Raw genomic sequence first — 57,671 nt, forward strand, 5'->3', positions numbered from 1 at the left:
AGGCCGCCCTCCCCCGTCCGACCAATCGTGGAACACGCCGCCACACCGGGGGAATACGCAGCACCAGAAGGATGATCCCAATAGCGGCATACACCGCCCATTCCTTCAGGTCCGAGCGCACGATCCACAGGAAGTGCAAAAGCCCCAACCCGAGAATCACATAGACCAGCCGGTGCAGCTTCTTCCACCGTGCGCCAAGGCGTCGCTGGCTATACCGGTTGGAGGTGACCGCCAGCGCCAGCAGACCAAGAAAACCCAAGGCACCGACAATAATGTAGGGCCGCTTGCGTAGCTCGACGCCGAACTGCCCCCAATCCAGCCCCAGGATGAACACCATGTACGCCGTCATGTGCAGCACTATATAAGCAAAGCACCACAGCCCCAGCTGGCGCCGCACCACGATCCACCCCGACCACCCCGTCAGCCGCTGCAGCGGCGTCATGCTCAGGGTAATCAAGAGAAAGATCAGCGCCCCCTGCCCAAGACGGTCCACCATGATCTTGCCCGGATCAGGACCAAGCAGCCCCATGGCCGCCTCGTACAGCCACCACACGGGGAACAGGCAACCAGTCACGAAGATCGCCAGGCGCAGCCAGGGATAACGCATCAGTAATTCTTCCGCAGGTCGAGGCCGGTATAGAGCGAAGCCACTTCATCGGCATAGCCGTTGAACATCAAAGTATCGCGCACATTGGGACTGAACAGCCCGCTGGGCAGGCGGCGCTCCCGGGCCTGGGTCCAACGTGGGTGGTCGACCATCGGGTTGACGTTGGCATAGAAGCCGTACTCGTCCGGCGCCAGCCCCTGCCAGGTGGTCTGCGGCTGCTCCGCCACCAGGCTGATGCGCACGATCGACTTGATGCTCTTGAATCCGTACTTCCATGGCACCACCAGGCGCAGCGGCGCGCCATTCTGGTTGGCCAGCTCACGGCCATACATGCCCACCGCCAGAATCGCCAGCGGGTTCATCGCCTCGTCCAGGCGCAAGCCCTCCACATACGGCCAGTCGATCAGGGCAAAGCCGGACCGCTGGCCGGGCATGCTCTTCGGGTCTTCCAGGGTTTCGAAACGGATATAGCGCGCTTTCGAGGTTGGCTCGACCTGCTTTAGCACCTGAGCCAAGGGGAAGCCCAACCAGGGAATCACCATCGACCAAGCCTCCACGCAGCGCAGGCGGTAGATCCGCTCCTCGAGCTGGTAAGGCTTGACGAAGTCCTCCAGCGCATAGCGCCCGGGCTTGGCCACCTCGCCATCCACCACCAGGCTCCAGGGCTCAGTCTTCAGGCTGCCGGCATTGGCCGCCGGATCGCCCTTGTCGGGCCCGAACTCGTAGAAGTTGTTGTAGTGGGTGGCGTCCTTGAACGGCGTGATCGTCTCACCGCTGACGGTAACCGCCTGCCAGCGCGTGGCGCCGAGCTTATCGGTGAACCAGCCCGGCGCGCTGCCCGCCTCGACATCGGCATAGCGGGAAACCTCCGCCGCGGCGCCCAACCGGGGCAAAGCACCCAGGGCTGCACCTGCAAGACTGGCGCCCAGCAGCTTGCGACGGGAGAGGTAGAAATCTTCGGGGGTGATCTCGGACGACTTGCAGTCGCTGGATCGGGGAAGCTTGATGAGCATGGCGGCTCCACAGTACGGGTCACTGATGTACACGTAAGACTATGGAGCCGGCAGGTTATTCCGCGATTAAATCCTTGTCAGGATTTACGACGGCGCGCCCGCAACAGGAACTGGATCGGCCCCGACGCGGCATAGGCGAGGAAGATCAGCAGCAGGATGCGCGGCGGGTCGCTGAACACCACGGCGAACACCAGCACCACGGCCAGGATCGCGACAAAGGGCACGCGGCCCTTGAGGTCGAGTTCCTTGAAGCTGTTGTACTTGATGTTGCTGACCATCAGCATGCCCGCGGCTGCCACCAGCAGCGCCACCAGGAACGACAGCTTGGAGCCCTGGATGCCGTAGTCGCTGAACGCCCAGACGGTACCGGCCACCACGCCGGCCGCCGCCGGGCTGGCCAGGCCGATGAAGTAACGCTTGTCGGCGGTGCCGACCTGGGTATTGAAGCGTGCCAGGCGCAGCGCAGCGCCAGCCACATAGATGAAGGCGACCATCCAGCCGACCTTGCCCATGTCGCCCAGGGCCCAGCCGAACGCCAGCAACGCCGGCGCCACGCCGAAGGCGACCATGTCCGACAGCGAGTCGTACTCGGCACCGAAGGCACTTTGCGTATTGGTCATGCGCGCCACGCGGCCGTCGAGGCCGTCGAGGACCATGGCGACGAAGATCGCGATGGCGGCGAAGGCGAAATACTTGCTCGCCTCCCGTGGATCACCCGCGCTCAGGGCGCTCTGCGCGCTCATCGAGCTGATGATGGAATAGAAGCCGGCGAACAGGTTCGCGGTGGTGAACAGGTTGGGCAGCAGATAGATACCGCGGTGACGCACCTTGCGCCCTTCGGCGTCGTGACCTTCTTCAACGTGCTCATCGACAGGTAGCAGGCTTTCGGCGTCGGAGGGCTTGTTCGGCTCTTCGGGACGTTCGCTCATGAAAAGTACCTTGCAACAGGGTGGAATATGTTCGACATGGGCTCGGCAAAACCGTTCTAACAGCGAGCCACTGGTCGCTTTATACCAGAAGCTGACCGCGCAAACGAAAAAACGCGGCCGAAGCCGCGTTTTTCATTTATCGACGCAAGACTCAGTTCTTGGTCTTGTCGACGATCTTGTTGGCCGAGATCCACGGCATCATCGAACGCAGTTGCTCGCCGATGATTTCGATGCCGTGGGCGGCGTTGTTGCGGCGCTTGGCGGTCATCGAAGGATAGTTGGTGGCGCCTTCGCTGATGAACATCTTCGCGTACTCGCCGTCCTGGATGCGCTTGAGGGCATTGCGCATGGCCTTGCGGGATTCTTCGTTGATGACTTCAGGGCCGGTGACGTACTCACCGTACTCGGCGTTGTTGGAGATCGAGTAGTTCATGTTGGCGATACCGCCTTCGTACATGAGGTCGACGATCAGCTTCAGCTCGTGCAGGCACTCGAAGTAGGCCATTTCCGGGGCGTAGCCCGCTTCGACCAGGGTTTCGAAACCGGCCTTGACCAGCTCGACGGTACCGCCGCACAGAACGGCCTGCTCACCGAACAGGTCGGTTTCGGTCTCGTCCTTGAAGGTGGTTTCGATGATGCCGGTACGGCCGCCACCGACGCCAGCGGCGTAGGACAGGGCGACGTTCTTGGCGTTGCCCGAGGCGTCCTGGTAGATGGCGATCAGGTCAGGGATACCACCGCCCTTGACGAACTCGGAGCGCACGGTGTGGCCCGGAGCCTTCGGCGCGATCATGATCACGTCGAGGTCGGCACGCGGAACGACCTGGTTGTAGTGGATCGAGAAGCCGTGGGAGAAGGCCAGGGTGGCGCCCTTCTTGATGTTCGGCTCGATCTCGTTCTTGTACAGCTGGCCCTGGAATTCGTCCGGGGTGAGGATCATGACCAGGTCGGCAGCGGCGACGGCGGTAGCCACGTCAGCCACTTTCAGGCCGTGGGCTTCTGCCTTGGCAACGGTAGCCGAACCTTTACGCAGACCGACGGTAACGTCCACACCGGAGTCCTTCAGGTTGCACGCCTGGGCGTGACCTTGCGAACCGTAACCGATGATGGCGACTTTCTTGCCCTGGATGATGGAAAGGTCGCAGTCTTTATCGTAGAAAACTTTCATGAAATACCCCTGTTATATCTCGGCCCCAGCGGAGCCATCGCTAGTTTTTGAAGTTAGATGCTGAGCACTTTGTCGCCACGGGCAATGCCGGTGACGCCACTGCGCACGGTTTCGAGAATCGATGCGGTGCCGATGGCCTGGATGAAGCTGTCCAGCTTGTCGCTGGTGCCACTCAGTTGCACGGTGTACACGCTGGCGGTCACGTCGACGATCTGGCCACGGAAGATATCCGTGGTGCGCTTGATTTCGGCGCGCTGGGCACCGGTGGCCTTGACCTTGACCAGCATCAGCTCGCGCTCGATGTGGGCGCTTTCCGACAGGTCGACAAGCTTGACCACTTCGACCAGCTTGTTCAGGTTCTTGGTGATCTGCTCGATCACCTCGTCATGGCCAACGGTGGTCAGCGTCAGACGCGACAGGGTCGGGTCTTCGGTCGGTGCCACGGTCAGGCTTTCAATGTTGTAGTTGCGCTGGGAGAACAGGCCGACCACGCGAGACAAGGCACCGGGTTCGTTTTCCAGCAGCAAAGAGATGATGTGCCGCATATCAGGTACGCTCCGTCTTGCTCAGCCACATGTCACGCATCGAGCCGTCCTTGATCTGCATCGGATAGACGTGCTCGGTCCGGTCGACCGCGATGTCGATGAACACCAGGCGGTCCTTCATCGCGAAAGCCTCTTCCAGTTTCGGCTTGAGGTCTTTCAGGCTGGTGATGCGGATGCCCACATGGCCATAGGCCTCGGCCAGCTTGACGAAGTCCGGCAGCGACTCGACGTAGGAGTGCGAGTGGCGACCGTTGTAGGCCATGTCCTGCCATTGGCGGACCATGCCCAGCACACCGTTGTTCAGGTTGACGATCTTCACAGGCAGGCCGTACTGCATGCAGGTGGACAGCTCCTGGATGTTCATCTGGATGCTGCCTTCACCGGTAACGCAGGCCACGTCCTGGTCGGGGAAGTTGAGCTTGACGCCCATGGCCGCCGGGAAACCGAAGCCCATGGTGCCCAGGCCGCCGGAGTTGATCCAGCGGTTGGGTTTGTTGAAGCGGTAGTACTGTGCCGCGAACATCTGGTGCTGGCCCACGTCGGAGGTGACGAAGGCATCGCCGTTGGTCACTTCGCACAGGGTCTCGATCACCTGTTGCGGTTTGATGAGGTTGCCGTCGCCCTTGTCGTAGGGGAACAGCGCACCGTCGCCGCGCCATTCGTCGATCTGCTTCCACCAGGCATCCAGCGCCGCCTTGTCAGGCTGCTCGCCGATTTCCTTGAGGATGGTGAGCATCTCGCTCAACACGCTCTCGACCGGGCCGACGATCGGCACGTCGGCCTTGATCATCTTGGAGATCGACGCTGGGTCGATGTCGATGTGAATGATCTTGGCGTTCGGGCAGAACTTGGCCGGGCCGTTGACCACGCGGTCGTCGAAACGCGCACCGACGGCGAAGATCACGTCGGCGTGGTGCATGGCCATGTTGGCGGTATAGCTGCCGTGCATGCCGAGCATGCCGAGGAACTGGCGATCGGTGCCCGGGAAGCCACCGAGGCCCATCAGGGTGTTGGTGACCGGCAGGTTCAGCGTCTTGGCGATTTCGGTGAGGGCTTCGGAGCCGCCGCCGAGGATCACGCCACCGCCGGAGTAGACGATCGGGCGCTTGGCCGCCAGGAGCATCTCGGCCGCCTTGCGGATCTGCCCGGAGTGACCACGAACAGCCGGGCTATACGAACGCAGCTTGACCTTTTTCGGGTAGATGTACTCGAACTTCTCGGCCGGGTTGGTCATATCTTTTGGAATGTCGACCACTACCGGGCCGGGACGGCCGGACTGCGCAAGATAGAAGGCTTTTTTCAGGACTTCGGGGATTTCCGAAGCGTGCTTGATCATGAAGCTGTGCTTCACGATCGGCCGGGAGATACCGATCATGTCGGTTTCCTGGAACGCGTCGGTGCCGACCATGGTGCTGGGCACCTGGCCAGACAGGATGACCATCGGAATGGAATCCATGTAGGCGGTGGCAATGCCGGTGATGGCATTGGTCGCGCCCGGGCCGGAAGTCACCAGTACCACGCCGGCCTTGCCGGTGGCACGGGCGTAACCGTCCGCCATATGGGTGGCAGCCTGCTCGTGGCGGACCAGGATGTGCTGGACTTCCGGTTCCTTGAACAGGGCATCGTAAACATGAAGGAGAGCACCACCAGGGTACCCGTAGATGTGCTTAACGCCTTCGTCACGCAAGAAGCGGACGACCATCTCAGCGCCAGATAAAAGCTCCACGTTGTTCACCTCTAAAACGCCAGAATACCGCCCTCACTGAGCGGGTCTTAATAGGTTTACTGCCAAGCAGAGCATGAGCGAACGTCAGCACTGACTGAGCAAGTATTGGGAGTGCCCTGGTGTGTTGCGGGCCTTCCCACCCAGCGCGAGGTAACGCGTTGCGGGGTGTTACAAGTCGGCGCGGGTGTGCGCCTCATGATCTGCTTAGCGGGTCTGCTTCTGGCAGTCCCTCTACAGCGGAATCTGGATTCTTGTGATTCGGCGCGCACAAGTCAAGAAAAATTATTGCCAATTTTTCCGCAAGATGAATTGCTGCAACCACTAAAAAGGTGCCCAGCAGCAGATTTAAGAAGATTTCCATAAAAAAGGGCCACAATCTGCGGCCCTTGATGGAAAAAGAGAAGAAATCAGGCGGAGGGGCTGATCAATTGGTCGAATTCTGCCAACAGGCGCCGTAGCTCGCGGCTTTGTTCCGGACGGTCGACAAACACCGTCTCGGCCATCACCAGGATGCCCGAGGCATTGGGCAGCGGGTGGCCGTGCTCGAGAATGAGCGTCATCCGCGGCAGGAAGATCCACTGCAGCCACTGTTCGAAGGCCATGCTGTCGACGGCGAACGGCACCACGCTGGCCAGCGCCTCGGCGCTGGGTGCGGCATCACTCCACCAGCCCTGGACCTTGAGCTCGCGCTCGATCAGCAGCAGATGGTCGGCGATATCGAGAATGCGCTGTTCCATCACAGGTTGACCCGCGCCTTCTGCCGCGCCAGGGCCGCGCCGGCACTGTCACCCTGCTTCTCGCGGGCCTGGGCGATGGTGTTCCACAGCTGCGCCTGCAGGTCGGGGCGACCATTGGCGTAGGTCAGGGCGCGCCGCGCCAGTTGCTCGGACTGCGCGGCGTCGCCCTGCGACAGGCGCACCTGGGCCAGGCGGAACAGCACCTGCGGCTCACGCGGGGCAATGCGCTGGGCACGCTCCAGGCTCGACGCGGCGCCGTTGAAGTCGCCACTGCCCTGCTGCTGCTGGGCGGTGGTCAGCAGCGCCAGCACCGGGCCGTCGAGCTGTTCGTCGGCGGACAGGCCGCCGCCGGAGACGTTGCCCCGCGGAATCCCGGTGGGCGCGCTGGTGACCGGCGCCGGATTGCTCATCGAGGCGATGTCGAAGGGCTCGTCGGCGATCGGGTTGGGGTTGGTGCTGATCGGGCCGCTGCTGACCGGACCCGGGGTGATCGGCCCAGTGCTGATCGGTGCCGGGCCGGTACCTGCCGGGAACGACTGGATCGGCGCGCCGCCGGTCCCTTGCGGGATCATCACGGTGACGCCGGAGTCTTCCGGCAACGACCGGGCCTGGCTGCTGCCGCCGCTGGTCGGATAGGCCGACGTGCGGTTGGCCGAGACGCGCTCGCTGTTGGAGACCCGGGTGCTCGAATCGACCACCGGAATGTTGCCACGCGGGACGCTGGCACAGCCGTGCAGCACGGTCACTGCCGCCACGGCAGGAATCCACCACTTGTTCACTTCACACCCTCTTCAGAAGCTCGCGCTCAATTCATCCAGCCCTTGACCCAGTCCATCACCTCTTCGGCCGGGTTCTGCTCGCCACCACAGGTGGCGCCAGCGGGTGGTTCACTGCCACGAATATACGGCATCTGCACCGCTCCCGGACAGCTGCCGTCGGAACCCTGGCCGCTGTAAGGATCGATCCAGGCCTGCACCACGTTGTCCGGCTGCGGCATGTCCAGCGGCAGCGGGTCGGCCTTCTTCATGAAGCTGGTCCACACCTGCAGCGCGCCGGTGGCACCGGTGAACGGCGTCTTGCCGTTGTCGTCGCGGCCCAGCCAGACCACCGCCAGCAAGTCCTGGCTGAAGCCGGAGAACCAGCTGTCGCGCGAGTCGTTGCTGGTACCGGTCTTGCCCGCCAGGGTCAGCGAGCTTGGTAGCACGCTGTACACCGAGCGGCCGGTGCCTTCGCGCATCACCCGCTGCATGGCGTTCTGCACCAGGTAGATCGAACCCGGGTCGAAGGTCTGCTGGATCTGGAACGGGTAGCGCTTGAGCGGCTCGCCTTCGGCGGTGAGCACGCTGCGGATACCGCGCATCGGCGTGTTGAAGCCGCCGTTGGCGATGGTCTGGTACATGGTCGCGACCTGCATCGGCGACATGCCGCCGGCGCCCAGCAGCATCGACGGGAATGCCGGCCAGTCAACCTGTACGCCGAGCCGACCGATGGTCTTGATCACGTTGGGCACGCCCACTTCCAGGCCGAGCTTGGCGGTCGACAGGTTGTAGGAGTTGGCCAGGCCCTGGTACAGGTAGATGGTGCCGTGCGGGCGGCGATCGTAGTTCTGCGGGCGCCACACCTGGCCGTCGGCACCCTTGACCGAGAACGGCTCGTCCTGCACCCAGCTGGTCAGGGTGAACTTGCTCGGTTGCTCCAGCGCGGTCAGGTAGACCGCCGGCTTGACCAGCGAGCCGATCGGCCGCACGGCGTCGATGGCGCGGTTGAAGCCGGCGAAGCCCGACTGGCGGCTGCCGATCAGCGCCTGCACCTCACCGGTTTCGGGGTTGGTGACGACCATCGCCGACTCCACTTCGTCGGCGCCCTTGCGCCCGGCCAGGCGCTTGAAGGTCTCGCTCATGGCGGTCTCGGCCTTCATCTGCAGGATCGGGTCGAAACTGGTGAAGATGCGCAGGCCTTCTTCGGTCAGGTCTTCGTCGCGGTAATCCTGGCGCAGCTGGCGCTTGACCAGGTCGAGGAAGGCCGGGAACGAGCTGTCGGCCAGGCTGCCGCGCTTGGTCACGCCCAGCGGCATCTTCTTCGCTGCATCGACCACCTCCTGGGTGGCCACGCCCTGCTCGGCGAGCAGGTCGAGCACCAGGTTGCGCCGTTGCAGGGCGCGCTCGGGGTGACGGCGTGGGTTGTAGTAGGACGGGCCCTTGACCATGCCCACCAGCAAGGCGATCTGGTGCAGCTTGAGTTCCTGCAGCGGCTGGCTGAAGAAGAACTGGCTGGCAAGGCCGAAGCCGTGCACCGCGCGCTGGCCGTCCTGGCCGATGAACACTTCGTTCAGATAGGCCTCGAGGATTTCACGCTTGTCATAGTGCACTTCCAGCAGCACCGACATCATCGCTTCGGTCAGCTTGCGACTGAGACTGCGCTCGTTGGTGAGGAAGAAGTTCTTCACCAACTGCTGGGTCAGGGTACTGCCGCCCTGGCGCATGGCGCCCGAAGAGGTGTTGACCCAGACGGCCCGGGCAATGGACTTGGGCGACACGCCGAAATGGCTGTAGAAGTCGCGGTCTTCGGTGGCGATCAGGGTTTCCACCAGGTACGGCGGCACCTGGTCGATCTTGATCAGGATGCGGTCTTCGAGGTTCTTCGGGTAGATGCCGCCGATCATCAACGGCTCGAGGCGCACCACGTCGAGCTTGCCGCCATTGGCGCCGCTGAGGCCCGCGACATAGTCGCCGGAGAAGCGCACGCGCACGAACTGCGCCGGCTCCATGCCCTCGTAGAACTGGAAACCACGGGTGTTGAGGTCGACGTTGTTGCCATTGACCGACGCGGCGCCCGGGCCATTGGCCACGCCTTCCCGGCGATAGCCCAGGGCATCGAGTTCGGTGAGGAAGTCGTTCTTGCTCAGCTTCTGGCCGACGAACAGCTCCAGCGGCCGGGCATACACCTTGGCCGGGATGGTCCAGCGCTTGCCGGAGAACTTCTCCTGGACGGTCGCATCGAGGTAAACCGCGAAGCCGGCGATCACCACCAGGCCGACCAGGCTGAGCTTGAGCGCCCAGCCCAGCCAGGCGCGGGCGCGGCCGGTCGGGCGTTTTTTAGAGGTGCGGGAATTTCGGGTACGTGTCATGGCGGCGGATTATACGCACTTTGGAAAAGGGGGGCAGACGCCTACGGCGGTTTGCAGGGACGGCACCATTGACCATAATGTCCGATTCGAATTCCCTGACCCCTGAAGGATGATCCGTGAGCCAAGCCCTGATCAGCGCGCTGCAGAACCCCGCCCTCTATCCGCACCCTGTCGCGGGCTTCCAGCTCATCGAGACGCATATCTCCTGGGTTCTGCTCACCGGCGAGTACGCCTACAAGATCAAGAAGCCGATGAACTTCGGCTTCCTCGACTTCACCGGCCTCGACCAGCGCGGGCATTTTTGTAACGAAGAGCTGCGGCTGAACCAGCGCCTGACCGAAGGCCTGTACCTGGAAGTGCTGCCGATCACCGGCAGCGTCGAGGCCCCGCAGATCGGCGGCGAAGGCCCGGCGATCGAGTACGCGCTGAAGATGCGCCAGTTCCCTCAGGACCAGATGCTCAGCACCCTGCAGGCCAACGGCGAGCTGAACGCCGGTCACATCGACCAGATGGCCCGGCAGATCGCCGAGTTCCACCTGCAGGCGCCGAAAGTGCCAGTCGACCATCCGTTGGGCACCCCGGACGCGGTCATGGCGCCGGTGGAGCAGAACTTCGAGCAGATCCGCCCGTTCCTGACCGACAAGGCCGACCTGCAGCAACTGGACAACCTGCAGGCCTGGGCCCAGGACAGCTTCAAGCGCCTGCATGGTCTGCTCGAGGCGCGCAAGGCCGATGGTTTCATCCGTGAGTGCCACGGCGATATCCACCTGGGCAACGCCACCCTGATCGACGGCAAGGTGGTGATCTTCGACTGCATCGAGTTCAACGAGCCGTTCCGCCTGACCGACGTCTACGCCGACGTCGGCTTCCTGGCCATGGACCTCGAGGACCGCGGCCTGAAGTGCCTGTCGCGACGCTTCATCAGCCAATACCTGGAGCTGACCGGTGACTACGAAGGTCTGGAGCTGCTGAACTTCTACAAGGCCTACCGCGCCCTGGTGCGGGCCAAGGTCGCGCTGTTCAGCCTGTCGCCCGACGCCGACGGCGTGCAGCGCGCCACCACCCTGCGCACCTACCGCAACTACGCCAACCTGGCCGAAAGCTACAGCGCCATTCCCTCGCGCCTGCTGGCCATTACCGAGGGCGTCTCGGCGGTGGGCAAGAGCCACGTGGCCATGCGCCTGGTCGAAGCGCTGGGCGCAATCCGGGTGCGTTCGGATGTCGAGCGCAAGCGCCTGTTCGGCAAGCAATCGGCAGACAACGCCGGCCAGCTCGAGGCAGGCATCTACGACAAGGAGGCCAGCGTTGCCACCTACAAGCGCCTGCATGAGCTGGCGGCGATCATCCTGCGCGCCGGCTTCCCGGTGGTGCTCGACGCCACCTACCTCAAGCAGCAGCAGCGCAAGGCGGCGGCGGACGTGGCCAACAAGACCGGCGCGCCATTCCTGATTCTCGACTGCCAGGCCCCCGACGCGGTGATCGCCAGCTGGCTGGCCCAGCGCCAGGCCGAAGCCATCGACCCTTCGGACGCCACCCTGGAAGTGATCCAGGCGCAGCAAGCCAGCCGCGACCCGCTGGATGCCGAGGAGCAGAAGCACAGCAAGCGCGTGAACACCCAGGAAAGCGCCAGCATGGACCAACTGATCGAGCAGATCCGCCAGCACCTGCCCGGCCTTTGACCCGCAAGGCGTGAAGCAGTCGACAGTTCACGCCTGAAGTCCGGCGCCCCTCCAGTGATGTCATTACAATATCATCACACCCCACGGAGGAGGCGCCGCCATGAATCAGCCCCGTCAGCTGGACAACGTCCTGTACTCGATGATCCGCGACGAGAAGATCGCGGCGTTCAACCGCGAAAAACCCAGCGATTCGACTATCGACTTTCGAGGCGGTGATTTCCGCGGCCTGGACCTGCGCGACCTGGACGTGCGCGGCATCGACTTCACCGACGCGTACTTTCGCGCCGCCGACCTGCGCGGGCTCGACCTGCGCGAGAACGGCCTGGAGGGCGCGAGCCTCGCCCATGCGCAGATCTCCGGGACCTACTTCCCGGCCGAACTCAGCGCCGACGAAATCCTGATGTCGGTGAAGTTCGGGACGCGGATGCGTTATCGCAGCGCTCGCTAGACCGTGCCTCAGGGCAACTGTCTTCTTTAGGAATCCCGTCCTCCCAGGGATAGGGGCGCGGAGCGCTCCTACTCCTGATATGCCTGCAAATGGCCAGCCTGATCGAATGGCTGATGTCATAGATTTAGGACTGCCTGGATCGACAAGGGTATTGATCTGCTTGCGGATAACCCTCCTGACGCACGATGAGAGTTCCCAGGAATCCCTTTAGCTGTAACAAAACGCTGCCAAATCAGGCCCAAATGGACAGTTAGAGAAACGTCCTACACGGATTTGGGAAGCCCTGTTACCCATCGAGAACCCGTTCCTCGCTAGTGTTTCTGCTCTGCGTAACCGTCGCTCGCAACTGTCCGACGATCCAGAGCAGATATCGCCTATCCAGATGCTCGATGCGGCGGTATGTGCAGCCAACCTGCCACATTCCGGAAAACGCCCATGACCCTCAGCAAGCGAATCGCCCACGTCATCGCCGAATCCGTCCTGCCCCACGACCAGTGCCAGGCCTGCGAACGCAAGGGCCTGCCCATCCTGCCCCTGCGCCGGGCCCTGGTCCCGGACCTGCGCCCGGCCTACCGTCACCCCCTGGCCGGCGGCGATCAGGTCGCCACCCGCATGGGTCTGCGCACCCTGCGCACCGGCTACCTGTATGTCCTGCTCGACCAGCGCATCTGGTACGCCTACGAAGTCACCGACGAGGCCCACCTGCGCCGCTTCAACCCCCTCGAGCCGCCACCCGCACCACCGCGTCTGCTCGCCCGCCAGTGCCTGGGCGAAAACCACGACATCCCCTCTTCCTTCCTCACCGTCGACACCGAGGCCTTCTCCACCGCCTGGATCGCCTTCAGCAGCGACGCCTGGCCGCCCAGCGTGCTGAATGCCTATCGCAACGCCAAGACCCCTCCCGATCGCTTCCAGGTGCTGGACCTCGCCCTCGCCCGCAGCGACCCCGCCCAGGTGGGCATGGCCATGACCCTCAGCGAGCTGCAGGTGGACCGCGAGGTCTTCGAGTACAACCAGCAACTGCCCGGCGCCTTCGACAGTGTCCATGGCTTTCACAGCCGCCTGCTGCGCCAGACCGCTACCCGCGGCTACCTGATCAACGCCATTGCCCGCCACCAGCTCGAACACGGCGTGCTCGCCCTGGTGCTCGACGACACCGTCGGCCTGGTCCAGGAGTACAACCACCAGCGCCTCAACTGGATCGCCCGGCGCCAGCAATGGCGCGAGGACCCGCTGCGCGCCTATCAGCTGCAGACCTCGCAGATCCTGCTGACCCTGCGCGCCATGCAATGGCCCTGGGCCGAGCAGCAGACCCCGTCCTTCGAGCCCCACAGCGGCGATGGCCCGCCGGTGTTCGTCGACCCGCAGGTCGAGCGCCAGCGCGAGGTCGAACGGCGCGCTCGGGACGGCGTCGCCCGGCTCGAGGAGCGCTACCACGAGCCCCTACGCGCAGGCTTCCAGGCCGAGTACGAGCGCCAGGAAGCCGAGTACCAGCGCTACATCGACCTGAACACCCAGGCCTACACCCAACTCTGCGACAGCAGCCTGTTCCACGCCATCGAGGAACACGACTACGACGGCGACGACCGCGAGTCCGGCATCGCCTACAGCAAGAGCATGGCCCTGTGCCTGGCTGGCGGCGTTACCGAGGCCCCCGACGCGGACGGCGAAGCCCGCGCCCCTGCCCCGGGCAGCAGCGCGGCGCTGTGGCAGCGCTGGCTGCAGGATCCCAACAGCCCGCCCTACCGCGCCGTGCTCCTGCGCGACCGGGCCCTGCTCGCCGCGCTGCTGCCCAGTTTCTCCACCACCGATCCCACCGACTGGGGCGACAGCGAGAAACTCTACGGGGCGCTGAGCAAGATCATCGCCAGTGACGATGCCGGCTTGAACCTGCGCGACACCCTGCGCCAGGCCATCGCCGAGACGCAAGGCGCGATCAATGGCGCCAGCCTGCGCCTGAAGCCCCTGCTGCCGCCCGGCGTGCAGCGCGCCGTGATGCGCCTGAACAGCGCCAGCCAGTGGCTGTACAACGGCGTGCAACTGATCGAGCTGCAGGTGCAGATGAAGCTCAGCGAGTACTACGCCCTGCAGAGTGCCCACCTGCGCGAGCTGCAGCACAAGGCCAGCGCGCAGACCGCCAAGGCCCGCGAACGCATGCTCCTGGGCCTGCGCGAATTTGATGCCGAGGTGAGCGCGTCCAGGCGCTGGGTGCGGCCGGTCATCCAGCACGGGCTACTGAGCCTGGCGGTGCTCGACCCGAAGCTGGCGCACAGCGTCATCACCGTCAGCGTCTGGGTCGAGGGCACCGCCGACGTGCTGCAGGAGCGCCTGGCCCAGGAAGCCGGTCTGCGCGTCAACCAGCTCAGCGCCGCCGCGCAGATCAGCCTGGTCAACCTCTCGGTCGCTGCGGGAACCCTCGACGCCAGCGCCCGCCAACTGCTCCACGGCATGCGCATCACCGCGAAACAGGCGGCGCAGCTGGTGCGCACCAGCTTCACCGGCGTGCGCGGCGTGGCGGGCAGCTGGGAGCTCCTGCTGGCCCTAGGCGGCTTGTACCTGACCCACGACAGCCTGGCGAAGAATCTGGAAAAGGCGGAAATCGAGATCGGCGAGAAATCGAGGGAAGCGGTGATGGCGTTGCATGGGTCCAAGCTGGCGATCCTAGGTGGCGGGATCGAGACGCTGGGCTTGATCATCAGGACCGGCGCCACGCAGATCAACACCAGGATACCCATGACACCTGCGGGGACGGCACGGATGGCCACAGTCATAGAAATGGGGCGGGCAACGGTCAGGGTAGGTGCCGTCATGGGGGCCGTGGCCGGGATTTACGATACGGCACAGGCAGTGTTTGCCTTGAAGCGAACATGGAAAGGCGGGGATAAAACAGCCGCATCAGCTTACACCTTTGCAGCAGCCACATCAGGTGTAGGAGTAATTTATTCAACAATAGCAGTTTTCAATGCTTCATTAATGGGCCCTTTAGGGATAGCGATTATCCTCGCTGCAGCCTCCTATGGCATGATCAAACTGGCGGAAAGCAAGGAGTCGAGTTCTATAGAGCGTTGGGCAATACGTTGTCATTTCGGCAAAGCCAATGAAAGCCCTGCCATTCACTGGGAATATCCCGAACATGCGGATATCGCCTTTGCAGAGTTAAACGCCGCTACATTAGGTGTTGAAGCTGGCGTAAAATTCGAAACCCAAAGAGCCGACCCCACGCTCACGGCTAAAATCGGATGGATTGCCCAAGCGGCCACCGAGCAAAAGCTGACATTCAAGATCCTCCTCCCCAACATTGATGCCTCCAGCTACAGCTATCACTGGTCCCTGACCGCTCACCGACATGGCGATGGGGTTCCGTCCAACTACACGAGCGGCGAGATCATCGCGACAGGGTCCCATGAGGTTTTACATCCATTGCCAACCTCGCAGAAAAAACCCTCGTCGCGCCCCTCTCGCAAAGTGAAAGACTACAGAACAGATACCCTCAGCCAAAAAACCAGCAAAAAATCTGCCGTGGTGCACTCCGGTGGATCCACTACCACCGAGTTCATAACCGGCCACATAGAACTCACTCCAAGCCTTGGCAGGCACAGCATACAGGCTGCAACTTTAAACGTGACTTACTGGCCAGACCGAAACTCTCCTGAGGCCTATGCACACTTAGAAATCCAGGCGATCAACGAATGACTAAAACCAATGAATACCTACCTCGCCATCCTCTGGGCTGGAAATGCGACCTGCCTCTCCCCAATGAAAAGCCCATACAAAAGACTAACGCAGCCTTACTACCACCCACACCAAACAAAATAAATGACACCTACATAGAAATCCCTAGATCCACTCACAAAATAAGAGGAGTATTTATCATTGGAGGCACACTATGCTTCCTAATTACGCTATTACCAATCGCAGTTCTTGCAGCAACGATAATAGCCGGAAGCATAAAAGCCGCAGCAGACATAATCACAATAGCAATTGTCACACTAGCAGGCATATATTGGGCAACTATATTCTTTGTCCGCATGGATATCGAACTTCCACGCGACGAACCAATCCGCTTCAACCGACTCAGGCAAAAAGTCTATTTTTATGAATTTCGATTTGATCGCATCCACATATTCAGCAGAAAGAAATGGGGGGTGCGACCCGTAGCCTACGACTGGCAAGACCTCATCGCCGAAGCCTGTAGTGTCTACGCCCCCATGGGCAATGGTGGAGTCGTCGAGAAAGTCCTTATCGCAGTCCGCAAGCCAGGTACCGATGAAATCATCGACCGTCTTTTCTTCACCCATAACATCGAGGATGGAAAGCGATACTGGGAGATCATCAGACTGTTCATGCAACAGGGCCCCGACGCCCTTCCCACCTTTGTCCGCCCGCCCCGCGATTGGGACAATGACTTCGAACTCACCCCCATTCGCCGATTGGCCCCCAGGGTGCAATGGCCGGAAGCGATAGACCGTGAGTCCCGTACCGGTCCAACTCCTGAAGAACCAACATGAAGCCGGTCGCAGACCGCACAGTGCAGGATCGACAAGAAACTGAACGCACGCGATACCTGCCTGCTGGGGCATGGATGGCGCGACAACTTCTGCAAGCTAACTGTTAGGCTCTGAGCGGCTTACCATCAAATTCACTGCGATGCGTCCGCAAGTAGGCTCGCGCTTTACGCCCCATCAATACGCTCAGTAAGCCCAGGTTTGCAGATGCAAAAGGGCATCCCGTCGCCGACAGATGGCAAAAGGCCGCGTTATTCACAACCCCCGCTACACTCCTCATTGACCTGCTCGCGATTTATCCCCACGACCCGTTCAGCCATCGCAAGGAGGCTCGATGAACGATGAATTGCAGCATCTGAAAAACCTTGGCAAGACCTCCGCGCAATGGCTGCACGCCGTCGGTATCCACAGTGCTTCGGACCTGCGCCGGCTCGGCGCGGTGGGTGCCTATCAAGCCGTGAGAACGCGAGGATTCCGGGCTTCGAAGGTGTTGTTGTACGCCATCGAGGGGGCCCTGCTGGACATGCACTGGAACGACCTGCCGGCCGAACGCAAGCAGGCGCTGAACCAACAGCTCGACGCGAAGTGCCCGGCACAGAAAAACGAAAAATAATTCGCAAAAGGCATTGACGTCGAAATGAGAATCGTTATGATTATCACAACTGGTCGCGAGACCGGTTGGGTAACCTGAATGCTCCCTGGTTCGGACGCTCAGATTATCTCCTCATCAGGCTAATCACGGTTATTGACCCGGCACTTTGCCGGGTCTTTTTTTGCCCGCGATTCAGTGCGCCTTGCGCAGTTGGGCGCAGTAGTCCTGCTCCGGCGTCGCCGGGGTGTACCAGACGAAGTCGGCCATGCCCGGCTCGACCGTCTCCCCCACTTCCGTCAGCAACAGCACCTTGCCCTCGGCCTTGGCGTCGAGGTCGGCCAGATGCAGGGGCACGCCCAGGTCCTTGCGCGCATGGTAGCTGCCGGTGAACAGCAGCGCCGGTTGCGGCGCGGCCAGCAGCCGCTCGGCGATGCGTCGGTCGCGCTGCTGCTGCACCGCCAACATCGCCGGCAGTTGGTTTTCCGGCAGCAGGTTGCAGTGGCCGGCGCGCACCTGTGCCAGCAACGCCTGTACCACGGCCGGCGCATTGGAGCGTTCACCCGGTGGTGTCACGGGCTGACGATAGGCCTGGCGGACTTCCTCCGGCGACAGGTTCGCGGCCAGCAACGGGTAAGGTTGGCCCAGGGCCTCGCGGATGATCGGCCCGTACAGCGCCCAGTCCCAGCCAGGTTGCCAGTCGAGGGCCTTGGGCAGGTCGGCTGCCGGCAACACCTTGCCCTTCTGCGCATCGACCAGGGCCTGCTGCCGTGGCTCGAGCATTTCCAGTAGCAGGCTGCCCTGGGGGCGGCGGCTCTCCAGGGCGCGCAGCAACCAGAGCTGCAGGCGATGGTGGTCGGGGTTGTCGTGCTTTTCACCCACCAGTACCCGTGGCGCATCGGCCAGGCGCTGGACCAGCTGCCCGGGGCTCAAGGCCTGGCCGCTGGACAATTCGATGATCCGCCCCAACTGGACGTTGTCGCGGCCCTCGGTACCCTGCCAGGCCGGCACGGGTGGCAGGCTCGCCTGGCAACCTCCCAGCGCCAGCGCCAGGCAGATGGACAGGCCGGACAGCACAGGATGGCGCATGGTGAAAGGCTCCTAGCGAGTGATGATCAGCGGGTGGCCGCGCTCCGGGTGCGGCTGGACCAGGACATCGATACCGAACACTGCCCGCAGCGCCGCTGGCGTCAATACCTGTTGCGGCGTGTCCAGGGCATGGCAGCGGCCCTGCTCCAGCAGCAGGATATGGTCACAGTAGCGCGCCGCCAGGTTCAGGTCATGCAGGATCACCAGCACCGCCGCACCACGGTCGGCGAAGCTGCGCACCGCCTGCAGCGTGGTGTGCTGGTGCAGCGGGTCGAGCGCGGAGGTGGGCTCGTCGAGCAGCAGCGTGGTACCCGGCTCGCCGGGCCACAGCTGGGCCAGCACCCGTGCCAGGTGCACGCGCTGGCGTTCGCCGCCGGACAGCGCCAGGTAGCTGCGCTCGACCAGGTGCCCCGCATCCGCCGCCGCCAGCGCCGCCTCGACGATCTCCCGGTCACGCTGACGGCCACTGGCATGAGGTAGGCGACCGAGGCCGACCACCTCCTCGACACTGAACGCGAAGCCCAGGCTGGACACCTGCGGCAACACTGCCAGCCGGCGGGCCCGTTCCTGGCCCGACCAGCCCTCCAGACCGCGGCCATCGAGCTGCACCTGCCCGGCGCTGGGCGCCAGTTCGCCACACAGGGCACCGAGCAGGCTGCTCTTGCCAGCGCCGTTGGGCCCGAGCACGCCGAGGACCTGCCCGGGCCGCAGCGTCAGGTTGATGTCGTGCAGCACCAGGCTGCCACCGCGCTTGAGAGAGAGCCCTTGGACGTCGAGCATCAGCTGCGCACCTTCACCAGCAGGAACAGGAAGAATGGCGCCCCGATGAACGCGGTGACGATGCCGATCGGCAACTCCGCCGGGGCCAGGGCCAGGCGCGCAATCAGGTCGGCAAACAGCAGCAGGGTACCGCCTGCCAACAGCGACGCCGGCAGCAGCACCCGGTGATCCGGCCCTGCCACCAACCGCACCAGGTGCGGCACCACCAGGCCGATGAAACCGATCAGGCCAGCGGCGGCGACTGCCGCCCCCACACCCAGCGCCGTGCAGAACACCAGTTCGCGCTTGAGCGCTTCGACCTCGATACCCAGGTGACGGGCTTCCGACTCGCCCAGCAGCAGCGCGTTGAGTGCCTGTGCCCGGCGCGGCAGCCACAGGGCCACGGCCGCCGCCACCAGCAGCAGGGGCCATAGCCGCTCATAGCTGGCGCCGTTGAGGCTGCCCAAGTTCCAGAACGTCAGGGTGCGCAGGGTGGCGTCGTCGGCCAGGTAGGTGAACAGGCCCACCGCCGAGCCGCCCAGCGCGGTCATGGCGATACCGGCCAAGAGCATGGTGGCCACATTGGTCTGCCCGTCACGCCGCCCCAGGCGGTAGACCATCGCCGTCACGCCCAGCCCACCGACGAAGGCGCAGAGCGACAGCAGGTAAGGCGCGAACCAGTCGGCAATGCCCCCCAGCCAACTGCCGCCGACGATTGCCACCGCCGCGCCCAGGGCAGCGCCACTGGCGACGCCGACCAGGCCCGGATCGGCCAGCGGGTTGCGGAACAGCCCCTGCATCGCCACGCCGGACAACGCCAGCACGGCACCGACCGCCAGCCCCAACAGAGTGCGCGGCAAGCGGATCTGGCCGAGGATCATCTCGGCCTGCTCCAGGCCCTCGCCGGATACCGGCAAGCCGATCAGGCGCAAACCGGCGCGCAGGGTGTCGAGCAACGGCAGGCTGACCGGGCCCAGCGCCAGCGATAGCCAGACCGCGAGCAGGCACAGCAGCGCCAGGGTAATGAACAAGGTACGTGGTCGAATCCGCTGCCTCATGGGTTGAAGCTGGCCTTGGCGGCAGGGTAGAAGCTGGCGGCCAGCTCATGCAGGGTGGCGGGCAGGCGCGGGCCCAGGCCGCCGACCAGCAGCGTCGGGTCGAGCGACAGCAGGCGTTTGTCGCGCACCGCGCGCGAAGTCGCCAGGGCCGGGTTTTCCTTGATCAGCGCCTGCAGGGCCTGCTCGCCGCTGAGGGCCCGGTCGGAGAACACCACCACGTCCGGATTCAGCGCGGCGAGGGCCTCCACCGAGAAGTTCTTGTAGCCCTGGTGATTGGCGAGGTTGCGCCCTCCCGCCTGGCGCAGCACCCAGTCCCCGGCGGTGCCCTGCCCGGCGATCATCGGCTTGGCGCCGGCATGGCCGACCAGCAGCAGGACACCGGGCGCCTTGTGCCCGGCCTGGGCCTGCTCGACCTGCTTGTGCAGCGCCTCCAGTTGCCGGCGATAGTCCGCCGCCAGCGCCTCGGCCTTCTGCTCGTCACCCAGCAACGCTCCCAAATGCTTGAGGTTCTCGTCCACCGCGCCGACCTCGGCCTTGCTGGAGAACAGCTCGACCCGCACCCCGGCCTTGCGGATCTGCGCCAGCACCGGCGGTGGTCCCATCTCCTCGGTACCCACCAGCACATCGGGGCGCAGGCTGAGGATGCCCTCGGCCGACAACTGGCGCTGGTAACCGATGCTGGGCAGCGCCTTGAGCGACTCGGGGTGCTGGCTGGTGGTGTCGACACCGACCAGCCGCTGCTCGCCGCCCAGGGCGCTGATCCACTCGCTCAGGGCGCCACCGGCGCTGACCCAGCGCTGCGGCAGCTCGGCGGCCATGGTTTGGGCGGACAGGGCAAGACCGGCGCACAGGGCAATCAAGGCAGCGGGACGGCGCATCATCGGATTCCTTTGCAGAGGGCGGGCAGCACACCTTGTGGCGGGCGGCACAAGTGCGCACCATAGACAGCCTGGCGCGACGAATGCGGGCAATTTGATAATTATTCGCATTGAAGCGTCAAGCCATCCCTTTGTCACACGGCTTAACCGGAAACTCCGCTGCAATGCATTTTCTCTGCGCCTCCAACGACCTCGCCGAGGGCCACAGCCGCGCCTTCAGCGTAGCCGGCGTGCCGCTGTTCGGCGTGCGCCGCCAGGGCAAGGTCCACCTCTACCGCAACCGCTGCCCGCACCGGGGCATCCCGCTGAACTGGGCAGCGGACAACTTTCTCGACGACAGCGCGAGCCTGATCCAGTGCGCCCATCACGGGGCCCAGTTCCTGATAGAAAGCGGCGAATGCATCACTGGCCCCTGCGCGGGCGAATGGCTGGAGGCCCTGGACTGCCGGGAAGACAGCCAGGGCATCTGGCTCACGGAGTGAGCAGCACCGGCAGCGAACGGTCGATGACCAGTTGCTGCGCATCCAGCCGGGTGCCGTAGGCCAGTACCTCGACCCCTTGCGCCACGGCGGCGCGCAGGGCCTGGGCATAGGCGGCGTCGATCTCCTCGGCAGGGCGCACGGCCTCGATACCGGTCAGGTTCACGCAATACAGCTGCACCGCGCGGATACCCTGGCGCGCCAGGGTGGCCAGCTCGCGCAGGTGCTTGGCGCCGCGCTGGGTGACGGCGTCGGGGAAGGCCGCCACCGACGTGTCGGGGTAACCCAGGGTTACGCTCTTGACCTCGACATAGGCCTGGGTGCCGTCGGCATACTCCAGATAAAAGTCGATCCGGCTGCGCTCCTCGCCATAGGCCACCTCACGCTTGAGCGTGGTGAAGCCAGTCAGTTCGCTGATCACCCCGGCGCGCAGCGCCTCTTCCACCAAGGTGTTGGCACGCCCGGTATTGACGCAGGCCAGCCGGCCCTGGGGCGTTTCGCTGATCTCCCAGGTACCGGGTAACTTGCGCTTGGGGTCGTTGGAGCGGCTGAACCACACCTGCCCGCCCTCGCGCATGCAGTTGAGCATTGAGCCGGTGTTGGGGCAATGAATGGTGATCTGCTCACCACTGGCCAGCTCGATGTCGGCCAGGAAGCGTTTATAGCGGCGCAGCAGGCGCGCCTGTTCCAGGGGCGGAAACTGCATCGGTCAGCCCTGCCAGCTCTGCAGGCCACGGGCGATGCGCTGTACCGCCTCTTCCAGGCGCGGCAGGCTCTGGGTATAGGCGAAACGCACATGGTGACTGGCCTGGTGCCGGCCGAAGTCCAGACCCGGGGTGAATGCCAGGTGCTCGGTTTCCAGGAAATGCCGGCAGAACGCGAAGGCATCGCCGCCGAACGCGCTGATATCGGCATACAGATAGAAGGCCCCCTGCGGCTCCACGGCGATGCCGAAGCCCAGCCCGCGCAATGCCGGCAACAGATAGTCGCGGCGACGGGCGAACTCGGCGCGGCGCTCTTCGAGGATGGCCAGGGTTTGCGGCTCGAAGCACGCCAGCGCGGCGTGCTGGGCCATGCTCGGGGCACTGATGTAGAGGTTCTGCGCCAGCTTTTCCAGGTCTGCCACCGCCGACGGCGGGGCCACCAGCCAACCCAGGCGCCAGCCGGTCATGCCGAAATATTTGGAAAAACTGTTCAGGACGAATGCCTCATCGTCCACTTCCAGCACGCTCGGCGCATCCATGCCGTAGGTGAGGCCGTGGTAGATCTCGTCCACCACCAGATGCCCGTGACGCTCGCGGGTGGCCCTGGAAAGGCTGGCCAGCTCGTCGCGGTCGAGCACGGTGCCGGTCGGGTTGGCCGGTGAGGCGACCAGGGCGCCGACAGTGTCCTTGTCCCAATGACGCTCGACCAGATCGGCGGTCAGCTGATAATTGACGTCCGGGCCCACCGGCACCAACTGCGCGCCACCTTCGACCAGGCGCAGGAAATGCCGGTTGCACGGATACCCCGGGTCGGCCAGCAGCCAATGCTTGCCCGGATCGACCAGCAGGCTGCTGGCCAGCAGCAGGGCGCCGGAGCCGCCCGGGGTGATGAGCACGCGCTCCGGATCGAGGTCCACACCGTAACGCTGGCCATAGAACCCGGCAATCGCCTCGCGCAGTTGCGGCAGGCCACGGGCCGCCGTGTAGCGGGTGTGCCCGGCGGCCAGGGCGGCCTGGCCTGCGGCGACGATCGGCGCGGCGGTGGTGAAGTCCGGCTCGCCGATCTCGAGGTGGATCACGTCGTGGCCCGCGGCCTGCAGCTTGTTGGCACGGGCCAGCAGGGCCATGACGTGGAAGGGTTCGATGGCGCGACTGCGCGCACTGTGTGGCTGAGCCATGGGCCTTCTCTCAATTGGGTCTAAACTGGTGATTCTACCTGTGCACGCCAACGAACGCTCCGGTCAAGCCGCTGTCAAAAGCAGGCATAGGGCGGGGTAGCGCACCCCGGATCTATCTGGTAAGTTCGGCGGCTCGCAGTCGCAGGGCCGGCGGGCGCCGGAGATGGAAGCAAGCCTGCGCATTGGATCAGATGAGTGAGAGGCGGTCTATTCATGTCCACCCTAGAAAAGCAAAAAGCCAGTCAATCGCTTTATGGCGTCCAGCCATACCAGGTAGCCAAGGGTGAAGAATACATGGGTGCCCCGATGAGGGCCCACTTCACCAAACTCCTGAACGGCTGGAAGCAGGAGCTCATGGTCAGTGTCGACAAGACCATGGACCACATGAAGGACGAAGCGGCCAATTTCCCCGATCCTGCTGACCGTGCCAGCCAGGAAGAAGAGTTTGCTCTGGAGCTGCGTAACCGAGACCGCGAGCGCAAGCTGATCAAGAAGATCGACAAGACCCTGCAACTGATCCAGGACGAAGAGTACGGCTGGTGTGACGCATGTGGTGTTGAAATTGGCGTGCGTCGTCTCGAAGCCCGCCCAACCGCAGACTTGTGCTTCGACTGCAAGGAGCTTGCAGAGAAGAAGGAAAAGACTGTCGGTAAAGGCTGATCCCGGACCCTCGCAGACGGGGCGTATCGGTTGTGGAAGCGGGCTTGACCGCTTTCTACGACGGGTACGCCCCGTCTTCATTTATATAGCTGTGCAATCCATGAACGACTCCCGCTACATCGGCCGCTTCGCCCCCACTCCCAGTGGCTTCCTGCACTTCGGCTCGCTGGTCGCCGCCCTCGCCTCCTGGCTCGACGCCCGCGCCGTGAACGGTCGCTGGCTACTGCGCATGGAAGACACCGATCCGCCCCGGGAGATGCCCGGCGCCCGTGACGCGATCCTGCAGACGCTGGAGCGCTACGGGCTGGAGTGGGACGGCGAGGTGGTGTTCCAGAGCCAGCGCCACGATGCCTATGCCGCGGTGGTCGACCGCCTGTTCAACATGGGCCTGGCCTATGCCTGCACCTGCTCGCGCAAGCAGCTGGAAGGGCACAACGGCATCTACCCAGGCTTTTGCCGCAACGCCGGGCACGCCCGCGAAGGCGCGGCGATCCGCCTGCGGGTGCCGGAGCTGATCTATCGATTCAGCGATCGGGTCCAGGGCACGTTCGAGCAGCACCTGGGCCGCGAGGTGGGCGACTTCGTCATCCAGCGTCGCGACGGGCTGTATGCCTACCAGCTGGCGGTGGTGCTGGACGATGCCTGGCAGGGGGTTACCGATATCGTGCGCGGCGCCGACCTGCTGGACAACACGCCGCGCCAGCTGTACCTGCAGGAGTTGCTGGGGTTCTCGCAGCCGCATTACCTGCACATTCCATTGATCGTACAGCCGGACGGGCACAAGCTGGGCAAGTCGTACCGCTCGCCACCGCTGGAGGCGGACCAGGCGACGCCGTTGCTGCTGCGTGCCCTGCGGGCATTGGGGCAGCAGGCCGATCCGGCACTGGCGGGGGCCAGCCCGGCCGAGGTGCTGGCGGTGGCGCGGCAGCAGTGGCGGCCGGAGAATATTGCCCGGCAAATGACAGTGCCCGAAGCTGAATTGCGCTGATGCCCTGGTTCGACCGGCCAACGCGATCCCTGTAGGAGCGGCCTTGTGCCGCGATGGGCTGCAAAGCAGCCCCGGCAATATCTGAGGCAACACTGAAAACCTGGGGCCGCTACGCGCCCCATCGCGGCACAAGGCCGCTCCTACAGGGACCGCGCAAGACAGCAAGCCCTGCGTTTCAGCAAAATCAAAAGCCCAACAAATTCAACCCCTTGGCGAACCGCACCGATTCCCGCTAGCATCGCCCCAGCCATTTGCGCCAATAATAAGTCCAAGCCCGCAGCGCCCAACCCATCGAGGCCAGCATGTACATCTATCGTTTGGTCCTGCTTCTGGTCGTGGGGATCTACCTGTTCTCCCCGGCCATCATGGACTGGTGGATCGAGCCGACCGGAGCCTGGTACCGCCCCTACCTGCTCTGGCTGATCCTGATCGTCGTCACCTTCATCCTGCAGAGCCAACGAGATGCCGATGAGCTTTAGCCTGACCCAGATGATCCTGATCAGCGCCGCCTACCTGCTGGTGCTGTTCGGCGTGGCCTGGATCAGCGAACGCGGGCTGATCCCGCGCGCGGTCATCCGCCACCCCCTGACCTACACCCTGTCGCTGGGCGTCTACGCCAGTGCCTGGGCCTTCTATGGCTCGGTCGGCCTGGCCTACCAATACGGCTACGGCTTCCTCGCCTGTTACCTGGGGGTGTCCGGGGCCTTCCTGCTGGCACCGGTGTTGCTCTACCCGATCCTCAAGATCACCCGCACCTACCAGCTGTCGTCGCTGGCCGACCTGCTGGCGTTTCGCTTTCGCAGCACCTGGGCCGGCGCGCTGACCACCATCTTCATGCTGATTGGCGTGCTGCCGCTGCTGGCCCTGCAGATCCAGGCGGTGGCCGACTCGATCAGCATCCTCACCGGCGAACCGGTCAAGGCGCGGGTGGCGTTCGCCTTCTGCGTGCTGATCGTGCTGTTCACCATCTTCTTCGGCTCGCGCCATATCGCCACCCGCGAGAAGCATGAAGGCCTGGTGTTCGCCATCGCCTTCGAATCGGTGATCAAGCTACTGGCCCTCGGCGGCGTCGGCCTCTACGCGCTGTACGGCGTGTTCGGTGGGCCGCACGGCCTGGAAGTCTGGCTGCTGCAGAACCAGACCGCCCTCGCCGCCCTGCACACCCCACTGCAGGAGGGGCCGTGGCGCACCCTGCTGCTGGTGTTCTTCGCCTCGGCGATCGTCATGCCGCACATGTACCACATGGCCTTCACCGAGAACCTGAGCCCGCGCTCGCTGGTGAGCGCCAGCTGGGGCCTGCCGCTGTTCCTGCTGCTGATGAGCCTGGCCGTGCCGCTGGTGCTGTGGGCCGGCCTGCGCCTGGGCGCCAGCACCAACCCCGAGTACTTCACCCTGGGCCTGGGCATCGCCGCCAACAACGAAGCGCTGGCGCTGCTGGCCTATGTCGGCGGGCTGTCGGCCGCCAGCGGGCTGATCATCGTCACCACCCTGGCGCTGTCAGGCATGGCCCTGAACCACCTGGTGCTGCCGCTGTACCAGCCGCCGGCCGAAGGCAACATCTACCGCTGGCTGAAATGGACCCGCCGGGCGCTGATCGTCGCCATCATCACCGCCGGCTTCGTCTTCTACCTGACCCAGAATACTCACCAGAGCCTGGCCAACCTGGGCATCGTCGCCTTCGTCGCCACCCTGCAGTTCCTGCCCGGCGTGCTCTCGGTGCTGTACTGGCCGACCGCCAACCGCCGCGGCTTCATCGCCGGGCTGCTGGCCGGCATGCTGGTGTGGATGGTGACCATGCTGCTGCCGCTGCTGGGCAACCTGCAGGGCTTCTACATCCCGCTGCTGGACATGATCTACGTGCTGGACGATACCAGCTGGCACATGGCGGCCATCGCCTCGCTGGCGGCCAACGTCCTGCTGTTCACCCTGATCTCGCTGTTCACCAACGCCAGCAGCGAGGAGGTCAGCGCCGCCGAGGCCTGCGCGGTGGACAACGTGCGTCGCCCGCAACGCCGCGAGCTGCACGCCGCCTCGCCCCAGGAGTTCGCCACCCAGCTGGCCAAGCCGCTGGGCGCCAAGGCCGCGCAGAAAGAGGTGGAACAAGCCCTGCGCGACCTCTACCTGCCCTTCGACGAGCGCCGCCCCTACGCCCTGCGCCGCCTGCGCGACCGCATCGAGGCCAACCTCTCCGGCCTGATGGGCCCGAGCGTGGCCCAGGACATGGTCGAGACCTTCCTGCCCTACAAGTCCGGCAACGAGAACTACGTCACCGAGGACATCCACTTCATCGAGAGCCGACTCGAGGATTACCACTCACGCCTGACCGGCCTTGCCGCCGAGCTCGACGCCCTGCGTCGCTACCACCGCCAGACCCTGCAGGAACTGCCCATGGGCGTGTGCTCGCTGGCCAAGGACCAGGAGATCCTGATGTGGAACAAGGCCATGGAGGAGCTCACCGGGATCGCCGCCAAGCACGTGGTCGGCTCGCGTCTGGTGACCATCGGCGAGCCCTGGCGCGGCCTGCTGCAAGGCTTCATCAACGTGCCCGACGAGCACCTGCACAAGCAGCGCCTGGCCCTCGATGGCCAGCCGCGCTGGCTCAACCTGCACAAGGCGGCCATCGACGAGCCACTGGCACCGGGCAACAGCGGCCTGGTGCTGCTGGTCGAGGACCTCACCGAGACCCAGGCGCTGGAAGACAAGCTGGTGCACTCCGAACGCCTGGCCAGCATCGGTCGCCTGGCGGCGGGCGTGGCCCACGAGATCGGCAACCCGATCACCGGCATCGCTTGCCTTGCGCAGAACCTGCGCGAGGAACGCGAGGACGACGGCGAGATCATCGAGCTGTCCAGCCAGATCCTCGAGCAGACCAAGCGCGTGTCGCGCATCGTCCAGTCGCTGATGAGCTTCGCCCATGCCGGTGGCAGCCAGCAGAACAGCGAGGAGCCGGTGTGCCTGGCCGAAGTCGCGCAGGACGCCATTGGTCTGCTGGCGTTGAACCGGCGCAATTTCGAAGTACAGTTCTTCAACCTCTGCGACCCGCAACACTGGGTCGAGGGCGACCCGCAGCGCCTGGCCCAGGTGCTGATCAACCTGCTTTCCAACGCCCGCGACGCCTCCCCGCCCGGCAGCGCCGTGCGCGTGCGCAGTGAAGTGAACGAACACACCGTCGACCTGATCGTCGAGGACGAAGGCAGCGGCATCCCGAAAAGCATCATGGACCGCCTCTTCGAACCCTTCTTCACCACCAAGGACCCGGGCGAAGGAACCGGACTGGGGCTCGCTCTGGTCTATTCCATCGTGGAAGAGCATTATGGGCAAATCACCATCGACAGCCCGGCTGACATCGAGCGCCAACGTGGTACCCGGATCCGCGTGACCCTGCCCCGGCATGTCGTAGCGACGTCCCCTGAAATTCGAGACCGTCGAGAGAATTGAATCAATGCCGCATATTCTGATCGTCGAAGACGAAACCATCATCCGTTCGGCCCTGCGTCGCCTGCTCGAACGGAACCAGTACCAGGTCAGCGAAGCCGGCTCGGTGCAGGAAGCCCAGGAACGCTTCAGCATTGCCACCTTCGACCTGATCGTCAGCGACCTGCGCCTGCCGGGCGCCCCGGGCACCGAGCTGATCAAGCTCGGCCAGGGCACCCCGGTGCTGATCATGACCAGCTACGCCAGCCTGCGCTCGGCGGTGGACTCGATGAAGATGGGCGCGGTGGACTACATCGCCAAGCCCTTCGACCACGACGAGATGCTCCAGGCCGTGGCCCGCATCCTGCGCGACCGGCAGAACGCTCCAGCCACCGCGCCTGCCGCCGAGCCACGCGCCGGTAACGGCAAGGCCGCCAGCGACAAGGCAGGTAGCGCGGCCGCCAACGGCGAGATTGGCATCATCGGCTCCTGCCCGCCCATGCAGGACATGTACGTCAAGATTCGCAAGGTCGCCCCGACCGACTCCAATGTGCTGATCCAGGGCGAGTCGGGCACCGGCAAGGAGCTGGTCGCCCGAGCCCTGCACAACCTCTCGCGCCGGGCCAAGGCACCGATGATCTCGGTGAACTGCGCGGCGATCCCCGAAACCCTGATCGAGTCGGAACTGTTCGGCCACGAGAAGGGAGCGTTCACCGGCGCCAGCGCCGGGCGCGCGGGCCTGGTCGAGGCCGCCGACGGCGGCACGCTGTTCCTCGACGAGATCGGCGAACTGCCCCTGGAAGCCCAGGCCCGCCTGCTGCGCGTACTGCAGGAAGGCGAGATCCGCCGGGTCGGTTCGGTGCAGTCGCAGAAGGTCGATGTGCGCCTGATCGCCGCGACCCACCGCGACCTGAAGAACCTGGCCAAGGCCGGGCAGTTCCGTGAAGACCTGTACTACCGCCTGCACGTGATCGCCCTGAAACTGCCAGCCCTGCGCGAGCGCGGCAGCGACGTCAACGAGATCGCCAATGCCTTCCTTGCCCGCCAGAGCGCACGCATCGGCCGCGACGACCTGCACTTCTCCCACGAGGCCGAGCAGGCCATCCGTCACTACAGCTGGCCGGGCAACGTGCGCGAACTGGAAAACGCCGTGGAGCGCGCAGTGATTCTCAGCGAGAGCGCGGAAATTTCCGCCGACCTGCTGGGCATCGATATCGAGCTGAGCGACCTGGAAGACGATGACGTGCTGGACAGCCTGCCAAGCCTGGCCAGCGCCAACAACGCCAGCCACGAGCCAACCGAGGACCTGTCGTTGGAGGACTACTTCCAGCATTTCGTCCTCGAGCACCAGGACCACATGACCGAGACCGAGCTGGCGCGCAAGCTGGGCGTCAGCCGCAAATGCCTGTGGGAACGCCGCCAGCGCCTGGGTATCCCGCGACGCAAGAGCAACGCCACCAGCGACAATTGATTCTATGTAATCTGATCGCGGGGCCAGCCCGCTCCCACGCCAGCCTTGCCTGGTCCGTGGGAGCGGGCTAGCTCCGCGATGCGTTTGTGCGGTAACACATCAGTTCCCGCAAAAATCTGTTACCCACCCTGTCAGCCGTAACATCCCCCGAGGCGTAAGGTAACGAAATTTCTACATTTGCCCCGCCCAAAAACCTGTCTGAACCGCTGAAACCCCCGATTTCATTGGGTTTTCAAAAGTTGGCACGGCACCTGCTATATGTCTGGTACAAGAACAATAACAAGCACTGCAACTCAGAATAAGAACAAGACGAAACGGCTCACGCACAATAAGAACAAGACGGCGGAGGCGCAGCTAACTGATTCTTTTGGAGAGGCGTTGTGTTTGGGGCTTGCCCCACGATCAGGCAGAGAACAACAAAAACTGCACTAAAAAGCAGCACCTGAACTGATTGGATCGACAGATCAGCATCAACTCGGCGACCAAAGCAATCCGTTTGCTCTTCACCCCCGGTTTGGGGGTCGTCCACAAGCTTCGAGATTTGTGGACAGGGCATTCAACAAAAACAAGAAGCCCGGCAAAAAAACAATAAGAGCACGCAACGACTTTGATGGGGAGCTTCGGCTCCCCATGTCGTTTCTCCCTTTCGCATCGCCCTTGCCACACCGCCTACACCATTCCCCCAGTAAATGCTAGAATCCCCGCCCATCATGCGGCCATTCTCCTATCCTTGGCCGATCATTCCTTCAAACAGTGCATCCCATGCTGAAGAAGCTGTTCCAGTCGTTCCGCCCGCCCGTCCGTGGCCAGCACCACAGGCGCACCACGCCTGAAGTGATCAACAAGAGCCAGCACTCGCTGCAGCGCAGCCAGTTCAGCCGCCATGCCGTGGGCATCGTCGAGCGTCTGCAGGCAGCCGGTTACCAGGCCTACCTGGTCGGTGGCTGCGTGCGCGACCTGCTGCTGGGCATCACGCCCAAGGACTTCGACGTCGCTACCAGCGCCACCCCCGAGCAGATCCGCGCGGAGTTCCGCAACGCCCGCATCATCGGCCGGCGTTTCAAGCTGGTGCACGTGCATTTCGGCCGTGACATCATCGAGGTCGCGACCTTCCGTGCCCCGCACTCGGATGAAGACCAGTCCGATAGCCACCGCTCGTCGCACAATGCCAGCGGCCGCATCCTGCGCGACAACGTGTACGGCACCCTGGAAGAAGACGCGCAACGCCGCGACTTCACCATTAACGCCCTGTACTACGACCCGGTCAGCGAGCGCATCCTCGACTACGCCAACGGTGTCCACGACATCCGTAACCGCCTGCTGCGCCTGATCGGCGACCCGACGCACCGCTACCAGGAAGACCCGGTACGCATGCTGCGCGCCGTGCGCTTCGCCGCCAAGCTGGACTTCGGCATCGAGAAGCACACTGTGCAACCGATCCGCGAACTGGCGCCCATGCTGCGTGACATTCCGCCGGCACGCCTGTTCGAGGAGTGCCTCAAGCTGTTCCTCAACGGCCAAGGCGCGATCACCTTCGAGATGCTGGTCGACCTGCAACTGTTCGAGCCGCTGTTCCCGGCCAGCAGCCAGGCCCTGGAAGAACGCCCGACCTACACCCACACCCTGATCAGCCAGGCCCTGAGCAACACCGACCTGCGCGTCAAGCAGGGCAAACCGGTGACCCCGGCATTCCTCTTCGCCGCCCTGCTCTGGCCGGCCCTGCCGGGCCGCGTGCTGTACCTGCAGAGCCAAGGCGTGCCGCCGATCCCTGCCATGAACGGCGCGGCCCACGACCTGATCGCCGAACAATGCGCACGCATTGCCATCCCCAAGCGATTCACCCTGCCGATCCGCGAGATCTGGGACATGCAGGAGCGCCTGCCACGACGCAGTGGCAAACGCGCCGACATGCTGCTGGACAACCCGCGCTTCCGCGCCGGCTACGACTTCCTCCTGCTGCGTGAAAGCGCCGGCGAGGAAACCGACGGCCTGGGCGAGTGGTGGACCGACTACCAGGACGCCAACGACAGCCAGCGCCGCGACATGATCCGCGAGCTCGGCAGCCGTGACGACGGCGCCACTGCCGGCCCACGCAAGCGCAAGCGCAGCGGCGGCAAACGCAAGCGTGATGACGAGCAGGCCTGGGACTGAGCATGAACACCCGTGCGTTCATCGGCCTGGGCAGCAACCTGGATGAACCCGCCGAGCAGCTGCGCAGCGCCCTGCAGGCGCTGGACCTGATCGCCGATACCCGCCTGGCGGCGGCCTCGGCGCTCTACACCAGCGACTCCCTGCTGCCCGGCCAGCCGCGCTACACCAACGCAGTGGCGGCCATCGACACGGCCTTGGCGCCGCTGGACCTGCTCGACGCGCTGCAAGCCATCGAGAACGACCAGGGCCGCGTGCGCCAGGAGCGCTGGGGCCCACGCACCCTCGACCTCGACGTGCTGTTGTTCGGTGACCGGGTCATTGACGTGCCGCGCCTGCAGGTGCCGCACTACCACATGCACGCACGCCCCTTCGTGCTCTACCCGCTCGCCGAGCTGGTGCCCGCCGAATTCCGCCTCGCCGACGGCCGCGCCCTGGCGCAGTTGCTCGAAGACTGTCCGTTCGTCGGCCTGGAACGCCTGTAATTCGGGCGTTTCCGACGGCGGTAACGCCAGTAACACCGGTACCGTAACAATGCGGTAACACGGCTGGTTGACTTCCCCCACCTCGCTCACGACTATAGGCGTCCCGCGGCGCCACTCTGCCGCAATCACCCATTTAGGCCCGGACGGACCTGTGCCCGAACATCACAGACGATGATGTGCCGCTCCGGAAGATGAATACACGCGTTGTACGCAGTTGTTGTTCACAGCGCCTGAACGAGGATTCCCCTACATGCCTGAAGTAACCCTGACCACCCTGCATGGCCTGAAGGCCAAGGGCGAAAAAATCACCATGCTGACCTGCTATGACGCGACCTTCGCCAAGGCCGCCAGCCAAGCCGGCGTGGAAGTCCTGCTGGTGGGCGACTCCCTGGGGATGGTCCTGCAGGGCCATGACAGCACCCTGCCGGTCACCAACCGCGACATGGCCTACCATACCGCCTGCGTCAAGCGCGGCAACGATGGCGCGCTGATCCTCGCCGACCTGCCGTTCATGGCCCACGCCACCCCCGAACAGGCCTTCGCCAACGCCGCCGAACTGATGCGCGCCGGCGCCCACATGCTCAAGATCGAAGGCGCCGCCTGGCTGGGCGAGACCATCCGCCTGCTGGCCGAGCGCGGTGTGCCGGTGTGTGCGCACATGGGACTGACCCCGCAGACGGTCAACGTGCTGGGTGGCTACAAGGTCCAGGGCCGCCAGGAAGCCCAGGCCCGCCAGATGCGCGCCGACGCCATCGCCCTGGAGCAGGCCGGCGCGGCCATGCTGCTGCTCGAGTGCGTGCCCAGCGAGCTGGCGGCGGAGATTACCCAGGCGGTGGGCATTCCGGTGATCGGCATCGGCGCCGGCAGCGCCACCGATGGCCAGGTGCTGGTCCTGCATGACATGCTCGGACTGTCGCTCAGCGGCCGCGTGCCGAAGTTCGTGAAGAACTTCATGGCCGGCCAGCCGGACATCCAGAGTGCCCTGGCCGCCTATGTCCGTGCGGTCAAGGACGTCAGCTTCCCTGGCAGCGAGCATGGGTTCAGCGCATGAATACCGTCAAGACCGTCCGTGAACTGCGTGCCGCCGTGGCCCGCGCCCGTGGCGAAGGCAAGCGCATCGCCTTCGTGCCGACCATGGGCAACCTGCACAGCGGCCACGCCGCCCTGGTGACCAAGGCCGCCCAGCGCGCCGACTTCGTGGTCGCCAGCATCTTCGTCAACCCGCTGCAGTTCGGCGCGGGCGAGGACCTGGACAAGTATCCCCGCACCCTCGCCGCCGACCAGGAAACACTGCTGCAGGCCGGCTGCCACCTGCTGTTCGCCCCCACCGTCGAGGAGATGTACCCCGACGGCATGGCGGTGCAGACCCGGGTGAGCGTGCCGCAACTGTCCGAAGGCCTGTGCGGCGCCAGCCGCCCCGGACACTTCGAAGGCGTGGCGACGGTGGTCAGCAAGCTGTTCAACATGGTCCAGCCAGACCTTGCCGTGTTCGGCGAAAAGGACTTCCAGCAACTGGCGGTGATCCGCGCCATGGTGCGCGACCTGAACATGCCGATCCAGATCATCGGCGAGCCGACCGTGCGCGCCGAGGACGGCCTGGCGCTGTCGTCGCGCAATGGCTACCTGACGCCGGAGCAGCGAGCCACCGCCCCGGTGCTGTATCGCACCCTGAGCGGCATCGCCGACGCCCTGCGCCGTGGCCAACGCGACTTCGCGGCGCTGATCGCCGAGGGCCAGGCGCAACTGGAAGCGGCAGGCCTGCGCAAGGACTACCTGGAAGTGCGCCACGCCCTGACGCTGCGTCCGGCGCTGATCGACGACCGTGACCTGGTGGTGATCGCCGCGGCGTACCTGGGTAACACCCGGCTGATCGACAACATCTACCTGCACCTGGAAGAGCAGAGCGCCTGATATGACCCGTGGGAGCGGGCTTGCCCCGCGATAGCGCCTGCCCAGGCAACCGCAATCGCGGGGCAAGCCCGCTCCCACGACGCTCAACCTCACGAAGTCTGCTGTCACAAAGCCAGCTCTCACGATCACCCTCGTGACAATTTTCATCCTCCTCGCTTGCCTCACCCATTCCCGGTTTCCTACCAATGCCTATAATGTCCAGCTTGCAACCGGCAACGAATGCCGCTGTCCAAGCCTGACCATGCACCAAGGAAACCACCCGCAATGGCGTATTACCGTACCCCCCACGATGTGACGGCGCTGCCCGCCTGGCAGGCGCTTCAGCAACACCGCGACGCCATGCAGGGCTTCAGCATGCGCGAAGCCTTCGCCGCCGACGGCAAGCGCTTCGAGCAGTTCTCCTTGAGCAGCTGCGGCCTGTTCCTCGACTACTCGAAGAACCTGATCACCGAGCAGACCCGTGACCTGCTGGTGAACCTGGCCAAGGACGTCGACCTGGAAGCGGCCATCAAGTCGATGTTCAGCGGCGAGATCATCAACGCCTCCGAAGGCCGTCCGGTGCTGCACACCGCCCTGCGCCGCCCGGTCGGCGACAAGCTCAGCGTGAACGGCGTCAACGTGATGCCGGAAGTGCACAAGGTGCTGAACCAGATCACCGAACTGGTCGGCCGCATCCACGACGGCCTGTGGCGCGGCTACAGCGAAAAACCGATCACCGACGTGGTCAACATCGGCATCGGCGGCTCGTTCCTCGGCCCCGAGCTGGTCTCCGAGGCGCTGCTGCCCTACGCCCAGCGCGGCGTGCGCTGCCACTACCTGGCGAACATCGACGGCAGCGAGTTCCATGAGCTGTCGGCCAACCTGCGCGCCGAGACCACCCTGTTCATCGTCTCGTCGAAGTCGTTCAACACCCTGGAAACCCTGAAGAACGCCCAGGCCGCGCGCACCTGGTACCTGGCCCAGGGCGGTTCGGAAGCCGAGCTGTACCGCCACTTCATCGCCGTATCCAGCAACAAGGCCGCGGCCGTGGCCTTCGGCATCCGCGAAGAGAACATCTTCCCGATGTGGGACTGGGTCGGCGGGCGCTACTCGCTGTGGTCGGCCATCGGCCTGCCGATCGCCCTGGCCATCGGTACCGCCAACTTCAAGGAACTGTTGTCCGGCGCCTACACCATGGACCAGCACTTCCAGACCGCGCCGTTCCGAGAAGAACATGCCGGTGCTGCTGGCCCTGCTGGGCGTGTGGTACGGCAACTTCTGGGGCGCCCAGGCCCACGCGATCCTGCCGTACGACCATTACCTGCGCAACATCACCAAGCACCTGCAGCAACTGGACATGGAGTCCAACGGCAAGAGCGTGCTGCAGGACGGCAGCCCGGTGAAGACCGACACTGGCCCGGTGATCTGGGGCGGCGTCGGCTGCAACGGCCAGCACGCCTACCACCAGTTGCTGCACCAGGGCACCCAGCTGATCCCGGCCGACTTCATCGTGCCGGTGGTGAGCTTCAACCCGGTGGCGGACCACCATCAGTGGCTGTACGCCAACTGCCTGTCGCAGAGCCAGGCGCTGATGCTCGGCAAGACCCGCGAGGAAGCCGAGGCAGAACTGCGCGCCAAGGGCCTGAACGAGGCCGATATCGCCAAGCTGGCGCCGCACAAGGTGATCCCGGGCAACCGCCCGAGCAACACCCTGGTGGTCGAGCGCATCAGCCCGCGCCGCCTCGGTGCGCTGGTGGCGATGTACGAGCACAAGGTGTTCGTGCAGAGCGTGGTCTGGGGCATCAACGCCTTCGACCAGTGGGGCGTGGAGCTGGGCAAGGAACTGGGCAAGGGCGTGTACCAGCGCCTGGTGGGCGCCCAGGAGGACAACGCCGAGGACGGCTCCACCCAGGGCCTGATCAACTACTTCCGCGGTCGTCACCGCGGCTGACGCTACACAGCCGCTCTTTGTGTAGGAGCGGCCTTGTGCCGCGAAAGGGCCGCACAGCGGCCCCGGCAATCATCATGGGGCCGCTTCGCGGCCCTTTCGCGGCGCAAGGCCGCTCCTACACGGACACCATGATCCTCAAGGAACATCACCTCTAGCTACACTGTCCATCGAATAGCCGTTGCAGTCCCTCGCCCCTAACAAGAGCAGGACCACCCGCCATGTTCGATATCCGCGACTATCCCCAGGCCCTGGCCGTGAGCCAGTCCGCCACCCTCAGCGACGACGAATACCGCCGCCTCTACCGCCAGTCGGTGGATGATCCCGACGCCTTCTGGGCCGAACAGGCCAAGCGCCTGGACTGGATCAAGCCCTGGTCAAGCGTGCAGCAATGCGACCTGAACACCGGCAGCGCCCGCTGGTTCGACGGCGCCCAGCTCAACGTCAGCCATAACTGCATCGATCGCCACCTGGCCCAGCGCGGCGAGCAAACCGCCCTGCTCTGGGAAGGCGACGATCCCGCGGACAGCAAGGCCATCAGCTACCGCGAACTGCACCGCCAGGTCTGCCGCCTGGCCAACGCCCTGAAAGCCCGTGGTGTGAACAAAGGCGACCGGGTGTGCATCTATATGCCGATGATCCCCGAGGCCGCCTACGCCATGCTCGCCTGCACGCGCATCGGCGCCATCCACTCGGTGGTGTTCGGCGGCTTCTCCCCCGACGCCCTGCGCGACCGCATCCTCGACGCCGACTGCCGCACCGTGATCACCGCTGACGAAGGCGTACGGGGCGGCAAGCGCATCCCACTCAAGCACAACGTCGACAAGGCGCTGGCAAACTGCCCGAACGTCAGCAGCGTGCTGGTGGTCAGGCGCACCGGCAGCGATGTGATTTGGAGCGAAGACCGCGACCTCTGGTATCACGAGGTGACGGAAAAGGCCGCTGACGACTGCCCGGCCGAGCCGATGAACGCCGAGGATCCGCTGTTCATCCTCTACACCTCGGGCAGCACCGGCAAGCCCAAGGGCGTGCTGCACACCACCGCCGGCTACCTGCTGCAGGCGACCATGACCTTCAAGACCGTGTTCGACTACCGCGACGGCGAGGTGTTCTGGTGCACCGCCGACGTCGGCTGGGTCACCGGCCACAGCTATATCGTCTACGGCCCGCTGGCCAACGGCGCGATCTCGCTGATGTTCGAAGGCGTGCCCAACTACCCCGACACTTCGCGCTTCTGGCAGGTGGTCGACAAGCACCGGGTGAACATCTTCTACACCGCGCCCACCGCCCTGCGCGCGTTGATGCGCGAAGGCGACGGGCCGCTACAGACAACCCGGCGCGATAGCCTGCGCCTGCTCGGCAGCGTCGGCGAGCCGATCAACCCGGAAGCCTGGGAATGGTATTTCGAAGAGGTCGGACAGAAACGCTGCCCCATCGTCGACACCTGGTGGCAGACCGAGACCGGCGGCATCATGCTCACCCCCCTCCCCGGCACGCCACGGCTCAAGCCGGGCTGCGCCACCCAGCCGATGTTCGGCGTGCAACCGGTACTGCTGGACGACAAAGGCAAGCTGATCGAAGGCCCCGGCGCCGGGCTGCTGGCGATCAAGGCCAGCTGGCCCGGGCAGATCCGCAGCGTCTACGGCGATCACCAGCGCATGGTCGACACCTACTTCAAGCCGATGCCCGGCTACTACTTCACCGGCGACGGCGCCCGCCGCGATGCCGATGGCGACTACTGGATCACCGGGCGCATCGACGATGTGATCAATGTTTTCCGGCCACCGTATCGGCACCGCCGAGGTGGAGAGCGCCCTGGTGCTGCACGACAGCGTCGCCGAGGCCGCCGTGGTGGGTTATCCCCACGAGCTCAAGGGCCAGGGTGTGTATGCCTTCGTCACTCCCATGAACGGCGTGGCGCCGGACGACGCGCTCAAGGCCGAACTGCTGGCCCTGGTCAGCAAGGAGATCGGCAGCTTCGCCAAACCCGAGCTGATCCAGTGGGCCCCTGCCCTGCCCAAGACCCGCTCGGGCAAGATCATGCGGCGCATCCTGCGCAAGATCGCCTGTAATGAACTGGACAACCTGGGCGACACCTCCACCCTCGCCGACCCAAGCGTGGTCCAGGGCCTGATCGACAAACGCCTGAACCAATAGGCCGCTTCGCAGGGCGGCCGCTGCCGGCCGTCCTGCGGTGAATTGACATATCGGTAAATACCGATATTATCGCGTCATGGAACTGCTCGACGTATTCAAGGCACTCTCGAACCGCACACGCCTCGAGATCCTCAAAGGCTTGAAAGACCCGGTGAATCACTTTCCTCCACAGGACGAAGGTGACGTTCACACCGTGGGTGTCTGTGTGAGCAGTATCCAGGAAGGCGTGGGGCTGTCGCAGTCAACGGTGTCCGACTACCTGGCCACCCTGCAGCGTGCAGGCCTGGTCGAGGTCCGCCGCATTGGCCAGTGGACCTACTACAAGCGCAACGAAGCGGCCATCAGCGCGCTCGCCGAGCTGATCGGGAGCGACCTGTAGGGTTTGCTTTTACCTCACTATATCGATATTTCTCGATATCCCGTTTTAACGAAATCAAGGAGCAATCCCCGAGGTGCCTGCCAGGCGCCCAGAAATAGAAAGGCAGCTTGATCTCACTTTATATATCGATATTTCTCGATATCCCTTTTTATCGAAGCGAGGAAACACCATGAAAGCGTTGATACTGGATGCCTTCGGCGGCCCGGATGCATTCGTCTATCGTGACATCGCCAAGCCGGTGCCAAAGGCCGGGCAGGTACTGGTCAGGGTGCATGCCACCTCCGTCAATCCGCTGGACTACCAGGTGCGTCGCGGCGACTATCCCGACCTGGTGCCGCTGCCGGCCATCACCGGGCACGACGTCTCCGGCGTCGTCGAGGCCGTCGGGCCTGGGGTGACGGCGTTCAGCCCCGGTGACGAGGTGTGGTACACCCCGCAGATCTTCGAGGGCGCCGGCAGCTATGCCGAATACCACGTCGCCGCCGAAGGCATCGTCGGCCGGAAGCCGCCGTCGCTGAGCCATCTCGAGGCGGCAAGCCTGAGCCTGGTCGGCGGCACGGCCTGGGAGGCGCTGGTGCTCCGCGCGGCGCTCAGGGTGGGCGAGAGCATCCTGGTGCATGGCGGTGCAGGCGGCGTCGGCCATGTGGCGATCCAGCTGGCCAAGGCCATGGGCGCCAGGGTCTTCACCACGGTACGCGAAGCGAATGCCGAATTCGCGCGACGCATGGGCGCCGATGTGATCATCGACTACGAGCGCCAGGACTATGTCGATGTCATCCTCAAGGAAACCGCAGGCCATGGCGTCGACGTGGTATTCGACACCATTGGCGGCGATACCCTGTCTCGCAGCCCGGACGCCCTGGCCCAGTTGGGGCGCGTGGTGTCGATCGTGGACATCGCGCAACCACAGAACCTCATTCAGGCATGGGGCAAGAACGCGAGCTATCACTTCGTCTTCACCCGGCAGCAGCGCGGCAAGCTCGATGAGCTGAGCGCGCTGGTCGAGCGCGGACAACTGCGGCCACATGTGGGCGCCATCTATCCCCTGGCCGACGTTGCGCTCGCCCATGCCCGGCTGCAAAGCCCCAACAATGGCCTGCAAGGAAAGATCGCCATTGCGGTCGTGCCTGCGGCCGAACCCAGCAACGCTTGACGCCCCCTCGCCCAACCCAATCATGAGGACCGCCATGATCTACGAAATCGCCATTCTTCCCATCCAGCAGGCGCGCATCGACAGTTTCAGGCACGCCTTCGCCGAAGTCGCCCCTCTGCTCAGTCGGGCCAAAGGGTACCTCAGCCACCTGCTCGCGCAAGGGATCGAAACACCCCATCACTTCAACCTGATCGTACAGTGGCAATCCCTCGAGGATCACACGCCTGGCTTCGAGACCAGCGAAGACCACCAGGTCTTCATGGCCCACCTCACACCGTATTTTTCCGAGGAGCCCACGGTTTATCATATCCACGGAGGCGCGCTCGAGACGCACGCCCCCGCCGGCCCGGGAGACGCCCGGCCAATGGACATACGCCTCAATTCATAGACGGCCGCCATGGCGGCCAGCACAGGTCGCCATGGAAGTCCTACGTCGTCGCATCGAAACCCAGGTCATGAGCCTCACCGGGCTGGCCCTCGGCCAGCTCGACCTGGAATCGCCCAAGGGTGATCCCGGCCTGTTCGGCCCAAAGAGCATCAGCTGGCAGGTACATGGCGACTTCCCCAGCATGTTGGTGGGCGGGATCAGCGCGTTGATGCTGCAACTGCTGCACCCGCTGGCACTGGCCGGGGTGTGGGACCATTCGAATTTCCGCCAGGATCTGCTCGGACGCCTGCGCCGTACCAGCCAGTTCATCTCCGGCACCACCTTCGGCTCGACCCGCGACGCCGAGTGGCTGATCGACAAGGTTCGCACCATCCACCTCAAGGTGACCGGCACCGCGCCCGATGGCCGTCCCTATGCGGCGAGCGACCCCGACCTGCTGACCTGGGTGCATGTGGCCGAAGTCAGCAGCTTCCTCGCCGCCCACCTGCGTTATCGCAATCCTCGCCTGCCACGCGCCGAGCAGGACGCCTACTACGACGAGATCGCGCTGATCGCCGAGCGCCTCGGCGCACGTGACGTGCCACGCTCCTGCGCCGAGGTCGACGAGTACCTGCGGCGCATGCGCCCGCAACTGCAGTGCGACGCGCGCAGCCTGGAGGTGATGGACATCCTGCTCAAGGCCCCGGCGCCCAGCCGGATGGCCGAGCCGGTGGGCAAGCTGATGCTCAACGCCGGCATCGACCTGCTGCCCGAATGGGCCAGCGAAATGCTCGGCCTGCACCAGGGCGCGTTCGAGCGGCGCATGATCCGCCTGGGCCTTAACAACACCGCCCCGGTGCTGCGCTGGGCCATGCGCGACGGTTCGGCGCACCGCGCACGGCGGCGCATGGGCATCGAATGAGGTATTTTGCTCCGTTCATCGGAACCGATTTAACGTGCCATACTCCAAGCACTCCAGCCTGATACAGACGATGCGACACATGCCCAAAGGATTGACCCGCGCTATCGGCGCACTGCTGGCCCTCGTGGCCCTGTACGGCCTGCTCGGCTTTTTCATTCTCCCCGGTGTCGCCCTGCGCATCGCCAACCAGCAACTGGCGCAATACGCCACGGTGCCGGCGCACCTGCAGCGCATCGAGCTCAACCCGTTCAGCCTTGAACTGACCCTCTGGGGCCTGCAGATTGGCGAGCCCGGCAAGGAGCAGGTCGGCTTCGAGCGCCTGTATGCCAACCTGTCCCTCGACAGCCTGTGGACCAAGGCCCTGCGCCTGGACGCCGTGGAGCTGGACAAGCCGCGCACCGAGCTGCTGTTCGCCAAGGACGGCAGCCTCAACCTGGCCCAGTTGTTCAAGATCCCGCCCAGCGAGCCCAAGCCGGAGGAGCCGCCAAGCGACCCATTCCCGCTGCGCATCGCCAGCATCAAGCTCAGCGAAGGCTACCTGCATTTCCAGGACCTGCGCCCGAGCGAGCCAATCGAGTTCCTTTACGACTCGATGAACCTGGAGCTGAAGAACCTCAGTACCCTGCCCGACGACAACGCCGACATGACCCTGGTGGCCAACGGCCCGGCTGGTGGGCGCATCGACTGGAGCGGCACCCTGAGCCTGTCGCCGATCGCCTCCGAAGGCACCCTCAAGGTCACCGACGGCAAGATGAAGCTGTTCTGGCCTTATGTGCGCGACGCCGTGCCGCTGGTGCTGGAAGACGGCATGGTCAGCCTCGACACCCACTACAAGCTCAACCTCGCCAAGGAAACCGAGCTGCTGCTCGACAACACCTCGGTGCGGGTCGCGCCCTTCGCCATCCAGGCCCCGGACGGGCGCCCGCTGGCCCGCCTGGCCAGCCTGGAGGTGAGCGAGACCTCCATCGACCTGGCCAAACAGCTGGTCACCGTCGGCAAGATCCGCAGTGAGAAGCTGGAGACCTGGGCGGCCCTGGAGAAGGACGGCCAGCTCGATTGGCAGAAGCTGTTCGCCAGCCAGCCGGCCAAGCCCACGCCCAAGGAAAAGGCAGAACCCGCAGCCGCCGAACCGACTCCGGAACAACAGGCCGCCAAGGAGCCGAGCAAACCCTGGCAGGTGCTGCTCAAGGACGTGCAGGCGCGCAACTACCTCATTCACCTGGCTGACCGTAGCCAGAAAGAGCCCGTGGCCCTGGATGTCGGCCCACTCAACCTCGACCTGCAGAACTTCGACAGCCTCAACCAGTCACCCTTCACCCTCAAGCTCGACACCGGCGTGGGCAAGCAAGGCAAGTTGCAGGCCGCGGGTCAGGTCAACCTGGCGCCAGTCAGCGCGAAACTCGACGTCGCCACCCGCGACATCGACCTGCGGGTGGCCCAGGCCTACATCAGCCCGTTCATCCGCCTGGAACTGCGCAGCGGCATGCTCTCCAGCGACCTCAAGGTCGACCTCAAGAGCACCGAGCCACTGGCCTTCAGCATCACCGGCAAGGCCCAGGCCAACCAGCTGCACACCCTGGACACCATCAAGAACCGCGATTTCGTCAAATGGCAGCAGGTCAACGTCGACGGCCTGTCCTATGTGCACGGCGATGCCCTGTCGATCGACAAGGTTACCCTGCTGCAACCCTATGCGCGCTTCATCATCAACGAAGACCGCACCACCAACGTCGACGACCTGCTGATCCCGCAACCCGCGGACAAGCCAGCCGCGGCGCCGAGCAAGCCGGCCGCGTCCAGCGGCGGCAAGGAACTGGGCATCCGTATCGGCCAGATCAGTATCAACGATGGTTCGGCCAACTTCGCGGACCTGACCCTGACCCCCAACTTCGCCACTGCCGTACAGCAGCTCAACGGCCAGATCGGTACCATCGACAACCGCAAGCCGTTGCCGGCCAAGGTGGATATCAAGGGCAAGGTGGACCGCTACGCACCGGTCACCATCAAAGGTGCGCTCAACCCGTTCAACCCGCTGGCCAGCCTGGACATCGCCACCAGCTTCAAGCGTGTCGAGCTGACCACGCTCACCCCCTACTCCGGCAAGTTCGCGGGCATGCGCATCCGCAAGGGCCGGCTGAACCTCGACCTGCACTACCTGATCACCAACGGCCAGCTCAAGGCCGAGAACAAGGTGGTGATCGAACAGCTGCAACTGGGCGAGAAGGTCGACAGCCCGGACGCCGTGGACCTGCCGATCCGCCTGGCCGTCGCCCTGCTCAAGGACACCGAAGGCAGGATCTCCATCGAGTTGCCGGTATCGGGCGACCTCAACAACCCGCAGTTCAGCGTGATGCCGATCGTCTGGCAGACCCTGCGCAACCTGGTGCTGCGCGCGGCCCAGGCGCCGTTCAAGCTGCTCGGCGGGCTGGTCGCCGGCGGCGGTTCGGAAGATTTGGGCAACGTTTCTTTCGCGGCGGGCTCCAGCGACCTTACCCCTGAAGTGCAGGCGTCCCTGGACAAGCTCGCTTCGGCCCTGAAAGAGCGCCCTGAGCTGCGCCTGGAGATCGAGGGCACCGCCGCCCAGAGCAGTGACGGCCCGCTGATCGCCCAGCAGCGCCTGGAGCGCGAGTACCAGGCCACCAGGTACAAGATCCTCCAGCGCCGCGGCGACAAGGTACCGGCCAACGCCTCGTTGCTGGTGGTCGATGACAGCGACAAGCCGGCGATGCTCGAAGGCATCTACCGTACCCGTCTCAAGCAGCAGCCACCGGCCGAGTGGGAGAAGCTGGGCCGTGACGAACGCAGCGCCAAGCTGCGCGAGGCGGTAATCAAGTCCTGGGCGGAAAGCACCGCATTGCTGCGCACCCTCGGCCAGGAACGCGCCAGCAGCATCAAGGACTACCTGGTGGACAAGGGCCAGCTGGAAGATGACCGGGTGTACTTTATCGACACCAATCTCGGCCAGGCAGAGAGCGATGGCCGAGTGGTGACACCGATGCATCTGGATGCCGAGTAACCCTTCACGACCGCGACGCCCTCATCGCCGGCTTGCCGGCGATGAGGGCAGCACAGGCGATCAATCCCATCAGACCAGCCGCTGCCCCGACACCGCCGGGTGATACAACGGCTGCACCTTGTTCCCCGCAGGGTCCAGCAAATGGAAGCTGCGGGCACCATCGCCATGATTGAAGGGGCGATCCAGCAGCGTCACGCCGTGGGCCTTGAAGTACTGATACCAGGCTTCGAGTTCCTCCACGCTGTCGACGATGAATCCATAGTGATCCAGGGTCTGCAGCCCGTTGGCCGCTCCGGCGCCACGTCCCAGCGACAGGTTATCGTTACCGCAGGTGAGGTAGACCAGGTCTTCGTTGGCGCGGTTCAGCACCTCCATGCCCAGCACATCCACGTAGAAGCGCTCGCATTCCTCCAGGTTGGGGACCAGCAAGGCAATATGACGCAGGCCATTCAGGCGACCTGGGCGGGCAGGTAGTTCGGACATGAGCAAGGCTCCTTTTTTGTATACAATTCAAAACAGAATTTAAAACAAAAGGAGCTTCCTGTGTACTGCCTGTTTATCAAGACACGTGTGAAACCCGGTACTGCCGAAGCTTTCCTGACGGCGATCAAGGCCAATGCCGCCGCTTCGGTGGCCACCGAGCCGGGCTGCCTGGTGTTCGATGTGGCCCAGGATCGGGAGAGTCCGGATGTGATCTACCTGTACGAGATCTACCAGGACGACGCTGCATATGAGGCCCATACCCAGACGGCGCATTTCCGGGACAGCAGGCCTTTGGTGGAGCCTTTGATCGTGGAACAGGTGTGCTTCGAGAGCGATGTGATCGCACGTAATCCGGCGCTATAACGCCTTGTGTAGGAGCGGCCTTGTGCCGCGAAAGGGCTGCACAGCAGCCCCGGCAATTCGATGGTGGCTCAGAACCTGGGGCCGCTACGCGCCCCTTTCGCGGCACAAGGCCGCTCCTACAGGGAAGCGCAAGCAAAAGCCCCGGCAGATGCCGGGGCTTTTGCTTGAAGGGGTGGCCAAATCCTTTTGGCCGACGGGACATTCCTTACTCGGACTTCAGGCCATCAGCCGAGACGGCCTGCACGCCCTTGATCTTCTTGGCGATGGCGACTGCCATATCCTTCTGCGCGTCGGTAATGGCCACGTCCGAGGACAGGGACACTACGCCTTTGTTGGTTTCGACCTTGATGTCACTGCCTGGCACGCCTTTCTCGGTCATCAGGTCAGCCTTCACCTTGGTGGTGATCCAGGTGTCGGAAGTAGCTTCCTTGGCTTTGGTCACCTCACCGGCCGCCAGCGTCATCGGGGCCTGGGTGGACTGGGCAGCGAACGCCGCGTTAGCCATGGTCAGGGTCAGAGCGGTGGCAGTAGCGGCAGCAATGGCGAACTTCTTCATGTGGGTCACTCCTGTTTTTCGAAAGGTCTGCGCCGTGGTTCCTGGCGTCAGGTAGAAGTGATGTTGCAGGGCGTGTGCCAGCTTTCCTCATAAATATTAATTCTTATAAATCAACAACTTATTAATTTTGGTCGACATCGATGATCGTGCAATTTGCAAGCCCGGGCAAAATCCTGCATGCAAGATGCAAGTCCACAAGACAAAGCCACAGGCATAAAAAAAGGACCCCGAAGGGTCCTTCCTGTCAGCCTGGTGAGGCTTAGACGCCCGATGCCTTGGCAGCGGCAACGTCCTTGATCGACAGTTTGATACGGCCGCGGTTGTCCACGTCCAGTACCAGCACTTCGACTTCCTGGCCTTCCTTCAGCACGTCGGTGACCTTCTCGACGCGAGCATCGCTCAGCATGGAGATGTGCACCAGGCCGTCCTTGCCCGGCAGGATGTTGACGAAGGCGCCGAAGTCGACGATGCGCTCGACCTTGCCGACGTAGATCTTGCCGATCTCGGCCTCGGCGGTGATGCCCAGGATGCGCTGCTTGGCAGCGTCCGCGGCTTCCTTGGTCTCGCCGAAGATCTTGATCGAGCCGTCGTCTTCGATATCGATCGAAGCCTTGGTCTCTTCGCAGATGGCGCGGATGGTGGCGCCACCCTTGCCGATGACGTCACGGATCTTGTCGGTGTCGATCTTCATCGCGATCATGGTCGGGGCGTTGGCCGACAGCTCGGTACGCGACTCGCCGATGATCTGGTTCATCTGGCCGAGGATGTTCAGGCGCGCTTCCAGGGCCTGGCCCAGGGCGATCTCCATGATCTCTTCGGTGATGCCGTTGATCTTGATGTCCATCTGCAGCGCGGTGACGCCCTTGGCGGTACCGGCTACCTTGAAGTCCATGTCGCCCAGGTGGTCTTCGTCACCGAGGATGTCGGTCAGGACGGCAAACTTCTCGCCTTCCTTGACCAGACCCATGGCGATACCGGCAACCGGGGCTTTCATCGGCACGCCGGCATCCATCAGGGCCAGCGAGGCGCCGCAGACCGAAGCCATGGAGCTGGAACCGTTGGACTCGGTGATTTCCGACACCACGCGGATGGTGTACGGGAACACGTCGGCGGCCGGCAGCATGGCCTGGACCGAACGACGGGCCAGACGGCCGTGGCCGATTTCGCGACGGCCGGCACCGCCCATGCGGCCACACTCGCCCACCGAGAACGGCGGGAAGTTGTAGTGCAGCATGAAGGGGTCTTTCTTCTCGCCTTCGAGGGTGTCCAGCAGCTGGGCGTCACGGGCAGTACCCAGGGTCGCGACGACCAGGGCCTGGGTTTCGCCGCGGGTGAACAGCGCCGAACCGTGGGTTTTCGGCAGAACGCCGACTTCGATGTTCAGCGGACGCACGGTCTTGGTGTCGCGACCGTCGATACGCGGCTTGCCGTTGACGATGTTTTCGCGAACGGTGCGGTATTCGATTTCGCCGAAGATGTCTTTGACTTCACCAGCCGAAGGCTGGCCTTCTTCACCGGAGAACTTGGCGATCGCCTGATCGCGCAGCTCGCCCAGGCGGGCGTAACGGTCAGCCTTGACGGTGATGGTGTAGCCCTGGGAAACGGCTTCGCCGAACTCGGCACGGATGGCGTTGAACAGCTCGGTGTTGGCCGCAGCAGGTTTCCAGTCCCAGGTCGGCTTGGCCGCTTCGGCAGCCAGCTCTTTGACAGCCTGGATGACAGCCTGGAATTCGTCGTGGGCGAACAGTACGGCACCCAGCATCTGGTCTTCGGTCAGCTCTTTGGCTTCCGACTCAACCATCAGTACCGCATCGGAGGTACCGGCAACGACCATGTCCAGGCTCGAGGCAGCCAGTTGCTCGTAGGTCGGGTTCAGCAGGTAGCCGGTGCTTTCATGGAAGGCCACGCGGGCGGCGCCGATCGGGCCTTCGAACGGAATGCCGGAGATAGCCAGGGCAGCCGAGGTACCGATCATCGCGGCGATGTCCGGATCGGTCTTCTTGCTGGTGGAAACCACGGTGCAGACGACCTGGACTTCGTTCATGAAGCCTTCAGGGAACAGCGGGCGGATCGGACGGTCGATCAGGCGCGAGGTCAGGGTTTCCTTCTCGGAAGGACGGCCTTCACGCTTGAAGAAACCGCCTGGGATCTTGCCGGCGGCGTAGGTCTTTTCCTGGTAGTGCACGGACAGCGGGAAGAAGCCCTTGCCCGGATCAGCCTGCTTGGCGCCAACCACGGTCACCAGCACGGTGACATCGTTGTCGACGGTGACCAGCACGGCGCCGGTGGCCTGACGGGCGATGCGGCCCGTTTCGAGGGTTACGGTCGATTGACCGAACTGGAATTTCTTGATTACCGGGTTCACGGTTTCCTACCTTCTTCAGTGGCTCTTGGGGGAACTGGTTCTTGCGAATTCTTGGGCAGAACGGGGAATCGGCCCCATTGACCGTCCAGATACAACACGAGGCTGGGAGCCTGGCGCCGGGCGGATAAACCGCACGACGGACCAGGCTGCCAACCTCGCTGATCGCGTGGCGTGTCCAACGCCAGGGTTGCCAGGCAACCCTGCCGATGCATGCGACACGCCATGCAACACCACTGGCCAGACCGCTATTAGCGACGCAGGCCCAGGCGACCGATCAGGGCGCTGTAACGAGTGGTGTCTTTGCCCTTCAGGTAATCCAGCAGCTTACGACGCTGGTTGACCATACGGATCAGACCACGACGGGAGTGGTGGTCTTTATCGTTGGCCTTGAAGTGGCCTTGCAGCTTGTTGATGTTGAAGGTCAGCAGAGCAACCTGCACTTCCGGGCTACCGGTATCGCCGGCGGCTTGCTGGTAATCGGCAACAATTTGAGCTTTTTCTTCGACGCTGAGGGCCATTTGGCTTCTCCTGATAAACGGATCCCGCGAGCGGGGTCCAATAGGCCAGGGACAAGTCCCCGTATTAAAAAGAAGAGGTGTGACCGTGCCTAATAACAGCCAACCTCGTATCCACCGGTTTCAGCATAAGCCTCTACCCGTGGTTCCGGTCATTCCGACCGAATCAGTCGACGCGGCGCAACGCGCCCGTCTTCGCTCACTTCACCGATACCGATGAAGCGACCATTGTGATCCTGTACCCGGACCATGCCGAACTGCGGCGCGTCCGGCGCACGTACTGCCTGACCATGCAGCCAGTAGAACGCGCTGTGCTCGGACAGCAGCACCAGTGGCCAGTCCTGCAGCCCGCTGTCAGAAGGCATCAGGAAGCGATCGAGCGCTTCGTTGCCGCCTTCGGCGTGGGCTTGTTCGAGTTCCTCGAGCGTCACGGTCTGTGCCAGCTCGAAGGGGCCCGCCTGGGTACGACGCAGTTCAGCGACGTAGGCACCACAGCCCAGCGCCTCACCGATATCCTCCACCAGGGTGCGGATATAGGTGCCTTTGCTGCATCCAACCGAAAGGCGCGCACGGGTGCCTTCGCACTCGAGCAACTCCAAGCGGCTAATAGTAACAGAACGCGCCTCGCGCTCCACTACCTCTCCTGCACGAGCCAGCTTGTACAGCGGCTGACCATCACGCTTGAGGGCCGAGTACATCGGCGGCACCTGGAGGATTCCACCCTTGAAACGCGGGATCACGGCCTCGATGTCGGCGCGACCAACGGTCACTTCGCGGGTCTGCAGGACTTCGCCTTCGGCATCTGCGGTGCTGGTAGTCTGCCCCATCTGCATGACCGTCTCGTAGCCCTTGTCGGAATCGAGCAGGTACTGCGAGAACTTGGTCGCCTCGCCGAAGCACAGCGGCAGCACGCCGGTGGCCAGCGGGTCGAGGCTGCCGGTGTGGCCGGCCTTTTCCGCGTTGAGCAACCAGCGAACCTTCTGCAGCGCGGCGTTGGAGGTGAACCCCAGCGGCTTGTCGAGCAGGATGATGCCGCTGACGTTGCGGCGGATACGTTTGACCTGGGCCACCGCTTACTCCTTGGCGTCCAGCTCGTCGGCATCCTTGTGCAGGCGGTCTTCGGCCACCGCACGTTCGATCAGTGCCGACAGGTGGACACCACGGCTGACGCTCTCATCGAAGTGGAAGTGCAACTGCGGCACGCTGCGCAGCTGCATCGAGCGACCCAAGTGCAGGCGCAGGAAGCTGGCGGCACTGTTCAGCGCCTTGAGCGACTGCTTCACGGCGTCGGGCGTTTCTTCGCCCATGACGGTGATGAAAACCTTGGCATGGCCCAGGTCGCGGCTGACGTCCACGGCGGTGATGGTCACCAGGCCGACGCGCGGGTCTTTGACTTCACGGCGGATCAGCTCTGCCAGCTCACGCTGCATCTGATCGCCGATACGTTGGGTACGGCTGTATTCTTTTGCCATTCTTGCTACCTGTAACGTAAAGCGGCAAACGCCCGGTCAGGCTGAAGCCTGACCGGGCGCTACCTTGTGAGGCGCCGCCAGCCGCCTTACGACGGGGCCTGCGCCACGCTCGCCCCTTACAGGGTACGAGCCACCTGGACTTTCTCGAAGACTTCGATCTTGTCGCCGACCTTGACGTCGTTGTAGCTCTTGACGCCAATACCACACTCCATGCCGTTACGCACTTCGGAGGCATCGTCCTTGAAGCGACGCAGCGATTCCAGCTCGCCTTCGAAGATCACCACGTCATCGCGCAGTACGCGGATCGGACGGTTGCGGTACACGGTACCCTCGATGACCATACAGCCAGCGATGGCGCCGAACTTCGGCGAACGGAACACGTCGCGCACTTCGGCCACACCCAGGATGTTCTCGCGAACATCGCTGCCGAGCATGCCGGTCAGGGCCTTCTTGACGTCTTCGATGATGTCGTAGATCACGTTGTAGTAACGCATATCCAGACCTTCCTGCTCGACGATCTTGCGCGCGCCGGCATCGGCACGCACGTTGAAGCCGAACAGCACCGCGTTCGAGGCCAGTGCCAGGTTGGCGTCGCTCTCGGTGATACCACCGACGCCGCCACCAATGACGCGTACCTGAACTTCGTCGTTGCCCAGGCTGCCGAGCGAACCCTGCAGCGCTTCGAGGGAACCACGCACATCGGTCTTGAGGACGATGTTGAGGGTCTTCTTCTCTTCCTGACCCATGGTCTCGAAGATGTTTTCCAGCTTGCCGGCGTGCGCACGGGCCAGCTTGACCTCGCGGAACTTGCCTTGACGGAACAGCGCAACTTCACGCGCTTTCTTCTCGTCGGCAACCACCGACATCTCTTCGCCAGCGTCGGGCGTGCCGTCCAGGCCAAGGATCTCGACCGGGATCGACGGGCCGGCTTCCTTCACAGGCTTGCCGTTCTCGTCGAGCATGGCACGTACGCGGCCATAGTTCGAGCCGACCAGGACCATGTCGCCCTGACGCAGGGTACCGTCCTGAACCAGGATGGTGGCCACCGGGCCGCGACCCTTGTCCAGACGCGACTCGACCACGACACCGCGACCAGGAGCGGTCGGGGTGGCCTTGAGTTCGAGGATCTCGGCCTGCAGCAGGACAGCTTCGAGCAGTTCGTCGACGCCGGTACCCATCTTCGCCGAAACCTTGACGAACGGCGTGTCACCACCCCAGTCCTCGGAGGTCACGCCTTCGACCGACAGCTCGTTACGGATGCGATCGAGGTCGGCACCCGGCTTGTCGATCTTGTTCACCGCGACAACCAGCGGAACGCCAGCAGCTTTCGCGTGCTGAACGGCTTCGCGGGTCTGTGGCATCACACCGTCGTCCGCCGCCACCACCAGGATGACGATGTCGGTCGCCTTGGCACCACGGGCACGCATCTGGGTAAACGCAGCGTGGCCGGGGGTGTCGAGGAAGGTGACCATGCCGCGGTCGGTTTCGACGTGGTAGGCACCGATGTGCTGGGTGATACCACCGGCTTCGCCAGCGGCCACCTTGGCACGACGGATGTAGTCGAGCAGCGAGGTCTTGCCGTGGTCGACGTGGCCCATGACGGTCACGACCGGAGCACGCGAGGTGGTCTCACCTTCGAACTTCAGCGATTCGGCCAGGGAGTCTTCCAGGGCAGTGTCGCTGACCAGGGTGACCTTGTGGCCCAGCTCTTCGGCAACCAGCTGAGCGGTTTCCTGGTCGAGCACCTGGTTGATGGTGACCGGGGTGCCCAGCTTGAACATGAACTTGACGACTTCAGCGGCCTTGACCGACATCTGTTGCGCCAGTTCCGAGACGGTGATGGTCTCGCCGATGGTCACGTCACGAATGACCGGACCAGTCGGGCTCTGGAAGCCGTGCGCATTGCGCTTCTTGCCCTTGCCCTTGCCACCGCGGCCACGACGGAAGCCATCGCTTTCTTCGTCGGTGGTGCGAGGTGCGGCGCGCGGAGTCGGAGCCTTTTCCTTCTCCTTGACCTTGACCTTGACCGACATGCGCGGCGCTTCGCCACGACCGGCCGCAGCCGGGCCACCACCGCGACGATCATCATCACGGGTACGGCTTTCGTTGCGACGGGTCTCGTCTTTCTTGCGCTCGGCGGCACGGGCGGCGGCGTCTTCGGACACCGGCGCGTTGGCCACTACCGGGGCAGCAGCCGGGGCAGGCTCGGCCTTGGGCGCTGGCGCCGCGGCCGGGGCCTCGGCAGCCTGACGGCGTGCCTGCTCCTCGTTGCGCTGGCGAACTTCGGCGTCAACCTTCTCGCGCGCTGCATTTTCGGCGGCGCGGCGCTCTTCCTGCTCGCGTTTCTGCTCAGCCTGGATCTCTTCCGGGCTGCGCTGCACGAATACTTTCTTCTTGCGTACTTCTACGCTGATGCTCTTGCTACCGGCGACACGCAGAGTGCTGGTGGTCTTGCGCTGCAAGGTGATCTTGCGCGGCTCTTCCGCCTTGCTCTTGTGGCTGCTCTTCAAATGAGTCAGCAGGGTCTGCTTCTCATTGTCGGTCACTACCTGACCGGCGTCGGTGTGCGGCAGACCTGCCTCACGCATCTGCTGCAGCAGGCGCTCTACCGGTGCCTCGACCTCTTGGGCCAGTTCTTTCACCGTGACTTGCGTCATGCACTTCTCTCCTCAGGCCGCGCCTAATTACTCGAACCAGTGGGCTCGGGCGGCCATGATCAACTTGCCGGCACGCTCTTCGTCGATGCCGTCGATGTCGAGCAGGTCGTCAATCGACTGCTCGGCCAGGTCTTCGCGGTTAACCACGCCGCGCACCGCCAGTTCCGCCGCCAGGTCCTTGTCCATGCCCTCGAGGGAGAGCAGGTCTTCAGCCGGATGGGCGTCTGCCAGTTTTTCTTCGGTAGCGATGGCCTTGGTCAACAAACGGTCCTTGGCTCGAGCGCGGAGCTCATTGACGATGTCCTCGTCAAAGCCATCGATGTTGAGCATTTCTTCCAACGGTACGTAGGCAATTTCTTCAAGGCTGGTGAAGCCTTCGTCGACCAGCACTTGTGCCAGCTCCTCGTCGACTTCCAGTTCCTCGATGAAGTTGCGCAGGATGTCGCCTGTCTCAGCCTGTTGCTTGGCCTGGATGTCCTTCTCGGTCATCACGTTCAGGGTCCAGGCAGTCAGCTGGCTGGCCAGGCGGACGTTCTGGCCGCCACGTCCGATGGCCTGTGCCAGGTTGTCCTCGGCCACGGCGATGTCCATCGCATGGGCATCTTCATCAACGATGATCGCGGCAACCTCTGCCGGCGACATGGCGTTGATAACGAACTGCGCCGGGTTCTCGTCCCACAGGACGATATCCACACGCTCGCCACCCAACTCGCCGGATACGGCCTGGACGCGCGAACCACGCATGCCGATACAGGCGCCTTGCGGGTCGATGCGCTTGTCCTTGGAGCGGACGGCGATCTTGGCGCGCGACCCCGGATCACGGGAGGCGGCCATGACTTCGATGAGGCCTTCGGCGATTTCCGGCACTTCGATGCGGAACAGCTCGATCAGCATCTGCGGCGCGGTGCGCGACAGGATCAGCTGAGGACCCCGGTTCTCGGTGCGGATTTCCTTGAGCAGCGCACGCAGGCGCACGCCGACACGGAAGGTCTCACGGGGAATGATGTCTTCGCGGGCCAGCAGCGCCTCGGCGTTGTTGCCCAGGTCGACGATGACGTTGTCGCGGGTGACCTTCTTCACGGTACCGGAGATGATCTCGCCCACGCGCTCGCGGTAAGCATCGACCACCTGGGCGCGCTCAGCTTCGCGAACCTTCTGCACGATGACTTGCTTGGCGGTTTGCGCAGCGATGCGACCGAACTCGATAGACTCGATCTTCTCTTCGATCACGTCGCCAACTTTGGCTTCAGGATGACTTTCCTGAATCTTTGCTGGCCAGACCTCGATTGCCGGATCATCCAGATCCGCTTCTTCGACGACCGTCCAGCGACGGAAGGTCTCGTAGCTACCGGTGTGGCGGTTGATTTCCACACGCAGGTCGACTTCGTCTTCAAAACGCTTTTTGGTTGCAGTGGCCAGGGCCACTTCCAGCGCTTCGAAAATGACGCCGGGCGGTACACCCTTTTCGTTGGATACCGATTCAACAACCAGCAGTACTTCTTTGCTCATCGTACGCCTCGCCTTGCGCAAGCCATTGGCCCCGGATCTTTCACCGGGCCCGGCACGTCTCAGTCAAAACTGGGAATAATATTGGCCTTGTCGATCGAGTCGATCGGCAACAGGAACTCGTGCTGGTCCACCTGCACCACCACATCCTGCTCCTCCACACCGCGGAGAAGGCCCTGGAAGTTACGACGGCCCTCGAAGGGCGTACGCAGCTTGATCTTCACCTGCTCGCCGGCATGCGCAGCAAACTGTTCTAAGGTGAACAGCGGGCGGTCCATGCCTGGAGAGGACACCTCGAGGGTATATTCAGAGCTGATCGGATCTTCCACATCGAGAATGGCGCTTGCCTGACGGCTGACGGCTTCGCAGTCGTCCACCAGGATCCCGTCTTCCTTGTCGATGTAGATACGCAGTACCGAATGCTTGCCTTGGGAGACGTATTCGATCCCCCAGCATTGGTAGCCCAGGCCCTCGACCACCGGGGCCAACAAGGCCTGCAACTGTTCTAGCTTGCTCGACACCTGAACCCCCTCGTGCATGCTGTGCAAATAAAAAATGGGCGAAGCGCCCATCCCTGAAAGCGCCGTTGGACAACGACGCCGAAAACTGTTCGGCTAGCAAAAAGCCCCTGAAAAGGGGCTCTGCTGAAGCTGGTTGCGGGGGCTGGATTTGAACCAACGACCTTCGGGTTATGAGCCCGACGAGCTACCAAGCTGCTCCACCCCGCGACAAAGCTGGGGCGAAAGTATAAGACTGAACCCTTTGCCGGGTCAATCCGACCTCCACCTGCAAGAAAGCCCGCTAAAGCGGGCTCTCATGCTTCAATTGGTACCGAGAAGGGGACTCGAACCCCTACACCCTATGGGCACAACCACCTCAAGGTTGCGTGTCTACCAATTCCACCACCTCGGCAATACTACTTGAAACCCGTTACTGCTGCTCTTTGGCTGGAGGAGGTACGTCACCAGTATTGGTGGTTTCACTCTTCTGCTGCTGGAGCACCGGTACATCATCATTGACTGCCGGCTTTGGCTCTTTGACTTCCAGCACTGCTGGATCTGGCAGACCAACTTGAGTCAGCTGGTGAGCCTGCTGCTTGGCGAAGTATCCTAACCCAAGTGCAGTCAAAAAGAAAGTGGCAGCAAGTATAGCAGTAACTTTACTCAAAAAGGTAGCGGAACCTTGGCTTCCGAACACAGTATTTGAAGCACCTGCGCCGAAAGATGCACCGGCTTCCGCACCTTTACCCTGTTGCAGCAGCACCATTACAACCAGTGCCAACGCTGCCAACAGATGAAAAACAACTACGACTGTTTCCAGCATTTGTTCAGTTTCCTGCGGCGCGACAAATTGCACCGAATTCGTCTGCGTTCAGGGACGCTCCACCAATGAGCCCCCCATCGATATCCGGCATGCCGAACAGTTCAGCCGCATTGGCCGCCTTCACGCTGCCGCCGTAGAGAAGTTGCACTTTTTCGGCAACTTCGGCGTCCTTCGCCGCCAACTGCTTGCGGATGGCTGCATGCACATCCTGGGCTTGCTGTGGCGAGGCCGTCAAACCAGTACCAATGGCCCAAACAGGCTCATAGGCAATAACCGCATTGGCGAAAGCCTTGATACCGAACGCGTCGATAACACTGCTTAGTTGACGCCCTACAACTTCGAGCGTCTCGCCTGCCTCACGCTCTGCAAGAGTTTCCCCTATACACAGCACTGGCGTCAAACCACTTTTCTGTGCGGCTGCAAACTTTTGATTCAGCACTTCGTCTTTTTCACCAATAATCTGGCGACGTTCGGAATGCCCAATCAAGACATATTTGCAACCGACTTCAGCCAACTGACTCGGAGCAACTTCGCCGGTCAGAGCACCTTGTTCAGGCTGTACTGCAGAATTCTGTGCGCCTACGTTGATTCCCTTACCTTCCAAGCCATCAATCACTTGATTGATGAACAGGGATGGTGGAAACACCGCGACTTCCACTCCGCTCGGCAGGGACAATTTGCCCAAGCCCTGGGTCAGCTCTACGACGCTGGCGCGGGTACCGTGCATCTTCCAGTTACCAGCTACCATGGGGCGACGCATGCTTTACCTCGTCGGTCAAAGTGGGCGCAGATCTTACCCAACCAGATCTGCGCTGGCAAGCCTCTTTCAGGCACAAACTTCTTCGACCAGCTTGGCCAGAGCTTCGGCATGGCCACGCACCTGGTTTTCATCATCGCCTTCGACCATCACCCGCACCAGCGGCTCGGTACCGGACTTGCGCAACAGCACCCGCCCACGACCGGCCATCGCCTCGGTGGCCTTGGCGCTGGCTTCCTTGACCAGGGGGTTCTCCAACGGGTCGTTCTTGCCGGCCGCGAAGCGCACGTTGATCAGCACCTGCGGGCATTTGCGCACGGCCTGGCGGGCCTGGGCGAGGTTTTCGCCACGGCGCTTGAGCGCCATCAGCACCTGCAGCGCGGCGATGATCGCATCACCAGTGGTGGTGTGACTGCCACAAACGACATGACCGGAATTTTCACCACCCAGCAGCCATTCGCGCTCAAGCAGTTCGGCCATGACATAGCGATCGCCCACCTTGGCCCGCACGAACGGGATATCCAGTTCCTTGAACGCCAGCTCCAGGCCCAGGTTGCTCATCAAGGTACCGACCACGCCGCCCTGCAGCTTGCCACGCTCCTGCATGTCGCGACCGATGATGAACAGCAGCTCGTCCCCGTCGACGATGGCACCGGTGTGATCGACCATCAGCACGCGGTCGCCGTCGCCGTCGAAGGCGATGCCGAGATCCGCATGGCCGACCAGGACCGCCGCCTGCAGCGATTCGATATGGGTCGAACCGCAGCCCTCGTTGATGTTCAGACCATCCGGGGCGGCGTGCAGCACGGTGACATCGGCACCCAACTCACGGAACACGCTCGGCGCGACCTTGTAGGTGGCGCCATGGGCGCAGTCCACGACGATCTTCAGGCCTTCGAAGCTGGTGCTGCTGGGCACGCTGCTCTTGCAGAACTCGATGTAGCGCCCCGCCGCGTCATTGATGCGCGAGACCTTGCCCAGCTTGCTGGACTCGACGACATTCATCGGCTGGTCGAGCAGCTCCTCGATCATCAGCTCGACTTCGTCCGGCAGCTTGGTGCCAGCACCGGAGAAGAACTTGATGCCATTGTCGTCATGGGGGTTGTGCGAGGCGCTGATGACGATACCGGCCTCGGCATGGAAGGTGCGGGTCAGGTAGGCGATGGCCGGCGTCGGCATCGGGCCGAGCAGCATCACGTCGGCACCGGCCGCGGACAGGCCTGCCTCGAGCGCGGATTCGAACATGTAGCCGGAGATCCGCGTGTCCTTGCCCACCAATACGCGGCAGGTGCCCTGCTTGCGGAAGGCCATGCCGGCGGCCCAGCCGAGTTTCAGCATGAAGTCCGGGGTGATCGGGAATTGGCCTACGCGACCACGGATACCATCGGTACCAAAGTATTTTCTGCTCATAGTGACTCCAATGTTCTTATTCGGCGTTCTGGACCGCGGCGATCATGC

49 protein-coding genes, 2 tRNA genes and 2 pseudogenes (2 of these 53 running past the window's edge) are annotated in these 57,671 nt (G+C 63.6%); 23 read left to right on the forward strand and 30 right to left on the reverse strand.

Features of this window, described 5'->3' with window-relative positions; translation table 11 throughout:
• From msrQ to mrcB, 9 genes are all read right to left on the reverse strand, one after another.
• Positions 1-607 carry the 5' portion of a protein-methionine-sulfoxide reductase heme-binding subunit MsrQ gene (gene msrQ, locus ACZ899_RS15660; RefSeq protein ID WP_234563021.1) on the reverse strand. The gene continues 2 nt to the left of window position 1, outside the view, so the window shows 607 of its 609 coding nt (coding positions 1-607); its start codon is at positions 605-607; its stop codon straddles the left edge of the window (only 1 of its three bases is visible, at position 1).
• Positions 607-1,620 (reverse strand): protein-methionine-sulfoxide reductase catalytic subunit MsrP, encoded by a 1,014-nt coding sequence (gene msrP, locus ACZ899_RS15665; protein ID WP_234563020.1) that lies wholly within the window; start codon positions 1,618-1,620, stop codon positions 607-609. Before msrP ends, msrQ begins: the two co-directional genes overlap by 1 nt.
• 77 nt (positions 1,621-1,697) lie before the next feature.
• Complete coding sequence (gene pssA / locus ACZ899_RS15670) at positions 1,698-2,549, reverse strand: CDP-diacylglycerol--serine O-phosphatidyltransferase (protein WP_028691215.1); 852 nt, start codon at positions 2,547-2,549, stop codon at positions 1,698-1,700.
• 151 nt (positions 2,550-2,700) lie between these two features.
• A complete protein-coding gene (gene ilvC / locus ACZ899_RS15675; protein ID WP_027917653.1) occupies positions 2,701-3,717 on the reverse strand; it encodes a ketol-acid reductoisomerase in 1,017 nt (338 codons plus the stop codon).
• A 53-nt stretch (positions 3,718-3,770) separates the two neighbouring features.
• Positions 3,771-4,262 (reverse strand): acetolactate synthase small subunit, encoded by a 492-nt coding sequence (gene ilvN, locus ACZ899_RS15680; RefSeq protein WP_003250040.1) that lies wholly within the window; start codon positions 4,260-4,262, stop codon positions 3,771-3,773.
• A gap of 1 nt (position 4,263) precedes the next feature.
• The gene (locus ACZ899_RS15685) at positions 4,264-5,988 is read right to left on the reverse strand and encodes an acetolactate synthase 3 large subunit (protein ID WP_232857782.1); all 1,725 of its coding nucleotides are present in this window, start codon (positions 5,986-5,988) and stop codon (positions 4,264-4,266) included.
• 407 nt (positions 5,989-6,395) lie between these two features.
• Positions 6,396-6,728: a YqcC family protein gene (locus ACZ899_RS15690; RefSeq protein ID WP_203648060.1), complete on the reverse strand. Its 333-nt coding sequence runs from the start codon at positions 6,726-6,728 to the stop codon at positions 6,396-6,398.
• Positions 6,725-7,504 (reverse strand): tetratricopeptide repeat protein, encoded by a 780-nt coding sequence (locus ACZ899_RS15695; RefSeq protein ID WP_050706955.1) that lies wholly within the window; start codon positions 7,502-7,504, stop codon positions 6,725-6,727. The genes ACZ899_RS15690 and ACZ899_RS15695 overlap by 4 nt, the downstream gene beginning before the upstream one ends.
• A 26-nt stretch (positions 7,505-7,530) precedes the next feature.
• Positions 7,531-9,852, reverse strand: a complete 2,322-nt coding sequence (gene mrcB, locus ACZ899_RS15700; RefSeq protein WP_203648062.1) for a penicillin-binding protein 1B — start codon at positions 9,850-9,852, stop codon at positions 7,531-7,533.
• Positions 9,853-9,968: 116 nt separating this feature from the next.
• Between mrcB and ACZ899_RS15705 the strand changes: the two genes are divergently transcribed.
• From ACZ899_RS15705 to ACZ899_RS15725, 5 genes are all read left to right on the forward strand, one after another.
• Positions 9,969-11,531, forward strand: a complete 1,563-nt coding sequence (locus ACZ899_RS15705) for a bifunctional aminoglycoside phosphotransferase/ATP-binding protein (protein ID WP_234563019.1) — start codon at positions 9,969-9,971, stop codon at positions 11,529-11,531.
• 100 nt (positions 11,532-11,631) lie between these two features.
• Positions 11,632-11,979: a pentapeptide repeat-containing protein gene (locus ACZ899_RS15710; protein WP_062572758.1), complete on the forward strand. Its 348-nt coding sequence runs from the start codon at positions 11,632-11,634 to the stop codon at positions 11,977-11,979.
• A 435-nt stretch (positions 11,980-12,414) separates the two neighbouring features.
• Positions 12,415-15,672, forward strand: coding sequence for a T6SS effector BTH_I2691 family protein (locus tag ACZ899_RS15715; RefSeq protein WP_485627631.1), 3,258 nt, complete (start codon positions 12,415-12,417; stop codon positions 15,670-15,672).
• Positions 15,669-16,487, forward strand: a complete 819-nt coding sequence (locus ACZ899_RS15720; protein WP_326491843.1) for a DUF6708 domain-containing protein — start codon at positions 15,669-15,671, stop codon at positions 16,485-16,487. The genes ACZ899_RS15715 and ACZ899_RS15720 overlap by 4 nt, the downstream gene beginning before the upstream one ends.
• Positions 16,488-16,818: 331 nt before the next feature.
• Positions 16,819-17,097, forward strand: coding sequence for a TfoX/Sxy family protein (locus tag ACZ899_RS15725; RefSeq protein WP_028691223.1), 279 nt, complete (start codon positions 16,819-16,821; stop codon positions 17,095-17,097).
• Positions 17,098-17,268: 171 nt separating this feature from the next.
• Here ACZ899_RS15725 and ACZ899_RS15730 read toward each other — a convergent pair whose 3' ends face one another.
• Genes ACZ899_RS15730 through ACZ899_RS15745 form a run of 4 tightly spaced genes read right to left on the reverse strand, consistent with a single transcriptional unit; the run spans position 17,269 to position 20,860 of the window.
• Positions 17,269-18,162, reverse strand: a complete 894-nt coding sequence (locus ACZ899_RS15730; RefSeq protein ID WP_234560855.1) for a ChaN family lipoprotein — start codon at positions 18,160-18,162, stop codon at positions 17,269-17,271.
• Positions 18,163-18,174: 12 nt separating this feature from the next.
• Positions 18,175-18,942 carry a heme ABC transporter ATP-binding protein gene (locus ACZ899_RS15735; protein ID WP_234560856.1) on the reverse strand — a complete coding sequence of 256 codons (768 nt, stop codon included), beginning with the start codon at positions 18,940-18,942 and terminating at the stop codon, positions 18,175-18,177.
• Positions 18,942-19,925, reverse strand: a complete 984-nt coding sequence (locus tag ACZ899_RS15740) for a FecCD family ABC transporter permease (protein WP_234560893.1) — start codon at positions 19,923-19,925, stop codon at positions 18,942-18,944. Before ACZ899_RS15740 ends, ACZ899_RS15735 begins: the two co-directional genes overlap by 1 nt.
• 50 nt (positions 19,926-19,975) lie before the next feature.
• Complete coding sequence (locus ACZ899_RS15745) at positions 19,976-20,860, reverse strand: heme/hemin ABC transporter substrate-binding protein (RefSeq protein ID WP_234560857.1); 885 nt, start codon at positions 20,858-20,860, stop codon at positions 19,976-19,978.
• A gap of 161 nt (positions 20,861-21,021) precedes the next feature.
• Between ACZ899_RS15745 and ACZ899_RS15750 the strand changes: the two genes are divergently transcribed.
• Positions 21,022-21,339 carry a Rieske (2Fe-2S) protein gene (locus tag ACZ899_RS15750; RefSeq protein WP_203648068.1) on the forward strand — a complete coding sequence of 106 codons (318 nt, stop codon included), beginning with the start codon at positions 21,022-21,024 and terminating at the stop codon, positions 21,337-21,339.
• Here ACZ899_RS15750 and sfsA read toward each other — a convergent pair.
• Entirely contained in the window at positions 21,329-22,042 is a 714-nt protein-coding gene (gene sfsA, locus ACZ899_RS15755; protein WP_234560858.1) for a DNA/RNA nuclease SfsA, read from the reverse strand. The genes ACZ899_RS15750 and sfsA overlap by 11 nt on opposite strands.
• Positions 22,043-22,045: 3 nt before the next feature.
• Positions 22,046-23,218 carry a pyridoxal phosphate-dependent aminotransferase gene (locus tag ACZ899_RS15760; protein ID WP_234560859.1) on the reverse strand — a complete coding sequence of 391 codons (1,173 nt, stop codon included), beginning with the start codon at positions 23,216-23,218 and terminating at the stop codon, positions 22,046-22,048.
• Between the two features lie 213 nt (positions 23,219-23,431).
• On the opposite strand from ACZ899_RS15760, the gene dksA reads away from it, so the two are divergent.
• The 16 genes and pseudogenes from dksA to ACZ899_RS15840 all read left to right on the forward strand — a co-directional run bounded on the left by dksA (position 23,432) and on the right by ACZ899_RS15840 (position 44,216).
• Positions 23,432-23,878: an RNA polymerase-binding protein DksA gene (gene dksA, locus ACZ899_RS15765; protein ID WP_110735134.1), complete on the forward strand. Its 447-nt coding sequence runs from the start codon at positions 23,432-23,434 to the stop codon at positions 23,876-23,878.
• A gap of 100 nt (positions 23,879-23,978) precedes the next feature.
• Positions 23,979-24,866: a tRNA glutamyl-Q(34) synthetase GluQRS gene (gluQRS, locus tag ACZ899_RS15770; RefSeq protein ID WP_234560860.1), complete on the forward strand. Its 888-nt coding sequence runs from the start codon at positions 23,979-23,981 to the stop codon at positions 24,864-24,866.
• Between the two features lie 302 nt (positions 24,867-25,168).
• Positions 25,169-25,345, forward strand: coding sequence for a hypothetical protein (locus tag ACZ899_RS15775; protein ID WP_003250005.1), 177 nt, complete (start codon positions 25,169-25,171; stop codon positions 25,343-25,345).
• Entirely contained in the window at positions 25,329-28,304 is a 2,976-nt protein-coding gene (locus tag ACZ899_RS15780; protein WP_234560861.1) for a sensor histidine kinase, read from the forward strand. Before ACZ899_RS15775 ends, ACZ899_RS15780 begins: the two co-directional genes overlap by 17 nt.
• 4 nt (positions 28,305-28,308) lie before the next feature.
• A complete protein-coding gene (locus ACZ899_RS15785) occupies positions 28,309-29,751 on the forward strand; it encodes a sigma-54-dependent transcriptional regulator (RefSeq protein WP_234560862.1) in 1,443 nt (480 codons plus the stop codon).
• Positions 29,752-30,513: 762 nt separating this feature from the next.
• Entirely contained in the window at positions 30,514-31,902 is a 1,389-nt protein-coding gene (locus ACZ899_RS15790) for a polynucleotide adenylyltransferase PcnB (protein ID WP_234560863.1), read from the forward strand.
• A gap of 2 nt (positions 31,903-31,904) precedes the next feature.
• Positions 31,905-32,384 carry a 2-amino-4-hydroxy-6-hydroxymethyldihydropteridine diphosphokinase gene (gene folK / locus ACZ899_RS15795; protein ID WP_232856613.1) on the forward strand — a complete coding sequence of 160 codons (480 nt, stop codon included), beginning with the start codon at positions 31,905-31,907 and terminating at the stop codon, positions 32,382-32,384.
• Positions 32,385-32,634: 250 nt separating this feature from the next.
• On the forward strand, positions 32,635-33,435 hold the full coding sequence (gene panB / locus ACZ899_RS15800; protein WP_110735118.1) for a 3-methyl-2-oxobutanoate hydroxymethyltransferase: 801 nt from the start codon (positions 32,635-32,637) through the stop codon (positions 33,433-33,435).
• Positions 33,432-34,295: a pantoate--beta-alanine ligase gene (gene panC, locus ACZ899_RS15805; RefSeq protein WP_232856612.1), complete on the forward strand. Its 864-nt coding sequence runs from the start codon at positions 33,432-33,434 to the stop codon at positions 34,293-34,295. The genes panB and panC overlap by 4 nt, the downstream gene beginning before the upstream one ends.
• A 264-nt stretch (positions 34,296-34,559) precedes the next feature.
• Positions 34,560-36,225, forward strand: a pseudogene (gene pgi, locus ACZ899_RS15810) (glucose-6-phosphate isomerase).
• Between the two features lie 218 nt (positions 36,226-36,443).
• Positions 36,444-38,379 (forward strand): annotated as a pseudogene (acs, locus tag ACZ899_RS15815) (acetate--CoA ligase).
• A 76-nt stretch (positions 38,380-38,455) separates the two neighbouring features.
• Positions 38,456-38,758 carry an ArsR/SmtB family transcription factor gene (locus ACZ899_RS15820; RefSeq protein WP_203648080.1) on the forward strand — a complete coding sequence of 101 codons (303 nt, stop codon included), beginning with the start codon at positions 38,456-38,458 and terminating at the stop codon, positions 38,756-38,758.
• Positions 38,759-38,927: 169 nt separating this feature from the next.
• Positions 38,928-39,911 carry a zinc-dependent alcohol dehydrogenase family protein gene (locus ACZ899_RS15825; RefSeq protein ID WP_234560866.1) on the forward strand — a complete coding sequence of 328 codons (984 nt, stop codon included), beginning with the start codon at positions 38,928-38,930 and terminating at the stop codon, positions 39,909-39,911.
• Positions 39,912-39,945: 34 nt separating this feature from the next.
• Positions 39,946-40,299 carry an antibiotic biosynthesis monooxygenase family protein gene (locus ACZ899_RS15830; protein WP_203648082.1) on the forward strand — a complete coding sequence of 118 codons (354 nt, stop codon included), beginning with the start codon at positions 39,946-39,948 and terminating at the stop codon, positions 40,297-40,299.
• 31 nt (positions 40,300-40,330) lie between these two features.
• Entirely contained in the window at positions 40,331-41,200 is an 870-nt protein-coding gene (locus ACZ899_RS15835) for an oxygenase MpaB family protein (RefSeq protein WP_232856609.1), read from the forward strand.
• Positions 41,201-41,279: 79 nt separating this feature from the next.
• The gene (locus ACZ899_RS15840) at positions 41,280-44,216 is read left to right on the forward strand and encodes a DUF748 domain-containing protein (RefSeq protein WP_234560867.1); all 2,937 of its coding nucleotides are present in this window, start codon (positions 41,280-41,282) and stop codon (positions 44,214-44,216) included.
• Positions 44,217-44,285: 69 nt separating this feature from the next.
• On the opposite strand, the gene ACZ899_RS15845 is transcribed toward ACZ899_RS15840, so the two are convergent.
• Positions 44,286-44,699: a VOC family protein gene (locus ACZ899_RS15845; protein WP_010955354.1), complete on the reverse strand. Its 414-nt coding sequence runs from the start codon at positions 44,697-44,699 to the stop codon at positions 44,286-44,288.
• Positions 44,700-44,759: 60 nt separating this feature from the next.
• On the opposite strand from ACZ899_RS15845, the gene ACZ899_RS15850 reads away from it, so the two are divergent.
• On the forward strand, positions 44,760-45,062 hold the full coding sequence (locus ACZ899_RS15850; RefSeq protein WP_203648085.1) for a heme-binding protein: 303 nt from the start codon (positions 44,760-44,762) through the stop codon (positions 45,060-45,062).
• Positions 45,063-45,267: 205 nt separating this feature from the next.
• Here the strand turns inward: ACZ899_RS15850 and ACZ899_RS15855 are convergent, their stop codons facing one another.
• The 14 genes from ACZ899_RS15855 to folP all read right to left on the reverse strand — a co-directional run.
• Positions 45,268-45,618 carry a BON domain-containing protein gene (locus tag ACZ899_RS15855; RefSeq protein ID WP_050706982.1) on the reverse strand — a complete coding sequence of 117 codons (351 nt, stop codon included), beginning with the start codon at positions 45,616-45,618 and terminating at the stop codon, positions 45,268-45,270.
• A gap of 259 nt (positions 45,619-45,877) precedes the next feature.
• Positions 45,878-47,983 (reverse strand): polyribonucleotide nucleotidyltransferase, encoded by a 2,106-nt coding sequence (pnp, locus tag ACZ899_RS15860; RefSeq protein WP_232856606.1) that lies wholly within the window; start codon positions 47,981-47,983, stop codon positions 45,878-45,880.
• Between the two features lie 248 nt (positions 47,984-48,231).
• Entirely contained in the window at positions 48,232-48,501 is a 270-nt protein-coding gene (rpsO, locus tag ACZ899_RS15865; RefSeq protein WP_203648087.1) for a 30S ribosomal protein S15, read from the reverse strand.
• 149 nt (positions 48,502-48,650) lie between these two features.
• Positions 48,651-49,568 carry a tRNA pseudouridine(55) synthase TruB gene (truB, locus tag ACZ899_RS15870; protein ID WP_203648088.1) on the reverse strand — a complete coding sequence of 306 codons (918 nt, stop codon included), beginning with the start codon at positions 49,566-49,568 and terminating at the stop codon, positions 48,651-48,653.
• Positions 49,569-49,571: 3 nt separating this feature from the next.
• Positions 49,572-49,970 (reverse strand): 30S ribosome-binding factor RbfA, encoded by a 399-nt coding sequence (gene rbfA / locus ACZ899_RS15875; protein ID WP_028691251.1) that lies wholly within the window; start codon positions 49,968-49,970, stop codon positions 49,572-49,574.
• Between the two features lie 116 nt (positions 49,971-50,086).
• Complete coding sequence (infB, locus tag ACZ899_RS15880; protein WP_110735084.1) at positions 50,087-52,627, reverse strand: translation initiation factor IF-2; 2,541 nt, start codon at positions 52,625-52,627, stop codon at positions 50,087-50,089.
• Between the two features lie 27 nt (positions 52,628-52,654).
• A complete protein-coding gene (nusA, locus tag ACZ899_RS15885; protein ID WP_050706987.1) occupies positions 52,655-54,136 on the reverse strand; it encodes a transcription termination factor NusA in 1,482 nt (493 codons plus the stop codon).
• Between the two features lie 59 nt (positions 54,137-54,195).
• The gene (gene rimP / locus ACZ899_RS15890; RefSeq protein WP_036986186.1) at positions 54,196-54,654 is read right to left on the reverse strand and encodes a ribosome maturation factor RimP; all 459 of its coding nucleotides are present in this window, start codon (positions 54,652-54,654) and stop codon (positions 54,196-54,198) included.
• Positions 54,655-54,784: 130 nt separating this feature from the next.
• Positions 54,785-54,861: transfer RNA gene (locus ACZ899_RS15895), tRNA-Met, on the reverse strand.
• A 98-nt stretch (positions 54,862-54,959) separates the two neighbouring features.
• Positions 54,960-55,045: transfer RNA gene (locus tag ACZ899_RS15900), tRNA-Leu, on the reverse strand.
• 18 nt (positions 55,046-55,063) lie between these two features.
• The gene (secG, locus tag ACZ899_RS15905; RefSeq protein WP_203648089.1) at positions 55,064-55,456 is read right to left on the reverse strand and encodes a preprotein translocase subunit SecG; all 393 of its coding nucleotides are present in this window, start codon (positions 55,454-55,456) and stop codon (positions 55,064-55,066) included.
• Between the two features lie 4 nt (positions 55,457-55,460).
• Positions 55,461-56,216: a triose-phosphate isomerase gene (tpiA, locus tag ACZ899_RS15910; protein WP_203648090.1), complete on the reverse strand. Its 756-nt coding sequence runs from the start codon at positions 56,214-56,216 to the stop codon at positions 55,461-55,463.
• Positions 56,217-56,282: 66 nt separating this feature from the next.
• A complete protein-coding gene (gene glmM, locus ACZ899_RS15915) occupies positions 56,283-57,623 on the reverse strand; it encodes a phosphoglucosamine mutase (RefSeq protein ID WP_203648091.1) in 1,341 nt (446 codons plus the stop codon).
• A gap of 16 nt (positions 57,624-57,639) precedes the next feature.
• Positions 57,640-57,671 carry the final stretch of a dihydropteroate synthase gene (gene folP, locus ACZ899_RS15920; RefSeq protein ID WP_203648092.1) on the reverse strand. The gene runs 820 nt beyond the window's last position, so 32 of the gene's 852 nt are visible here — the last part of the coding sequence; its start codon lies off the right edge, out of view; the stop codon is at positions 57,640-57,642.

The organism is Pseudomonas sp. TE31087, from assembly GCF_057284075.1.

Bases quoted from the DNA above. Each gene is read 5' to 3' on its own strand.
- msrP (WP_234563020.1), bottom strand. From the start codon at position 1,620: ATGCTCATCAAGCTTCCCCGATCCAGCGACTGCAAGTCGTCCGAGATC.
- pssA (WP_028691215.1), bottom strand. From the start codon at position 2,549: ATGAGCGAACGTCCCGAAGAGCCGAACAAGCCCTCCGACGCCGAAAGC.
- ilvC (WP_027917653.1), bottom strand. From the start codon at position 3,717: ATGAAAGTTTTCTACGATAAAGACTGCGACCTTTCCATCATCCAGGGC.
- ilvN (WP_003250040.1), bottom strand. From the start codon at position 4,262: ATGCGGCACATCATCTCTTTGCTGCTGGAAAACGAACCCGGTGCCTTG.
- mrcB (WP_203648062.1), bottom strand. From the start codon at position 9,852: ATGACACGTACCCGAAATTCCCGCACCTCTAAAAAACGCCCGACCGGC.
- ACZ899_RS15710 (WP_062572758.1), top strand. From the start codon at position 11,632: ATGAATCAGCCCCGTCAGCTGGACAACGTCCTGTACTCGATGATCCGC.
- ACZ899_RS15715 (WP_485627631.1), top strand. From the start codon at position 12,415: ATGACCCTCAGCAAGCGAATCGCCCACGTCATCGCCGAATCCGTCCTG.
- ACZ899_RS15720 (WP_326491843.1), top strand. From the start codon at position 15,669: ATGACTAAAACCAATGAATACCTACCTCGCCATCCTCTGGGCTGGAAA.
- ACZ899_RS15725 (WP_028691223.1), top strand. From the start codon at position 16,819: ATGAACGATGAATTGCAGCATCTGAAAAACCTTGGCAAGACCTCCGCG.
- ACZ899_RS15730 (WP_234560855.1), bottom strand. From the start codon at position 18,162: ATGCGCCATCCTGTGCTGTCCGGCCTGTCCATCTGCCTGGCGCTGGCG.
- ACZ899_RS15735 (WP_234560856.1), bottom strand. From the start codon at position 18,942: ATGCTCGACGTCCAAGGGCTCTCTCTCAAGCGCGGTGGCAGCCTGGTG.
- ACZ899_RS15745 (WP_234560857.1), bottom strand. From the start codon at position 20,860: ATGATGCGCCGTCCCGCTGCCTTGATTGCCCTGTGCGCCGGTCTTGCC.
- ACZ899_RS15750 (WP_203648068.1), top strand. From the start codon at position 21,022: ATGCATTTTCTCTGCGCCTCCAACGACCTCGCCGAGGGCCACAGCCGC.
- sfsA (WP_234560858.1), bottom strand. From the start codon at position 22,042: ATGCAGTTTCCGCCCCTGGAACAGGCGCGCCTGCTGCGCCGCTATAAA.
- ACZ899_RS15760 (WP_234560859.1), bottom strand. From the start codon at position 23,218: ATGGCTCAGCCACACAGTGCGCGCAGTCGCGCCATCGAACCCTTCCAC.
- dksA (WP_110735134.1), top strand. From the start codon at position 23,432: ATGTCCACCCTAGAAAAGCAAAAAGCCAGTCAATCGCTTTATGGCGTC.
- gluQRS (WP_234560860.1), top strand. From the start codon at position 23,979: ATGAACGACTCCCGCTACATCGGCCGCTTCGCCCCCACTCCCAGTGGC.
- ACZ899_RS15775 (WP_003250005.1), top strand. From the start codon at position 25,169: ATGTACATCTATCGTTTGGTCCTGCTTCTGGTCGTGGGGATCTACCTG.
- ACZ899_RS15780 (WP_234560861.1), top strand. From the start codon at position 25,329: ATGCCGATGAGCTTTAGCCTGACCCAGATGATCCTGATCAGCGCCGCC.
- ACZ899_RS15785 (WP_234560862.1), top strand. From the start codon at position 28,309: ATGCCGCATATTCTGATCGTCGAAGACGAAACCATCATCCGTTCGGCC.
- ACZ899_RS15790 (WP_234560863.1), top strand. From the start codon at position 30,514: ATGCTGAAGAAGCTGTTCCAGTCGTTCCGCCCGCCCGTCCGTGGCCAG.
- folK (WP_232856613.1), top strand. From the start codon at position 31,905: ATGAACACCCGTGCGTTCATCGGCCTGGGCAGCAACCTGGATGAACCC.
- panB (WP_110735118.1), top strand. From the start codon at position 32,635: ATGCCTGAAGTAACCCTGACCACCCTGCATGGCCTGAAGGCCAAGGGC.
- panC (WP_232856612.1), top strand. From the start codon at position 33,432: ATGAATACCGTCAAGACCGTCCGTGAACTGCGTGCCGCCGTGGCCCGC.
- ACZ899_RS15820 (WP_203648080.1), top strand. From the start codon at position 38,456: ATGGAACTGCTCGACGTATTCAAGGCACTCTCGAACCGCACACGCCTC.
- ACZ899_RS15825 (WP_234560866.1), top strand. From the start codon at position 38,928: ATGAAAGCGTTGATACTGGATGCCTTCGGCGGCCCGGATGCATTCGTC.
- ACZ899_RS15830 (WP_203648082.1), top strand. From the start codon at position 39,946: ATGATCTACGAAATCGCCATTCTTCCCATCCAGCAGGCGCGCATCGAC.
- ACZ899_RS15835 (WP_232856609.1), top strand. From the start codon at position 40,331: ATGGAAGTCCTACGTCGTCGCATCGAAACCCAGGTCATGAGCCTCACC.
- ACZ899_RS15840 (WP_234560867.1), top strand. From the start codon at position 41,280: ATGCCCAAAGGATTGACCCGCGCTATCGGCGCACTGCTGGCCCTCGTG.
- ACZ899_RS15845 (WP_010955354.1), bottom strand. From the start codon at position 44,699: ATGTCCGAACTACCTGCCCGCCCAGGTCGCCTGAATGGCCTGCGTCAT.
- ACZ899_RS15855 (WP_050706982.1), bottom strand. From the start codon at position 45,618: ATGAAGAAGTTCGCCATTGCTGCCGCTACTGCCACCGCTCTGACCCTG.
- rpsO (WP_203648087.1), bottom strand. From the start codon at position 48,501: ATGGCCCTCAGCGTCGAAGAAAAAGCTCAAATTGTTGCCGATTACCAG.
- rbfA (WP_028691251.1), bottom strand. From the start codon at position 49,970: ATGGCAAAAGAATACAGCCGTACCCAACGTATCGGCGATCAGATGCAG.
- infB (WP_110735084.1), bottom strand. From the start codon at position 52,627: ATGACGCAAGTCACGGTGAAAGAACTGGCCCAAGAGGTCGAGGCACCG.
- nusA (WP_050706987.1), bottom strand. From the start codon at position 54,136: ATGAGCAAAGAAGTACTGCTGGTTGTTGAATCGGTATCCAACGAAAAG.
- secG (WP_203648089.1), bottom strand. From the start codon at position 55,456: ATGCTGGAAACAGTCGTAGTTGTTTTTCATCTGTTGGCAGCGTTGGCA.
- tpiA (WP_203648090.1), bottom strand. From the start codon at position 56,216: ATGCGTCGCCCCATGGTAGCTGGTAACTGGAAGATGCACGGTACCCGC.
- glmM (WP_203648091.1), bottom strand. From the start codon at position 57,623: ATGAGCAGAAAATACTTTGGTACCGATGGTATCCGTGGTCGCGTAGGC.